Source organism: Streptomyces sp. NPDC005281 (assembly GCF_040607495.1).
Taxonomy (GTDB): domain Bacteria; phylum Actinomycetota; class Actinomycetes; order Streptomycetales; family Streptomycetaceae; genus Streptomyces.
The window spans coordinates 1-57,671 of the sequence record NZ_JBEXGX010000021.1; the positions used below are offsets into that span (position 1 = coordinate 1).

Below are 57,671 nucleotides of genomic sequence, written 5' to 3' on the forward strand. Positions count from 1 at the left end.
TTGCCGCGTAGGCGGGTGTAGACGGTGGGGTTGATGGTGGAGAAGGCGGCGGTGCCGTGGGCGACGGGTGTGCCGTCGCGGGTGAGGGTCATCTCGAGGGTGCCGCGGTTGATGGTGGTGCGGCGTCGGACGAGTTCGGTGCAGTGGGCGTGGATGTGGAAGTCGGTGGGGCGTGGTCCGATGGTCAGGCCGTGGGGGGTGGTGGTGTAGCTGAGGGCGCGCAGGACGAAGTGGTGTCCGAGGGGGACGTCGAGTTCGGTGTGGGCGAGGTACATGCCGGCCTGGCGGAAGGTCTCGGCGACCTGGAGGGGGTCGTGGCCTTTGGTGCGGGGGTCGGTGAAGTAGGGGTGGGCGCGGGGCCACTGGCCGGTGAGGGAGTAGGTGAGGGGGCCCTGGGTGGTGCAGGAGGTGAGGAAGACCTCGGCGAGGCTGGCGCGGTGGACGTACTCCTTGGGGACCGTGGTGGTCAGGCGGGGCAGGTCGTGTGTTGCTGGGCCGCTTTCGCTGGTGATCAGGTTCATGACTACCCCCGTCTTGAAGCCGCGTCCGACGACTCCATAAGATACGGACCTACCGGTTTTGTTGGCCGGGACCACTAGGTAAAGACTTTACCAAGTTCATGGTGGAAACGTGAATAACTGACTCCGTTTTGCGGTGCAGCAGCAAAAAATCCCACTCAACCTGGGGGATGCTCCGAGTGGAAACCTGCTTGACGGTTTTCTTTCACTCTGTTGCGGGGTGAACATCACGTGGGAAAACCGGCATTGCGGGCTCGGGTGTCCCTCTTTCGCGGCAGGGAGACCATGATGCGCGTCCCGTTGGGGACTTTGAGGCTTGCGGCCGTCAATCTCGACGGTGTGCTGCTCGACGACTCGTTCAGTCCGGTCATCCACCGGGTGCTCGCGGCGCACGGGGTCGTCTACACCGCGGAGTTGGAGCGGGCTGTTCTCTCGCAGCCGCGGCGGATCGCCGCGGGGGTGCTGGCGGGGGCGGTCGGGTCGGGGGCGGGGGCGCAGGAGATGGCGGGGGTGTATTTCGCGGAGCGTGAGCGGTATCTGCGGGAGCATCCGGTGCGGGTGACGGACGGTGCGCAGGCCCTGGTGGGCCGGCTGCGGGGGCTGGGTCTGGACGTGGTCTGCTACGGCGGGCTGGGGGAGAGTCATTTCGAGGCCCATCTGGGGTCCTGGCGGTCCCGTTTCGCCGGGCCCGGCTACCTGTGCACCGACGGCTTCAGGCCGGGGATCACCGAGATCGCCCGCTGTTTCGGACTCGGCGAACAGCAGGTGCTCTTCATCGACGACGTGGCGAGGTTCGCCGAGCGGGCACGCGCGCTGCGGGTGCCCTTCATCGGGCACCCGAGCCCGTTCCGCCACGGCTTCCAGCGCCAGGCGATGCGCGAGGCGGGAGTACGCCACCTGGTGGACCGGCTGCGCGACATCGACGAGACACTCCTGCGCACCCTGGACCACGAGGCCGCACACGACACCGTCTGGGCCAGGAAGAACCCCACCCCCACGAACACATTCACGGCCACGGCCACGGCCACGTTAGCGAGCACAGACACAGGCACAGGAACATGCGCGGGTACGGGTGTTGGCGCGGGCGCGGGCGCGGGCGCGGGGAAAGGTGAGGGCGTGTTCGCGGGCACCGGTGCGAGCGGCACGGGCGCAGGGGCAGACGCGGGTACAGGCCCGGGCGTGAGCGGCACGTTCGCGGGTGCGGGTGCGGGCACGTTCGCGGACTCGGGCATGAGCGGTGCGGGTGTGGGCGCAGGCATGTTCGCAGACGCGGGCACGGGCACGGGCCCGTTCACCGACGCGGGTACGAGCGCGAGCGGCGCAGGTGTGGGTGAGGGCGTGTTCGCGGGCACCGGTGCGAGCGGCACGGGCGCAGGGGCAGACGCGGGTACAGGCCCGGGAGTGAGCGGCACGTTCGCGGGTGCGGGTGCGGGTGTAGGTGCAGGCACGGGCGCGGACTCGGGCATGAGCGGTGCGGGTGTGGGCGCAGGCTCGTTCGCAGACGCGGGTACGAGCGCGGGCGGCGCAGGTGTGGGTGCGGGCGGGAGCGCGGGTGTGGGCGCAGACGCGTGCCCGGGCCCGGGCGGCACGTTGTCGGCTGCGGCTGCGGGTAGGGGTGTTGGGTGTGGGGAGGTGTCGGGGTGACGGGGTCGGGGGTGGGGCCGTTGGCGGGGAAGGTGGCGCTGATCACGGGTGCCAGTAGTGGTATCGGTGCGGGTGCGGCGCGGGTGTTCGCGGCGCAGGGTGCGGTGGTGGTTCTGGCGGCGCGGCGTGGGGAGCGGCTGCGGGCTCTGGTGGAGGAGTTGAAGGGGTCGGGTGCCGAGGCGAGTTGCCGGGTGGTTGATGTGCGCAGTGGTGAGGAGGTGCGGCGGGCGGTGGAGTTCGTGCTGGAGCGGTACGGGCGTCTGGATGCGGCGTTCAACAATGCGGGGGTGGGGCTGGAGCGGTCGCCGTTGCATCTGCTGGAGGACGACGCCTATGACGTGGTGATGGACACCAATGTGCGCGGGGTGTGGAACTGCATGCGTCATGAGATCGCCGCGATGCTCGAGTGCGGCGGGGGCGCGATCGTGAACACCAGCAGTGTCGGTGGTCTGGTCGCCTCCTCCACGGGTGCGCCCTACATCGCCTCCAAGCATGCGGTGATCGGTCTGACGAAGGCGGCCGCGGTCGAGTACGCGGGGCGCGGGATACGGGTGAACGCTCTCGCGCCGGGGCTGACGCGTTCGGAGATGGTCGACGAGTGGCTGCGGGTTCCCGGTCTTGGCCGGCGTGCGCTGCGTTCGGCGCCGCAGCAGCGGGCGGCGGAGCCGGGGGAGGTGGCGCAGGCGGCGGCGTGGCTGTGCAGTGACGGGGCGAGCTTCGTGACGGGCGCGACGCTGCCCGTGGACGGAGGACGGACCGCCTGGTGACACCGCCCGCACCGGGGGCGGTGTCACCCGATGACGGTGACACCGCCCGTAGGCCGGGGGCAGACCGCCCGGTGACGGTGACGGTGACGGTGACGGTGACGGTGACGCAGGGCGGACCGCCCGGTGGCGGTGAGGGGGGCGGGCGGTGGACCGGGGCGGACCGCCTGCTGACGGGGGCGGACCGCCCGGTGGTGGTGGTCGGGGGTTGGGTGTTGTGGGGGGTGGTGGCGGGTGGGGTGGGGTGTGGGGTGGGCCGGATTGTCGTCTCTCGGCCGGGGTAGGACGTCGGGGGTGGGGTAAGGTACCTCACGTTCGGTTTTGTTTAGAGCATCGTGGAGGGTCCCATGGCACAGCAGGAACGTGCGGTACGGACCCGGCGCGCTGTTGTGGAGGCGGCTGCCGCCGTTTTCGCCGAGCGTGGCTACGCGGCGGCGACGATCGCGGAGATCCTGGAGCGGGCGCAGGTGACCAAGGGTGCGCTCTATTTCCATTTCGGTTCCAAGGAAGCGCTGGCGCGCGGGGTCATCGATGCGCAGATCACGGCCGATCACTGGGTGCCGCGGGAGTTGAAGCTGCAGGAGTTGGTGGACATCTGCATGACGCTGGCGCACCGGATCCCCAAGGACGTGGTCCTGATGGCGGGGATCAGGCTGTCGGCGGATGTGCAGGGGCGGGAGCTGTTCGGCAGTGCCTGGCCCGCGTGGACCGAGCTCGTGACGGGGAAGATCACGCAGGGCAAGGAGCAGGGTGAGGTGCTCCCGCACATCGACCCGCACGAGACGGCGGAGTTCGTCCTGGGGGCGTGGCTGGGGATCCAGTACCTCTCGGAGGCCTACGCGGACTGGGCCGATCTGCCCGAGCGGGCCTCCACGCTCTTTCGTTACGTCCTTCCGGCGATCGCCACTCCTGCCGCCCTGGTCAACCTGGACATCGCGCCGGACCGGGGTCTGCGTGTCATCGAGGAGGCCGGGCGTCTGAGAGTCCTGCCGCTGCCGGCGGCCGGCTGAGCCGGCCCCACCCCGGACCGCGCAGGCACGGCCCCGGGCGCACGGCCCGGGCCCAGACACGGGCCCAGGCCCAGGTCCGGACTCGGGTCCGGACGCACGGTCCGCGTCCATCGGCCCGGTCCGGGACTTCGCAAGCAAACCTGGCGGAAGGTTTTCCGGGACGCTCCCGTACTCGGTTGTCGTCGCCTGTGGCGGGCGGGTTGGTGCGGGCTCCGGTCTTTCCTGCGGTTTCACCGTCGCCTTAGACCGGGGTGGGGCCTGTAACCGACCGGCAGGCTTGTTCCGTCCGGGGCCGGCGGACGCACCCGGCGCCCCCTCCGCAAGGGCATCCCTCGGGGAACAGGGAGCTTCTCGGCTCGTCTGCCGGGGTTTGTGAACGGAGGGGAAGCGGGGAGCCGTTCCGTCCACCCATAACCAACCAGACGTGCGGTTTGCTAGGGTGGGTGGTGGGACATGGGTTGGTCGGCAGGGAGGGTGCACATGGTCAAGCAGGCGCGGGCGGCCCGTACACGTGAGGCCCTCATCGTTGCCGCGGCCGAGGTCTTCGCCGACAACGGTTATGCGCTGGCCAGTCTGCCCGCGGTGAGCAGGCGGGCCGGGGTGAGCACCGGTGCCCTGCATTTCCATTTCGCCAGCAAGGAGGCGCTGGCGCGGGAGGTGGAGTGGGCGGCTGCCGACTCGGTGGGGAGGATGGCGGCGCACTGCCGCGGCAGTGCGGACACCCTGTTGCAGTCTCTTGTGGACGCGACCTGTCGGCTGCTCGCGGCCGTTGCCGGTGATCCCGTGGTGCGGGCCGGTTTCAAGCTGAGCCGCGATCCCTCCCTCAAGGGCGGGGGGGAAGGCGGCGGGCTCGTGCAGTGGTGGTGCGCGTGGGTGCGTGACCTCGTCGCCCAGGCCGAGGCGCAGGGGGAACTGGCGAGCGGGATCTCGGCCGAGGATGCCGCAGCGGCCGTCGTCGCCGCGACGGTCGGCTTCGAGACGCTGGGCGACTGGGACCTGGAGTGGGTCTCGCTCGAACGGACCGCACGGTTCTGGGCCTTCCTGCTGCCCCTGCTGGCCGCCTCGCCGCAGCAGGTTCTCCTCGAACCGGGCGAGGCGAACGGTGACGGCGGCCCGCGGGGCGGGACCGAAACAGCCGGACCCGCCGGGTGACCGGCGCCGTCCCGGGCCTGCCGGGGGAGCGGTGTCGACCGGAGCCGGGGACGCCGGCCGGTGCCGCCCGAGCCGACCGGCGCCGCCCGAGTCGACCGGCGCGACGGGTGACGACGGGTGACGACGGGTGCCCCCCGAAGCCGGTGACGCCAGCGGACATCGCCTGAAGCCGGCGGCACCGACGGGTGTCGACTGAAGCCGGCGGCGCCAAGGATGCAGCCGTCGAGGCCGCCGGGTGGCGGGTGCCGTCCGAGCGGCCGAGTGATGGGGTGTTGTCCGAAGTCGGTGACGCCGGCGGGTGCCGTCCCGAGCCGACAGTGCCGACGGGGTGTTGGGTGAAACCGGCGGCGCCGAGGTGCCGGATGTCGCCGGAAGTTGGCGGTACCGACGGGTGCCAAGGGTGTTGCCTCAAGCCGCCGAAGCCGCCGAAGCCGCCGAAGCCGCCGAAGCCGCCGAGTGGCGGTGCCGTCCGAAGCCGGTGGTGCCGACGGGTGCGGGCTGAAGCCGGCGATGTCGAAGGTGTCTGCTTCAGCCGGCAGGTGCCGAGGGTGTCGAGGGTGCCGCCCGAGCCGCCGGGTGGCCGGGGCCGCCTGGCATCGGTGGCGACGACGGGGGCGGCCGAAGTCGTCGAAGCCGCCGGGCGATCGGTGTCGTCCGAAGCCGCCGGGTGACCTCCAGGCCGTCGGGTGGCGGGTGCTGTCCGAGCCGCTGGGTGACGGGGGTGTCGTCCGTAGTCGGCGAGGCCGGCGGGTGCCGACTGAAACCGGTGGTTGTCGGTGGGTGTCGTCCCGAGCCGGCCGTGCCGAGGGTGGCGCCCGAAGTCGGCGGCGCTGACGGGGTGTTGGCTGAGGCCGGCCACGTCGGCCGATGTCGTCTGAAGCCGCCGGGTGGGTGCCGCCCGCAGTCGGCGGCGCCGGCGGGTGCCGACTGAAGCCGACGGGCACCCGTCCGCACCCGGCGGTGCCGGCTGGAGACGTCGAGGGGCGGGTGCCTCCGTAGCGGCGGCGGGTGGAAACCGTCTGACAGGTCCGGTCGGCGGGTCTCGTGATGGGCGGTCTGTGGCGTTGCCCTGGCGGCTTCCGTGGGGTGATTCGCCATGTTTTCGCCGCATGAAGGTGTGTGTCTTGCGGCTGCCTCGAGTCCGCGTCCACCGCAGGCGGGGGGGCGTCACCACCATTGACATACCGCCCGTGCTGTTTTTTACTGAGGTGGTCAGACGTGGTCAGCGGACTGCCGCAGACGGCACCGACGCATGGGGGAGACGCTGTGGACATCGATGTACTCGGCACACTCGCCGTACGGCACAACGGTGTGTCCATCACGCCCACGGCGCCCAAGCCGCGTCAGGTGCTGGCCCTGCTGGCGCTGCGGGCCGGGCAGGTCGTGCCGGTGGGGGTTCTGGCCGAGGAGCTGTGGGGCAGCGCGCCCCCGCGCAGTGCCCGTGCCACCTTGCAGACCTACATCCTGCAGCTGCGCGAACTCATCCGTGCCGCCCTGGAGGACGCCACCGCCGGCGCCGGTCCTGCTGCCGCCGAGGGTGCCGGCGGGAGCGGCGCCGTTGGCGCCGGGGGTGGTGGGGGTGGGCGTCGGCAGGCCAAGGATGTGCTGCTGACGGTGCCGGGTGGTTACCTGCTCAAGAGCGGTGACGGTGTCAGTGACGTACGGGAGTTCGAGCGGCTGGCGGGTTGCGGGTACCGGGCCATGGACGGCGAGGACTACCGGCTGGCCGCCCGGCTGCTGCGTCAGGCTCTTGGGCTGTGGACCGGTCCGGCGCTGGCCGACGTCCATACCGGTCCTCAGCTGCGGACCGAGGCCAAGCGGCTGGAGGAGGGCCGGCTGTGTGCCCTGGACCAGCGGGTGGAGGCGGATCTGCGTCTTGGGCGCCATCGTGAACTGCTTGCCGAACTGACCGTGCTGATCAGTCAGTACCCGATGCACGAGAGTCTGTGCGGCCAGTACATGCTCGCCCTGTACCGTTCCGGGCGCCGCGGTGAGGCGCTCGATGCCTACCAGCGGCTGCGTGCCACTCTCGTGCGCGCCATGGGCCTGGAGCCCTCACCGGCGCTGGCCAAGCTGCAGCGCTCCATCCTGATGTCCGGCCCCGACCCCCTGCCGGCCCGGCCCGCCGTGAACGGTGCCGCCGTGAACGGTGTCGCGGTGAGCGGTGCCGTGGCCCGCGTGGGCTGACCCGCACTCCCGTCCCGCGGGTGGTGACGGGTGACGGGGCGGCCGGCAGCCGGTAGCCGGCAACGTCGGCCGGCCGCCGGTGCGGAACTTGCGCTTGCGGGCCGGACCGCGGGGAGGCGTCGGTACGGTCACCGGCAGAAAGAAGCACACCCCGCACCTCCGTACCCCGCCCCCCGCCCCCCGTACCCCGCCCCTCCTGCACCCAGCACTCCGCGGCTGCAGTCGCAGTTCCGTGCCGCACGCGGCCGCCACGGTCCTGGAGAAGCGTCCGAGGTTCCCGGTCATGGTGTCCGGGCCGTGTCGCGGGTCTGCCCGGTGGACGGGGCGCTCCCTGTTTCTCCACCAGGAATCGAGCACCGCTCAGCCCCGGCCGTGCAGCGTTGATCACACCTGGAGGAGGAGAGCGCGCATGGTGTCGCAGCCACAGCACTCCGCCCGGCACACGGTCCCGGTCGCGGCTCCCGCGGGCGTCGTCTACGGTCTGCTCGCCGACGCCCCCCGCTGGCCGGTCCTGCTGCCCTGGTTCGTCCACGTCGAACGCGTCGATTTCGACGGCGCCCGGGACAGCCTGATGCTGTGGTACCTGCACGAGGGCCAGGTCCGCTCGGCACGCGCCCGCCGCAGGCTGCACCCGGGCGAGCGCCGTATCGACTTCGAAGTCACCGAGCCCCTGCTGCCCGGCCCGCCGACGCACGGCAGCTGGAACGTGTCACCCGAGGACGGCGGCCGCTGCCTGCTGACCCTGCGCCAGGAACGCCCGGCCGGCCCCGGACCGGCCCCCGGCGCGCTCGGGGCGCAGGTGCGTGAGCAGCTCGCGGCCGTGCGCGAGGCGGCCGAGCGGTGGGAGCGCTGGGACGAACTGCTGCTCTCCTTCGAGGACAGCGTCCACGTCCTGGGATCCCCGGAGATCGTCTACGACTTCCTCTACCGCATCGCGGACTGGGCCGACCTGGTTCCCCACGTCGAGCGCGCCGAGGTCGGCGAGGACCGGCCCGGTGTGCAGAGGGCCGTCCTGCACACCAGCGACCCCGGCAGCGGGGACACCAGTGTCGTGGAGGTGGTCCGGCTGTGTTTCCCGGCCGCCGGGCGGATCGTCCACCAGCAGACCGCGGGCCCCGGTCTCCTCGCCGCCCACTACGGCGAGTGGTCCCTGGAGCCCGACGCCCGCGGGGTACGGGTCGTGCGCACGCACCAGGTGATGCTCCGCGAGAGCGCCCTCGAGCCCGCCCTGGGCGCCGGCGCCCAGCCCGTGGACGCCCGCCGGCACGTGCGCGAATGGCTGGGACGCACCGGCACGGAAACGTTGACCCTGGCGCGGTGGCACGCCGAGAGCGCCCTGCGCCGGCTGCGATGAGCCCACCCGGCAACCGCAACCGCCTTTCGGCGACCGCCGCCACGACGACGAGGAGACCGGCCATGGCCCCGACCCGGCCGCACCGCCACGCCGGGCGGCCCCAGACACCCGGAACACCACCGGCGCCCGGGGTACTCCCGGAGACCTGGACACCCTCGGAGTCCGGGACACTTCCGGAGCGCGGGGCACCTCCGGCGCCCGGGACACCCTCGTCACCTGGGATGCTTCCGGCGTCCGGGACACCCCTGGCGCCCGGGGAACTCCCGGGGACCGGGGCGCTCCTGGAGCCGGGGGCACCTTTGGAGCCCGGGGAACCTTTGGAGCCTGGGGAACCTCAGGCGCCCCGGACAGCCCCGGCGCCCGGGATGCTTCCGTCACCCGGGGCACCTGCGCCACCCGGGGTACCGCCGGCGGCGGGGGCGGCCTCGGTGCCCGGGGCCGCCCCGGGTTCCGGCGAGGTGCCGTGGAGCGCGCAGGGGCACGCGGCGCGCCTGGAGGTGCTGCTCGGCGACCCCCGCGATCCCGGCAACCCCTACGGCCGCCGCGCGGTGTGGGCCGCGGGGCCCGACGCGCTGCCCGCCCCTCCCGCCGGGCTGCCCGGCGCGGGGGACGTGGCGGGCGCCGATCAGCTCGCCCGTGCCCTGCGCCCGCTCTTTCGCCGGGATCCGGCGCTCGCCCACGCCTGGAGCATCCGCCCGCTCTCGGACGCGCCCGTGCCGCACCCGGCAGCCGCACTACTGGGCCCGGCGGCACTGCTCGCGGCGGCGGGCGGCGTCCTGCGCGGCACGGCCCGCATCGTGGACGGCCTGAGCCGCCACGACGCCGCCGCCCGGCAGTGGCGTCCGGTCCTGGCCGCCGTCTTCGCCGACCTGCTCGCCTGCGAGGCCCTGACCGCCGCGGCCCTGCGCGCCTGCCCGGCCCCGGCTACGGACGGCCCCGCAGCCACGGACGGCCCCGCAGCCACGGACGGCCCCGCAGCCACGGACGGCCCCGCGGATGTGCAACAGACGCACGGGGACGGGGAGTTGCTGGCCGCCGTCGTCGGGTATCTCGTGCCACAGCTCGCCCTCGAACTGCTCGGCGATCTCGAACTGGTGCTGAACGAGTGCGGTTTCGACGGCCACACCCCCGAACGGCGCGCCCTGGCACGGCTGGTACGGGTCCAGGCGTTGACCGGGGCCGACCGGGCGGCCACCGGCGCCGCTCAGGCCCGCATCGTACGAGGGCTCAGTACGGCGGGCGGCCCGGGACAGCGCGACGGCACACGGCTCGCGGCACTGCTGCGGACCACCAGGACCGACACGACAGCCGGCACGCACACGGCCACCGGGACCGACGGGGCAGCCCGCGCTTACACGGCCACGGGGACCGACAGGGCAGCCGGCGCCTACGGGGCGGCCGGCACCGACAGCGTGCGGGCCGCCGCGCCGGCACCACCGGCTGCCGTCGGCGCCTGGCCGCCGTTCGGTACCGACACCGCCGGCACGGCCGCCATCACGGCCGATGCCGCCGACGCCACCGGCACGGCCGGCACGGCCGGCATGGCCATCACGGCCGACGCCGATGCCGAAACCGTCGGTACGGCCGGCCCGGTCATCACGGCCGGCGCCGCTGAGGTGGCCGGCATGGCCGCGCTGGCCCGTCTCGGTCGCCGTCTGGCCACCGAGGAGCGGGCGTTGCGTACCGCGTGCGCGGTGGTCGCCGTGCACGAGAGCGCCGATCCGGCGGCGCGTGCCCTGGCGGACCGCCGGGCCCTGCTGGTGCTGGCCGCCGCGACGACGGCCGCGCGCGAGGCGGGGGCCGCGGCACGGCTTTCCTTCCTCGGCGGTGCCGGCTGGGCGCTGTCGGCGCTCGGGCGGATCACCGTACGGCTGGGGCTGCCGCTGCCCGCCGGCCTGCCGGACGCGCGGCCGGGTGTCTGGGAGGAACTGGCCCGGCGCGCGGCCCAGGGCGTGGACTGCGACCTGTACGCGACGAGGCTGTCGTGGTGAGCACCGCCGGCGCGCCGCACGAGCACCCACCGGCACCAGCGCCAGCACCGGCACCGGCACGGGCACCGGCGTTGTCGGCGCCGTGTCATGTGCCCGGTCCCGAGGGGCCCTGGGAGGAGGTCCAGGAGCGGTTCGAGCGGACGGGCCGGGCGGTGGTGCACGCCACCTGGGGCCAGTGGCTGACACCGGCCCTGCTCGACCCCGCGCTGCGCACTCTGCTGGGCCGTGACTGGCCCCGCTTTCGCCGGCATCCGGCACCGGCGGGACGGCTGGTCCTCGCGGTCTCGCGGATACTGCTCAAGCACACGGCCGCCGCCGTCCTCCAGGTCCCCGCCGGCCGCCTCGACCTCGCCGCCCTGCCGGGCGGCCGGCCCGTGCTGCGCGGCCTGGGCGCGGATCTGCAGGTGAGTCTCGCGCACACCGACGAGCTGATCGTGGTCGGCGTCAGCCGCGCCGGCGTGGTCGGCGTGGACGCCGAACCCACGGCCCGCCGGATCTCCTTCGACGCACTGCGCGAGCACGTGTGCACCGCCGCGGAGGCCCGGCGGCTCGCGGCCCTGCCCGAGGCGGAACGCACGCAGGCCTTCCTGCGCCTGTGGACCCTCAAGGAGGCCTACGCCAAGGCCCTGGGGCACGGCATGCGGCGCCGGTTCCCGGCCATCGGCTTCGAGTGGGACGAGGCCATAACCGCCCGGCTCACCGGGGACACGGCCCGGGAGTGGGTCTTTGCCACCCATCTCGTCGATGAACGCTACCTGGTGAGCCAGGCGTATCACTCGGGCCAGGCACATCCCCGCCAGGCCGCACCACCACAGCCGGACGGGCCACCACAGCCGGACGGGCCATCACGGCCGGACAGGTCACCGCAGCCGGAGGGGTCATCACGGCCGGAGGTGCCGTGTCCCCCGCCCGTGGGGGGCGTGCCGACAGGGCCGTCCCTGGTGCAGCCGTACGGCGGGCGGGTCCTCGGCTTCCCCGGACAGGGCGGTCCCGGACCGCGATGAGCACACCGGGCGGGCGGGGGCGGCGGGCGTGCGGCCGGCCGTGCAGAAACGATTCGGAAAGGAGGTCGGGGTGATCGGCGGGGCTGCTGCGGCAGAGCTGTCCGGCATCCCGGGGGGTGGATGAGGAGTCATCACCGGCACGACGGCGCCGTTCTCGCCGTCGTGCACGAACCGCCGGGCACCCACGACGGGGCGCCCCTCGTCCTCGAACTGTGCGGAGCGGCCCGCGCGGACGCCGAGGCGGTCGCCGCCCGCATCGCGAGACACCACCGGGCCTACGACGTCGAACTGCACGTACCGCAGGACGACGCAGCCGACAGCGCAGCGGACTGCGTGCCGGACGGTCCAGCCGACGGCGTACCGGACGGCGCAGTGGACGTTCCGGACGGTGCGGACGGTGCAGTCGTCGACGGCGCAGCGGATGGCGCAGCGAACGTGCCGGACGGTGCGGCGGATGTCCGGGACGGCGTGCCGGACGGTCCAGTCGACGGCGTACCGGACGGCGCAGTGGACGTACCGGACGGTGCAGTGGACAGCGCGGCGGACGGCGCAGGCGACGGTGCGGGCGATGGTGGCGCAGTGGGCGGCGCGGTCGGCGGTGGCGCAGTGGGCGGGGTGTCGAGGGCCGGGCGTCCTGGCCGGTGTCTTCTGCGGCTCACCCCCCTGGGCCCGGCCGGGCCCGGCGTGTCGCTCACCGACGACCTGCTGGCCGATCTGCTGGCGCCGCCGGGTGCGGGCACGCTCGCGGTGAGCGGGCATCAGCGGGTGCTGCTGGAGGCGGCGTTGGGTGCTCCGGGCGGCCCCGGCCGTTTCGTGGAGCAGATCTACTGGGACTGGACGGGGCCGCTGGACCGTACCCGGTTCAGTGCCTCCTGGCAGTCCTTGGCCGAGCGGGAGGCGGTGCTGCGGGCGTCTTTCGACTGGGCCGGCGCCCCGCGCCTGGTGCTGCACGACAGCGCGGTCCTGGAGGTCGCCCTCCATGCGCGTAGCGACGTCGGCTGGAACGAACTGCTGCGCCGCGAGCTCGAGCGCGGCTTCGAGCCGTACCGGCCGGGCCTGCTGCGGGTGTCCCTGCTCGAGGGCGCGCCGCAGCCCGGCGGCACGCCCCCGCCCGCCCGGGTGCTGGTGACCTACCACCGGGCGCTGCTGGACGAGCGCGGGGCGCGGCTGCTGGTGCGCCAGTTCTACCGTTCCTACCTCGCCGGCGGCGTGCTGCCCGGCGCGGACCGGCGGCCCGACATCCGCGACCACGCCCACTGGCTGACCCGTCAGGACCCGGCCGCGGCCCGGGAGTTCTGGGCGGCGGCCGCACCGCCCGCCGGCGCCGCCCTGAGCCCCGCCCGCCCCGGCGGCCCACCCCGCCAGGGCCAGGGCCAGGGCCAGGGCACGGGCACGGGCCGGATCCGGCGCCGGCTCGGGCCGGATCAGAGCGCACGGCTGCGCGCCTGGGCCGGGGGCCGCGGCGCGGGGGAGAGCAGCGCCCTGCACGTGGTGTGGGCCCTGCTGCTCTACCGGGCCGCCGCCACCGGCGGGCCGCTGCCGGTGGCCTTCGGCGTGCACGTCTTCGGCCGGGACATGGCGCTGCGGGCCGCCGCAGCCGTCCCCGGACTGCTGGGCGGCCCGCTGCCGATGACGGTCACCGTGGACCCGGCCGCCCTGCTGGTGGACCTGCTGGCCCAGGTGCGGGACGCGGCCCTGGACCTGAGCGCCTACGCCTGGGTCAGCGGCGAGCAGGTCCACCGGTGGAGCGGGCGCGCCCCCGGAGCCCGCCTGACCCAGTCGAGCATCCGCTTCGAGAGCCACCCCCGACTGCCGGCGAACCTGCGGGCCGAACTCGCCGCGCACGGCATCGGGGCGGGCGCGCCGCGCAGCGCCGCCGGCGCCACCACACTGCCCATCACCCTCCTCGCGCACCACGACGCCCAGGACGCCCTCGTGCTGGGCGCCCTGTACGACCGGGCACAGTTCACCGACACCGACGCCTTCGACACCCTCGCGCAGTGCCTGCACCTGCTGCGCGCCCTGCCCGGCCACCGGGACGGGCAGTTCACCGTCGCCGACGCCCTGCGCCTGCTGGGCACCTCGCCGGTGCCCGCCATGACGGCCCCGCCGGCCGGCGACGACACCGTGACGGCGCCGGCGCTGCTGCGCCCCGGGCGGCCGGGGGCGGATCTGGTGTGCCTGGTCACCGTTCCCGGCGTCACCCCCGGCGCCTACGACCTGTTCCTGCGCGGGTACCGGGGGCCGGAGCGGATCGTGTCGCTGACCCTCACCGGCGGGCAGGTGCCGGCCGCCGTCCTGGGGGAACTGCTCGGTGACGGGCGGCGGCTGACCGTGTGCGGCGCCGGGCCGGCCGGCCCGGTCGCCCACGACATCGCCCGCCGTGCGGCGCGCCGGACAGGGCCGGCCCCGGTGGTGGTCATGACCGCTCTCGGCGGCCCGGCCCAGAGCGCGCGGGCACTCTCGCGGGCCCTGTCGGCGGTGCGGGCGCGCGACGCCTGAACAGCGGCCGCAGGCCGCTGGACGCCGGCCGGGACCGCCGCCGTCCAGCGGGCCGAGAGCGGTCCTTGAGCGCCGTGGCCCAGGGTGGCGCCAAACGAGGAGGCGTCATGGGCGACCCGGACCGCCGGCAGCCGGCTCTGCGCGTCGAGCGCGGCACCGCGACCGAGGAGGAACTGGCCGCGCTGACCGTGGTCCTGCTGGCCCTGCACAGACGGCCCGCCCCCCGACAGCCACCGGCGCGGCCGGCCGGCGGCCCGCGCTGGTGGCTGCGCGGCGACGACCGCGACGCACCGCACGCCCGGCGCTGAGACGACCACGACGGAACACCCCACCCGGCGGCGAATCGACCGCGACGCGGCGCGGTGCGTACCGCCGGTGGTGCGCGCCGCGACAGGGTGTACGGCCGGCGCCGTGGCCACCGCGGCAGGGTGCACGGCCGGTGGTGGGGCGACCACGACGGAGCGCCCACCGCCGGAGGTGGGGCGACCGCGACGGGGTGCGCCGCCGGTGCTGAGACGACCGCGACGGGACGCACCGCCGACGGTAGAACCGGCTCCGCCAGCCCCCAACTAGAAGACCTTCCGGTCTGTTTGAGGGGGGTGCAGGCGGCGAATTCGGTCCGGTCCCGGGGGCCTGTGCCCTGCTCTCCGGCGGTGCACGCCAGCTTGCGGGCGGGTGTACGGGGCGGGAACACGGCGGTCTTTCCAGGGGAGTTGCCAGGCTGGCGGCCCCGTTCTCGAAGGCTGCTGCACCGTTGCTGGAGAGTTGTTAAAAACAGGACGATCGGTCTCGTATTGACATACCGCCTGTGCTGTTTTTTAATGGTGGAGTGTCAGCAGTGCACGTGGACAGGGGAGACGGCGTGGACATCGACGTATTAGGTGCACTGGACGTGCGGGAGAACGGGGTGTCCGTCGCCCCGACGGCGCCCAAGCCCCGCCAGGTGCTGGCGCTGCTGGCGGTGCACGCGGACCGGGTGGTGCCGGTCGCCTCGCTCATCGAGGAACTGTGGTCGGGCCGGCCGCCGCGCAGCGCACGCACCACCCTGCAGACCTACGTGCTGCAGCTGCGCGAGCTGATCGGGGCGGCGCTGGAGCCCGGCGCCGCACGGCAGCCCGCTGCCGGGCCCGGGCGCCGCACGGCCAAGGACGTCCTGGTCACCCTGCCGGGCGGGTACCTGCTCGCCACCGGCGGCGGCACCAGTGACGTCCGTGAGTTCGACCGCCTGGCCGGAGCGGGCTACCGGGCCATGGACGCCGGCGACTTCCCCGGCGCCTCGCGCACCCTGGCCGCCGCCCTGGACCTGTGGTCGGGATCCGCCTTCGCGGACGTCGTGACCGGGGCCCAGCTCGCGATGGAGGCCAGGCGCCTGGAGGAGAGCCGGCTGTGCGCACTGGACCAGCGCATCGAGGCGGACCTGCGGCTCGGCCGGCACCGCGAAGTCCTCGCCGAACTCACGGTCCTGACCAGCCGTTACCGCACCCACGAGAACCTGCACGCCCAGTTCATGATCGCGCTGCACCGCTCGGGGCGCCGCGGCGAGGCACTGAGCGCCTACACGCACCTGCGCACCACTCTCGGCCGCGACCTGGGCCTGGAACCCTCCCCGCGGCTGCGCCTGCTCCAGCACACGATCCTGACGGCCGCACCCGAGATCCCGCCGGCCCCGGCCCGTGCCGCCCGGGCCGTGCACCACCCGGACGCCGCAGCCCAGACCGTCGGCCGCTAGCCACCCAACGCCCCAACGCCCCAACGCCACAAGGTTCTTGCGGCGGCGCGGGTGCCCAGGCCTCGGCCGGTAACCGGGCCAAGGTCCCAAGGCCCCAAGGCCCCAAGGCCCCAAGGCCCCAAAGTCGCAACGTCGCAACGCTCCTGCGGCGGCGCGGGAGTCTGGGCCGTCGCCGCGGGAGCCGGGCCAACACCCCCGGCTCCCGCGGCGACGTGAACAGTCCCGTCCCGCCGCACAGCAGCCTCGCTCCACCACCACCCCCCCCGCAAGCCGGGGAACACCCTGGGAACACTCCACCCCTGCCCGGCTGTTCGAAGGCCGGGGCATCCACGAAGGGACGACCTGATGACCAGCGAGCCGACGGCAGCGTCCGATGGCCACGCAGACGTCCTTGCCGAGCTCACCGCCGTGCTGGCCGCGGTCGTGCACGCCGACCCCGACCGGGTCGACCCCGAGCAGCCCTTCCCCGTTCTTGGCCTGGACTCCCTGCTCACGGTCGAGTTCGTCTCGGCCATCGACCGGCACTTCGGCGTCCGGATCGCCGGCGCGGACCTCTACGAGTACGCCACCCCCGCCCTCCTCGCCCGCCGCCTGGCGGCCCTGCGCGGGGGCGCGGACGACGCCCCCGTGGTCCAGGACCCCGGCGCCGCGGCCGCGGTGCTGCAGGTGCTGCGCCACCAGCTGGCCCGGATCCTGCACTGCGACCCGTGGGAGATCGACGGCGGCGCCGCGTTCGCGGAGCTGGGCATCGACTCCATCCTGGCGGCGGACTTCGCCGCCGGCGTCAACCGCGCCTACGGCCTGAGCGAACGTCCCGTCACCGTCCACGAACACCCCGGTCTCGCCGCGATGGCCGCCTACATCGCCTCCCGCACCCGGGACACACCAACCCCCGCCACCACACCGGCCGTGTTCCCGGACACCCTCGGAGACCCGCCGGCCGCGGCCTCTGCGGCCCCGGACACCCGCGCCGACACACCGGCCATGGCCCCGGACATCCCCGGCGACACGCCGGCCGGTGCGGCCCCCGCGGCCCCGGACCTTCCCGGTGCCGCACCGGCCGCGGGACCCGGGTCCGGGCGGCCGGCCGGCTCCGCGGCGCGGACGCGTTCCTCGCTGTCGCGGCAGGAGGTGCTCGCGCTCCTCGACGCGGTGCGCGGCGACCGGATCGGTGTCGACGAGGCCGCCGCGCTCCTGGCCGAGCGTCCGGCCTGAACGGCGCCGCCACCTGCGGAGCACCAGCGGCTTCGCGCCTGCTTCGGCCCCGGCGGCCCCCGCGCCGCCACCTCGCTTCCGTCCGCAGCGGGACGGCGAACCGAGACGGACTGAAAGAAAGATGACCATCACCGCACCGCAGCCGCCCGCCACCGGGCCCGCCCCGCACCACGAGAGGGTGCCCCCGGTGAAGCTGTGGCTGTGCCACAACGACGCACTCCCGCCCGCCGTCGCCGCCATCCTGGCCTCGCACTGGCTCGATGAACGCGAGAACCAGACCGCGGCCCGGTTCCTCTTCGAACGCGACCGCCGGCAATACCTCGTCGCCCACACCCTGGTCCGCCGCGCACTCGCCCTGGAGGCCGGCCTCGCCGAGGCCGAACTGGTCATCTGGCGCTCCTCACGCGGGCGGCCCTTCCTGCAGCCGCTTCCCGGCGGCCTGCCCAGAGGCGGCGGCCATCTCGACTTCAACCTCTCCCACGCAGGCGGCTACAGCCTGCTCGGCATCGTGCGCACCCAGCGCGTAGGAGTCGACGTCGAGCGCCTGGACCGGGAGGCGGGCGCCCTGGAGACCATCCTGACCACCTTCACCCCCCAGGAACAGCGCTGGGCGGCCAAAGCACCCCCCGGACGCCGCCGCGACCGCCGGGTCCTGAGACTGTGGACCCTGAAGGAGGCCTACTCCAAGGCCCGCGGACTGGGACTCGGGCTGCCCTTCGACGAGTTCGCCTTCACCCTGGACGACGACCGGGGAGTCCTCGCCTTCCAGCCGCCCGCCGACGACCCGGCCGGACGCTGGCGTTTTCTGGAACTGGAACCGGTACCCGACGTCCTGGCCGCGGTGGCCCTGCCCGCGGACGAGAACCGGGCCCCGCACCTGGAACTGCACCAGGGATTCCCCTGGGACCGCACCGCACCGCACACCATCACCCTGCCCGAGCCCGTGGGAGCACCGCACGACCGCGCTTTCGAAGGCAGCACCACACCGCTCTGACCAGGCCCACCCACACCCCCAGGGGCCGCAAGCACCAGGACCACCCACACCCCCAGGGGGCCGGAAGCCGACTCCGGAAACCGGCTTTCGAAAACCGGTTCCGGAGCCGGCTTTCGGAGTCTGTTCCGGTCTGCGTACGGGTGTTTCGAGTACCGCGCGCGGGCGGCGCACCACCCCACGTGGAGCACCGCTGGAGGACCGCTACAGGAAAACGCTCGGGGGGCACGGACACGGCTAGCGTGCCTAGCGGCGGAGATTTCCGGCCACACAAGGAACTGGACAAGGGACTCGACGAGGTGGGGAGGCCACCATGGAGATTCAGGTTCTGGGTCCGTTGAGTGCCGAGGTCAACGGGGGATCCATCGTTCCGACGGCGGGCAAGCCGCGACAGATCCTGTCGCTGCTGGCGCTCTATCCGGGACGGGTCATGCCTGTTCCCACGCTCATGGAGGAACTCTGGGGAACCGAGCCTCCGGCGAGCGCACTGACGACCCTTCAGACATACATACTGCAACTGCGCAGACGCCTGGGCACGGCCATGGGCCCGGGCGCACCGGCCGGCGCGAAGGACATTCTCGCCACACGGCACGGCGGATACCTGCTGCAGATCGACAAGAGCTGTGTCGACGTCCACGCCTACGAGGAACTGATCCGCCAGGGACAGACCGCGTTCGTGGAAGGCGACGACGAGGTGTCCGCGGCACGGTTTCGCACGGCACTGGATTTGTGGACCGGCGCACCGCTGGTCGACGTGAGACTCGGCCCCGTCCTGGAGATCGAGGTGCTGCGGCTGCGGGAGAGCCGGCTGGTCACCGTCGAACGGCGCATCGACGCCGATCTGCGGCTGGGCCGCCACGCGCAGCTGATCGCCGAACTGACCGAGCTGACCGCCCGCCACCCGCACCACGAGGGACTGCACTCCCAGGCGATGGTGGCGATGTACCGCTCGGGCCGGCAGGCCACGGCGCTGGAGGTCTACCGCAGGCTGCGCATCCGGCTCATCGACGAGTTGGGCGTGGAACCCTCCCCGCAGTTGCAGCGCATGCACCAGGCCATGCTGGCCGTGGACCCGCAGCTGGACATGCTGGCGGGACCACGCCACGGCTCGACGTTCGACCTGTTCGCGGCGTGAGGGCCGGCGCCGCCCGGCCCGCGTCCGCCCGCCCTTCCCGGACACCGGCGGTCCCTTTCGCCCACGGACGGTGCTTCCTTCGACGAACCCATGACCGACGAGCCGACGAGCCGACGACACACAAAGGATGAGGTCAGCATGGCTTGGGACAAGAAGTTCGAGGTACTGCTGCGTGAGTACCTGCCGTTCCTCGACGCCGGTGAACCGCTGGAGGCCGACACGGACCTCAGGCTCGCGGGTCTGGACTCACTGGGCGCGGTGGAGCTGCTGGGCTCGCTGGAGGGCGCCTACGGGGTGCACTTCGTGGACGATGTCCTCTCCCTGGAAACCTTCGCCACACCCGGGGCCCTGTGGGCGACGCTGACCCGGTTGCAGGCGCTCGCCTGACCTCCCGGACAAGGCCCTCGGGACCGGTGAGCTCGCATGTTCAGGTGTCGCGTATTCGCTGACGGCTGCCTGGCTGCGTTGACGGTGAGTGATTGATGTAGACGGCTCACCTTCGGCTCGGCGGGTGTAGGAAGATCCCGGTATGGACAACTGCGACAGTCATCAGACCCTGCAATCGCCGCGGTTACGGCCCGGGGATCGGGTGCGGATCGTCTCTCCAGCCAGTCCACCCAGCCGCGAGGGAGTCGCCCGTGGCGTCGAGCTACTGACGTCATGGGGGCTTCGGGTCGAGTTGGGCGAGCACGTCTTCGACCAATGGGGGTACATGGCTGGCCGAGACGAGGATCGCGTCTTCGACCTGAACTCCGCGTTCGGTGACCCGGGAGTCCGCGCGGTGATTGCCACCCGGGGCGGCAAAGGCGCCTACCGCATCGTCGACAACCTGGACATCGACGCCCTACGGCGCGACCCAAAACCCTTGGTCGGCTTCAGCGACATCACCCACCTCCACCTTGCCCTGTGGGCGCGATGCGGTCTGGCCTCGCTGCATGGCCCGTTCGTCAACTGGAGCGACGAATGGTGCGGGCCGGCGTCGGCCGAAGCCCTTCGCCGCGCGCTGATGACCACCGACCCCGTCATCATCCACCGGGACACCAACCAAGCCGGCGCGGCGGTCACCGTCGAGGGCACCGCGACCGGTGTCTTGGTCGGCGGCAACCTTGACGCGATCCGCACCGAGGCCGGAGCCGGTCTGCCGAGCCTTGAGGGGGCGATCCTCTTTCTCGAACACCAGAGAGGTACAGGGCTGGGAGAGGTCGACCGCGCACTGACCCAGCTGACCCGTACTGGGGCCCTGGAGGGGCTGTGCGGTGTCGCACTTGGTCAGTTCCTCGGCTTCGATCAGGATGCCGATGATCCGACCCTGGGGGGATGGGGCATCGCCGACGTACTGCGCGACCGGCTGACGCGCCTGGGTGTTCCTGTCCTCGGCGGACTCCCTGCCGGACACGGCCTCCACCCTCCGACCATCCCGCTTGGCACTCAGGCCACGATCGACACCGCCGAAGGAACCTTGACGGTTCAGCCAGCCGTCGCCTGACCGACGACCGCTGAAAGGCATTGAGCAGTGCTCCCCGAGTCGAGGAGATCCGGGATCATGAAGCATGCTTCCGCATGACTGGCACCTCACCCAAGACGTTGACGACTTCCTCGCCCGAGCCGGGGACTTCCTGCGCTCGCGCCCCGCCCTACACAACACGCCGCTGACGGACATCGAGAAACTGCGGATACGCAGGCCGGACGCACACGGCCCCGTCACCGCCGTCTTCGGCCGACTGGAGTCCGGAGGCGAGGTCCACGCGGTCTTCTATCTCACTTCGCGCGGCCGCCTGGGCCTCACCCCCCTCTCTGCCGAGCAGACCGACGTCCTCGCCGCCCATCTGGCGGTCCTCGGCCACTCGCCCGCCAACGTCATCGCGGACCACGACACCGCCACCGCATTCGCCGATTCCTGGCAGCGGCAGACGGGCGCGGCCCCAGCACTCTTCTGGCAGACGCATCTCTACCCTCTCGGCACACTTACCCCGCCGCAGCCGCGCCCGGAGGGCCGGGGCCGTCTCACGGGCGGGACAGACCGCGAACACGTCGTGCGCTGGTGCCGTGAGTTCTGCGTCGACGTCGGGGAGCAGTCCTCCATCGACTTGATCGACGCCGGTTCCTGGGACCACTCGCGTTTCGGCGACCGGCACTTCACGTTCTGGGAGACCGCGGACGGCACCCCCACCTCGATGGCGGCCGCGACGTCGGTCATCGGCGGCATGGTCCGGATCGACCCCGTCTACACCCCGGCCCACCTCCGGGGCCGCGGCTACGCGGGCGCCGTTACGGTTGAGGCGAGCCGGGCAGCGCTGGCCGCGGGCGCGACGGACGTCGTCCTGTTCACGGGTCACACCCCTTGGAAGACGGGCGGTTCAGATCTTGACGGCGGTGAGCTTCTCCGGGTTGCGGACGCAGTAGACGGCCGTCACGGCACTGCCGCGAACCTCGACCGAGGTCACCTGATCGAGTACGCCGTCGATGAGCACCGCGACGGAGTGCATCCCGTTGTAGGTGCCGATGCGGATGTCGAGTTCGCCCATGCGGGCGCCCTTGGCCAGGAGGCCGAGGAGTAGCCTGGCCACCTTGTCGGGCCCGACCACGGGGCGCCGCACCGCGTTCACGACCCCGCCGCCGTCGGCCAGGAACACCACGTCGGGTGCGAGCAGGTCCATCAGACCTTGGACGTCGCCGGTAGCGGCCGCCGTCAGAAACCGTTCGGCAATCGGCTGTGCCTCCGCAGGGGTGGCGACCGCAGTGTGCCGTTTCGCGCGCACACTGTTGCGGGCGCGCTGGTTCAGCTGCCGCACCGCGGCCTCGGACTTGCCCACCGCGGCGGCGATCTCCGGGTAGTCGAAGGCGAACACCTCGCGCAACACGAACACCGCGCGCTGGGCTGGGGTAAGGGCCTCCAGTACCAGCAGCATCGCGGTGGTCACGGCCTCCCCGGTGAGCACATGGTCGATGCCGTCGGGTCCGTCGCCGACAACGTCGGTCACCAGCGGCTCGGGCAGCCACGGCCCCACGTACCGCTCCCGACGACGGACGGCCGACCGCAGTACGCCGAGCGACTGCCGGGTGACGACCTGCGCGAGATAGGCCCGCGCGTTCTCCACCGAGGTGTGGCTCACCGACCGCCACCGCAGGTAACTGTCCTGCAGGACGTCTTCGGCGTCGGCCACCGATCCGAGGATCTCGTAGGCGATCGAGAACAGCAGGGCCCTGTGCGCGGTGAACTCGTCCGCGGGGTCCGGCTGTTCGGTCACTTCGGGCCCCGCAGCCAGGCGTAGGTGGCGGTGCGGGCGCCGAACTTCGCGTAGCGGCAGACTCGTTCCTTGCCCATGGCCGCAGTGCGCCCGGCGAAGAACAGCCGCCACACGGTGTCGTCCCTGCGGCCGACCTGCAGCAGCCCGTCGCGCCGGCCCAGGCTCAGCGCCTGCCCGGTGTATCCCATGGAGTAGGGCTTGGGCTTACGGCCTTCGATCATCCGCGCCAGCGTATCCGCTGCGTGCGCGCCTTGAGGCATGGCCGTCGCACAGGCCGCCCGCGCACCGGGAACCGCCGCGCAGTCACCGACGACGAAGATCCGCGGGTCGGTCACGCTGCGCAGATGCTCGTCGACCACCGCACGGCCGTCGGCATCCACCTCCAGCCCACTGCGGGCGGCCAGGTCGGGCACGCCCCCGATCATCGCCCACAGCGTGAGGTCGGAGGTGAACTGCAGGCGCGAGTGGAGACGCACCGTGTCGCCTCCTCCCTCCCCGGCGCCGGGGTCGATCTGCGCGACGGAGTCCTCCACGACCTCCACGTTCAAGCGGTCCAGGCCGGTGCGCACACGCTTCTGCGCCCCCGCCGACAGGCTCGCGGCGATCGTTCGTCCCACGATCCGCACGTGGAGGTCGGGTCGGCCGAAGGCGACTTCGGCTGCCGTCTCGATGCCCGTCAGCCCGCCGCCGATGACGGTGACCGTCCTCCCGCCGGGCAGCCCGGCCAGGGCAGCCCGTGCCCGCTCCGCGCCCTCCCAGGTACCCACCGGGACGGTGCCCGGCAGCGGTGCGACCGTGCTGCCCACCGCAAGGAACAGGTAGGCGAAATCGAGACTCGACCCGTCGCCGAGAGCGACCTCTCCGTCGCTGATCTTGTCGACGGTGTCCAACCGCGTTGCGACCCCTTCGCGCAGCATCGACGTCAGCGGGGTCGTCGCGGCACCGGTCCCGGCGATCTGCTCGTGCAGCCGCACCCGCTCGACGAAGTCCGGACGGGGGTTGATCACCGTAATCTCCGCTGCCTTCACCTTCTTGGCCAGCCGATTCGCCGCGATCGTCCCCGCGTAGCCGGCGCCCACCACAACGACCCTCATGTGTGCCTCCTGTTTTGGAATCAGCTCAGACACGGGATGCAGCCCACCTCGCGCCTGTGACGGACGAGCCGAGTGATCTGCATCACTGAATGCCGAACCGGCAGGCGGCAGGGATGTAGTTCCATTGCAGGGAGGTCGGTGATCAGGCTGAGAGCTCGTCGTCGCGATGATCGGTGCGCCGGGACGGACGGGCTGAGCTCCGAGTAGGAGAAGGCTGAAGCTCGCCTGCGAGCTGCACGCCTCCCGCGATCACACACGGTCACCCGTCGGCCGCCCCATCCGAGAACTGGCGACGGTTGAATACGCGAGCCCACCAGTACCGAGGGCCGACGACAAGCGTCGGACCGCCGGACGGCCGGATCGCCGGACCCGATGGCGGTCCGGCGATCCGGCCGTCCGGCAACCCCATGGACCCCTGGCCCCCGTGGCCGTGGCGGGCCGGGTCCTGCCGCCTCACCGGGGTCCACCCGTCCTCCGTCCCCGCTCCAGCACGGACGGCCATGATTTCCGGGCCGGCCGTGTGGCCGTAGGGACGACGGACCATCAGGAAGGGCCTCTCGTCATGACGCTGACGCTGACCGAGCCCCTCAGCGGGGCGCTGCATGAACTCCTCGCCGCGCGCAGCCTGCGCGAGCGCAACAGGGAACTCGTCCTCGCGCTGGTCGCGGCGGGCAACCGGGGCGAGGTCAACTGCCTCACCCGCCACTGGGCGGGCGCCGCCGAAACGGGCGGGGGCACGCTGCCCGACGGACTGGGGCTGGGGCTGCGGGTCGAGGGCGTCGTCGCCGACAACGACGCCGTCGCCCTGCGCGTGACCGCCCGTGCCCAAGGAGCGGCCTGGTCGCTGGTCGCGGAGCTCCGCTTCGATACCGCGGGCCGAATCGAGCAGTGCCACGACCTGCTCGTACCCAGGACACCGGCGAGCTGACGCGGCCTCGAGGCAGGCGCCCGGTTCCCTCGCCGTGAGGCGGCTTCGGCCCGGCCCCGGCCAGGCCCGGCCCCGGCCAGGCCCGGCCCCGGCCAGGACCGGCCCCGGCCAGGACCGGCTTCGACAGGGCCCGGCCCTCTCCTCCGGGTGCGCGGCCCTGGATCGAGGACCGTTCGGGGGCCGCTGGAGAAAACGGACGCACGGGACGCGGCGGAGCTAGCGTGAAGAGGCTGGGCTGCGGCTTTGTCAGCGTGTGCCGGCCCACCGGGGCCGCGCCGACTCATCGGGCCAAGGGGGCAGTTGCTCGTTCCGTACGGGTGTCCGGGAGGGGGAGACGGATGAACGGCGACCGGCCCGCCGGGGTGTGCGCGGTGATCGACCCCGAGCGGGGTGAGCACGGCACCCTTCAACTGCACGGGATCCTGGACACCGCCTCCTTCCACCGTGCCCTGCACCGCCTCGCGGAACTCCGCCCGGGTGCCCAACACCCGGGATCCCGGCTGCTGCGGCACGGAGCCGCCCTGCACACCCTCGAACTGCCCGGCGGCGACGTGGCACCCGCGCCCGCCGCCGTCGGTCTGCTCGCCGACCTGATCACCGCCGCCCCCGAGCACTGCCCCGACACCGGGCCGCCCACCGCACCGGCGGGACCCTCCTGCCGGACACTGCCGCGCACCGAACCGCTCACCCCCCTTCAGCAGCAGCGCCTCGCCGACGCCCTGGCCCGGCCCGGCCACCAGAGCGAGCAGATCATCTGGCGCTGGTACGGCGCCCTGGACACCGCACGCCTCACGGCCGCCTGGCACGCCGTCGGTGAGCGCGAGAGCGTGCTGCGCACCGCCTTCGTATGGGACCCGCGACCGCGCGCCGTCGTCCTGGACCGCGGCGTCACGGACATCGTCCGCCACCCCCACACCACGGTGGACGGGCGCACGGCGCTGGTGGCCCGTGAGCGTGCCCGCGCCTTCGACCTGCGACGCCCTCCAGCGGTGCGCCTGGCCCTGCTGGACGGCGGCCCCGGGGATGCGGGCGCGCCCTTCACCGACGTACTTCTCACCTATCACCGTGCCCTGCTGGACAGTTGGAGCGTGCGGCTGCTGATGCGCGAGTGCTGCCGCGCCTACCTCGCCGACGGGACACTGCCCGGCGGTGAACGCCGCCCCGACCTCGGTGACTGCGCCCGCCGGCTCGGCGCTCAGGACCCGGACCCCGCCCACGACTTCCGGCGCGACCCCACCCCCCAACCCACACACCAGCCCGCACGCCAACCCACAGGCCAGCCCGCACCCGAGCCGGCCGAGCCCGCACACCAGCCCGCCCACGGGCTCGCATACGAGCCCGCCCCCCAGTCCGCCCTCCAGCTGGAACACGAGCCCGTGCGCCGGCCCGTCGTGCTTCCGTCCGGACCGGACCGGGACGCGGACGGGGTCGGTACCGGCGTGCTGCGCGCCGCCCTGTCCCCGGCCCGCAGCACCCGCCTGGCCCACTGGGCGGCACGCTGGGGCGTCGCGGAGAGCAGCGTGCTCCAGGCGGTGTGGGCCCTGCTCCTCTACCGTTCCGGCCGTTCCGACCGTTCTGCCAGTGCCGCGCCCGCTGCCGCGAGTGTCGGTTTCGGCCTGGACTTTCCCGGCCGCGGACTGCTCCTGGAGGGCATCGAGGGTGTCCCCGGCCCGTTCGAGAACGCGCTGCCCCTCACCGTCGCCCTCGACCCGGCGCTTCGACTGCCCGCGCTGCTGCGCACCCTGCGCGACCTGGTGATGGACCTGTCCGCCTACGAATGGACCACCGCCGGCCGGCCGGCCACTGCCGGGGGCGGGGTGCGGGCCGGCGGTCTGCTCGCCTTCGACTGCGGCCCGCGGCCCGAAGCCGCCTACGGCCGCGAACTGGCCGCGCACGGCATCCGCCTGGAGGAACAGGAGGCCGCCGGGGCGCCCGCCGGGTACGCCCTGCGCCTGCGTGCCGGCCACGACACCCGCCGCGCTCTCGTCCTGACCTGTGCCTACGACCGTGACCTCGTCGACGGCGCCGCCGCCCGTACCCTGCTGGCGCACACCGTACGGCTGCTGCGGCTGCTGCCCGCCACGGCGGGCGCGGCCACCACCGTCGAGGACGTGCTGGCCTGGATGCCGAAGACGGCCACCCCCCGGGTCCCGGACGGCTCCGCCGCCGGGGGCGCGGCGCCGCTGGTGCTGCTGCGGAGCGCGTCGGCGCCCGCGGCGGCCACCGTGTGCCTGCTCGACGTCCCCGGCGCGCCGCGCACCGGGCACCGGGAACTGGTGCGGCACTACCGGGGACCCGAAGCCCTGAACGCGCTGCGGCTCGGTGCCGGCCGCCAGGTGGACCAGGCCCGGGCGCTCACCCGGCTCGCCCGCTCGGGCGGCCGGCTGGTCCTTGGCGGGTACTCCGGCACCGGCGCCCTGGCCTGCGAACTGGCCGGGCAGGTCACCGGATCGGGGGTGCGCCCGCCCCTGGTCGTGGTCGGCGGCGTCGGCCACGATCCGGACGGGCCCCGCAGCCTGGCCGCCGCTCTAGAGCGGGCGAGCGCGTCGGCCGCCCGGCCCTGACACCTCACCCCCACCCCCACAGCCACCCCCCCCGCTTTTTTGCCCGTCGTGCCCGCACGGTTACGGGGGGAAAAGGCCGCCTCTAGGGCCAGTTGATGTCGTCGTCGTTGCCCGGCGTGTCACGCATCGGTGCCGGTCGGCCGGCGAGGCCCGTGCGGGCGGCGCGGCGGGCAGGAACCGCGTGTTTCATCAGACCCTCCGTGGACGCGGACGAGGACAGCTCCCGTGAGCGAGGACGGGCCGGTGCGCAGGTACCGGCCCCGGCGCTTGAGATATTGCCCGCGACCGCTCAAGAACCCCTTGAGGAACACCGGACGAATCCCTCAGGCCCGCACGAACTCCGAGGCACGGCATCTGGCAAAACATTGCCCGCCCCTTGCCTCGCCCCCTACGCTCGGTTGCGGCATCCCGGTGGCACCCGGGGCGATGGCACGCCCCGTCCGCCCCGCGGGCCACCCCCCACCCGTCCGTCCCAGGGAATGGTCACATGCTGCGTCAGCCCGCGTTCGGCCGTCGTCTTCGCAAACTGCGACAGGCCCGCGGGCTGTCCCAGACCGCGCTGGCCGGTGACGGCATGTCCACGGGATACCTCTCCCGTCTGGAGTCCGGCGCCCGCCAGCCCACCGAACGGGCCGTCGCCCATCTCGCCGAACGCCTCGGCCTGGACGCGGCCGACTTCGAGGAACCCGCCGGCGGCTCGCTGGCCCACGCACTGTCGCTGGTCTCCTCCACCGGCTCCGAGGGGGCGATGGAAACCCTCCGCGAAGCCCTGGCGGCCGAGGGACACGAGGCTCCGGTGCTGCGCTGGCAGGCGCTGTGGCAACTCGCCGGACAGCGCCGGGTCCAGGGCGACCACGGCGGCGAGCGGCAATACCTGGAGGAACTGGTACGGCTCGGCGACTCGGTCGGGCTGGTCGCCCTGCGGGTCCGCGGTCTGACCCGCCTCGCCCGCTGCCTGCGCGCGCTGGGCGAGATCACCGCCGCCCTCGACGCCGCGACGCAGGCCCACCACCTCGCCCGCGAGGACGGCCTCGACGTGGAGGACCGTGCCGCGGTACTGCTGGCACTGGTCTCGGTGGAGGCCGAAGCGGGCCGGATGCCCGACGCGCGGGCCCACGCCGACGAACTGGCCGGGCTCGTCGCGGGCCGCAGCGACGCCCTGTGGGCGGAGTCCATGTGGACCGCCGCGGTGGTGCGCCTGAGGCAGGGCGACCACAGCGCCGCGCAGATCTACCTGGAGCAGGCGCTGGAGCAGTTCAGCAGCCGCGAGGACCTCGTGCTGTGGCTGCGCCTGCGGTTCACCGCCAGCCGGCTGTACCTGCAAAAGCAGCCGCCGGACCCGAAGGCCGCCGAGCGGTGCCTGACCGACGCCGAGCCCGCACTCGCCTTCGTCGGCACCCCGGGCCTGCGCCAGGACCTGCTCGCGCTCAAGGCGGACGTTGCCTTCTTCCTCGCCCGCTACGACGAGGTCCACGTCCTGCTCGGCGAACTCGCCGAGATGGAGCTGCGGATGAGCTACCGCGACCGGGTACGCCTGGACATCCTGCGCAACCAGCTGCGTATCCGCTCCGGTGATTCCAGCGGCATCCAGGGACTGCGGGACCTGGCCGAACAGGCCCAGGCCGGCGCCAACATCGACCTGGCCGCCGACATCTGGCGCATCCTCGCCGAATCCCTGGCCGGCTCCGCCGCACACACCGGCCCGGCCGCCTCCGGAACCTGAACGGCCGGCCCCCAAAAGGCCTCCTCAGCGCTCGTACAGATCCTCCGGATCCTTGAGATCCTTCAGCTCCTCCGGATCTTTCAGATCCTTCTGATCCTGCGGATACGTCGTGTGCCAGCCCTGCGGCACGGCGGCCGCCGCCGGCCACGGAGCCCGGTGGCCGGCCGTGTCGGCGAGCACCACGAAGGCGGCGGACGCGTCGTCGAACGGGTCGTCGTGGGCCGCGATGTCCAGCACCCGCAGATTGCCGTACTCGTCCAGGCGGGCGGCGCGGCCGGTGCGCCACATCCGGGCGGTGGCGCCGTCCGGGCCGCCCAACGGGTCGGGCAGGAACCGCCCGCCGCCCGGCCCGCCCGCCCCGGTGTAGCCGCGTGCCACGCCGGCGCCCGCGATGTAGAGGGATCCGGTGCGGCCCGGGCCCACCGGGCGCAGCCGCGCGTCCAGGAGGTAGGCGCGGTGGCCGGGGGCGGGGCGGGCCGGGGCGCCCGGCGGGTGCTCGACGACGAGCCGGGCCTCGGCCCAGCCGCCGCTCACGGTCAGCCCGGCGCCCTCGGTCCTGGCCAGCGACACCAGCGCGCTCAGCACGTCGTCGGCGCCGCCCAGCACCACCCGCGCCCCCCGCCGGCGCAGCCACCCCAGCACCTCGTGCGGCACCTCGCGGGTGAGCGACCCGTCCGGGACGTGCACCCGCGCGCCGCGGACCAGGGCGCCCAGCAGCCCGATCGCCGCGTCCCCGTCCGGGTAGCCGGACACCAGCCAGGCCGCGTCGGCCCGTGTCGCCGCGGTCAGCGCCTCACCGCCCACCGCGACGGTGCCGCCCTCGCCGGGCAGCAGCAGGAGCGGATCACCGGCGCGCAGCGGCCGGGTCCGGTCCGCCTGCGTCACCGGCCAGTGCCCGGCCGGCCGGGCACCGGCCGTGTCCTCGCGCACCAGGCGGGCAGCTCCCGGCACGGCCGGCAGCAGCAGGTCCGCCATCTCGTCGAGCAGCAGCACCACCGGGTGCAGCGAGGCGGCGAGGTCCAGCGACGGGTCGGCCACCGCCAGCGCGGCCCCGGTCTTCGCCACCGCCAGCGCGGCCACCGCGAACCCGGCCGGTGAGGACAGCGCGGTCAGCACACAGCTGCCCGGACCGGCCCCGTGCTCGATCAGGACATGCGCCAACAGGTCGGAACGGGCGTCGAGTTCGGCATAGTCCAATCCCTCCACAGCGAGCGCCCCAGGAGCCTGCGCGACCTGCGCCGCGAACAGCGCGGCCGCATCCTGCTGTACGAGCGGCACCCGCGCCCCCGCCCACACCCCGCCCCCGCAGACCGCGCCGGGCAGCGGCCGCAGCCCGCTCAGCCGGGTCGCGGGGGCGTCGAGGACCGAGCGCAGCAGGGCGGTGAGCTGGTCGGTGAGGGCGGCCGCGGCCCGCTCGCCGAGCGTCTCGTGGCGGAAGGCGACGGTGACCGCGATCCCGGCCGCCTCGCCCGCCGGGCCCTGCCGCTGCGTCAGCGTCCACCCCAGGTCCGCGGCCGGCACCGCGGGCGTGCAGTGCTCGGCCCGCACCGACAGCCCGGCCGCCTCGAACCGGCCGGCGCACTCCTGCACCACCGCCAGCGCCACCCCGCCGGGCAGCGCCGCCAGCGCCGCGTCACCGTCCCGGTAGGCGGCCAGGTCCCCCGCGCGGACCCGGCGCAGCAACTCGGTGAAGGACGGATCACCCGAGGTGTCCACCGTCAGCGCCAGCACCCGCCCGTAGGGGCCGACCGCCTCGCGCAGCGCGGCGGTGTCCCGCGCCGGGACGGGCGCGGCCACGGTGACGGGGTCCTGCGCGCCGAGCCGGCCGAGCAGGGCGGCGAGCGCGGCGTGCACCACCATGAACAGGGTGGCGCCCTGCCCGGCGGCCAGGCGGGTGAGCCGCGCGTGCAGGTCCGCGTCCAGAGCGGTCTCCAGGGTGCCGTAGGAGGCGTGGCCGCAGCGCGGTCCGCTGCCCGGCAGCACGGCGGGCGGCCGGTCGCCGAAGACCGCGCGGGGCGCCGCGTCCAGCCCGGCGGGGGAGCGGTGCGGGGTGCCGCCGCCGGCCCGCGCCCCGTACGCCCGGGCCAGGTCGGCGGCCAGCGGCACATGCGACCACAAATCGACCGAGTCGGCGGGCAGGGCCAGTTCCAGCAGATGGTCCCCCGCCGCCAGTGTCCGCAGCCGGGTACCGGCCGAGCCCAGCCGGGAGTTGCGCAGCGCCTCATGGCGCCGCCCGAGATCCTCCAGGGCCGCCTCCAGGGCGCGCCGGTCCAGCGGACCGCGCAGCCGCAGCGAGAACACGCGGCTGTCGCCGGCCGTGTCACCCGGCCCGGTCACCGCCGCGGGCGCGTCGCCGACGAGCGCGGCGAACGCGGCCGGGGTCGGAGCCCCGTCCAGCGCCCGGCTGCCCGGGTCGCAGCCCAGCGTCTCGCGGACCCGGGCCAGCAGCCGGGCCGCCGCCGCACGGTTGCCGCCGATGCGAAAGAAGTCGGACTCGGCCCGCACCAGGTGCCGGGGCAGGCCCACCACCTCGGCGAACAGATCACGGACGATCTCCTGGACCGGCGTGCCGGGCTGGGTGCCCCCACGGCCGACGGTACGGGCGGGCACCGCCAGCGCCGCCCGGTCCACCCCACCGGAACCGTCCAGCGGCAGGGCCGGCAGGGTCATCAGCGCGGACGGCACCATGTACTCCGGCAGCCGCTCCCGCAGATGGGCACGCAGGACCACCTCCAGATCGACCGCGTCCTCCAAAGCAGCCGGAATATTGGCCCACCCCACCACCCCGGCCCACCCCACCACCCCGGCACGGCCTTCCACCCCGGCACGGCCTTTCGCTCCGGTCCAGCCTTCCGCCCCGGTACGGTCTTTCGCTCCGGTCCACCCCTCCGGTCCGGCGCAGCCTTCCGCCCCGGCACGGCCTTCTACCCCGGTCCACCCCTCCGGCCCGGTGCAGCCTTCCGCCCCGGCACGGCCTTCTGCCCCGGCCAACCCCTGCGCCCCGGCGAAGCCCTCCACTCCGGCACACCCCTCCACTCCGCCACACCCTTTCGCTCCGGTGCAGCCCACCCCGGTGCAGTGCTGCGCCCCGCTGCCGGACCCCGATCCGGTGCGCCCCCGAGCCCCGCCGCCGGCCCCCGTGCCGGGCGGTGCGTACACGCCCGTCACCACACCCGCGGGCACTTGCGCGGGATCCAGGAGGACGATGTCGAGGAGCTCGGGGCTCTCGCCCCAGGTGGGCAGGGCCCGGTAGCCCAGACGCTCGGCCCGCTCGCACAGGACCTCCGGGTCGGGCGCGGGCGCGTCCTGCGGCGCCAGGTCGATGCTCTCCAGGGGATCGAAGAGGGACCGCATCGCCGCGTACTCGTCGTGCACCCGGCGGTTGGGCACCCCGGCCAGACGCAGCACGGCAGGCCGCGCCGCAGTGAGCCGGTCCACGGCCTCCAGACCGCCGCAGCCATCCGCGCCCCAGCGCACGACGGGCGCACCGCAAAGGTCGGCGACCGGCTCGGCGGTGGAGAGCACCACGTCGTAGCGGTAGCGGGTCAGCTCGTTGTGGTGTGAGCCCCGCTTGACCCGCACGTCGACCGCGCGCACGGCGGGCAGCTCCCGGGCGAGCGCGCCGAACAGGGCGGGGGAGAGCAGCAGTTCGCTCTCCGCCGCGCACCGGCGGTCGACGGCGCGGCGCAGCGCCTCCCGGTCGCCCTCGGCGGCACCCGGCCGGGCCAGCGCGATCCCGGTCCGCAGGCAGCGGGCGAGGTCGAGGCTGCGCACATCGCCGAGGAACAGCGAGCCGCCCGGGGCGAGCAGCGGCAGCACCCGCTCGATGACCATGCGCAGGCGGGCCAGGCCCGGAAAGTACTGGATCACCGAGTCGACGACGATCGTGTCGAAGTGGCCAGCGGGCAGTCCGCCGGTGTCCTCGGCGCCACGGCAGTCCAGCCGCACCTTGTCCCTCAGCGACGGATCCGCCTCCACCCGCGCGGTGAGCGCGGCGATCGCGGCGGGGGAGGAGTCGGTGGCCCAGTACTCGTGGACCTCCTCGTCGCGGGCGAGGCGGCCCAGCAGCAGCCCGGTGCCCACACCGATCTCCAAAACCCTGCGGCGCGCCAGCTCCCGGATCCGGCCGAGGGTGGCGTGCCGCCACTCCCGCAGGTCCTCCAGCGGGATCGGCAGGGCGTCGTAACTGCTGGTCCAGCCGGTGAAGTCGTCACCCGCCCCCCGGCTCGCGGCATCCGCGTGGAGCGCATCGCGGATCTCCTTCCACCGGGCGCTCTGCGCGTCCTCCTCGGCCGCCGCCGGAACCACGACGGCCGGCACCACATGCGCCACCAGCCGCCTGTCGCCGTCCGCGCCCTCGTGCAGGGACACCGCGGCGGCGGACACCGCCGGGTGCGCGCTCAGCACCGACTCGACCTCACCGAGCCCGAAACTGCGCCCGCACAGCTCGACCCGGTCCTCCACCCGCCCGGCCGCCTCCCGCCCACCGCCGTCCCCGCCCGCCCGGACGGAGGGACCGGCACCCGACACCAGGGCGGCCCACACCAGGGCGGCGACCGCACCGAAGCCCAACCCGGCACCGGCCGCCACGCCGTCGCAGTCCGGCCGCGGAGGGCCGGCGTCCTCGATGAGGTCCAGCACCGTACGGTGCGGCACGACGACCCCCTCGACGGCCCCGGCGGCGCCGAAGGAGTAGCAGACACACAGGGCGTCGTCCGGGCCGGTGGTCTGCTCGGGCAGGGCGTCGGAGCACCGGGCGATCCCGGGCGCCTCGGCGTCCAGCGCGAGGACCACCGTGTCCAGACCCGCGTAGTCCCCGGCGTCCGCGCTCCCGGTCAGCACCGCGACGGCCGCGCTGTCGCGTACCACCAGCCGCCGCCGCTCCACCCGCTCGGCGGGATCGAGGGGGACGTAGGCCGCTCCGGCCCGCACGATCGCGAGGAACGCGGTCACCGTCTCCGGGCCCGGCCGCAGCGAGGTCACCACCCTGTCGCCGCGGCCGATGCCGCGCTCCCGCAGACGGGCGGCGAGACGATTGGCCGCGCGGCCCAGCTCCCGGTAGGTGAGGCGGCCGCCACGGCCGTCGTCCTGCCCGGGGTGGTGCACCGCGACCGCGTCGGGACGCTTCTGGACCTGCTGCTCGATGAGGTCGGAGATGGACATCGGGTACCGCTCCTTATGACAGCGCCTTCCGGCTTGGCAAAACGTTGCCTGAATGTTGGCAATGGTGGCCTGAGGTGGCGTCCTGACGTGGTCGAGCGGCGCTGGAGTCGCTGGTGGCAAGGGGGTGTTGCCGCCGGGACGGGAGCGCGAGGTTGCCAAGGGGCCCCGAGCGGGGGAGTGCCCGGCGATCACCCGGGCCGCGTCCCGCACACGGTCTCGCCCCGAAAACGCCGAAGCCCCCGCCGGGCATGGCTGCCTGCGGGGGCGTCACGGGCGGGCACGGATGCCCGGATACGGATCAGACGCTGGCGACGGCGGGAGCGGTGGGCCAGTCGATGCCGCCGGTCTGGATCGCGGTCGGGGCGACGGGCCAGTCGATGCCACCGGCCTGGACGGCGGCGGGGGCGACCGGCCAGTCGATGCCACCGGCCTGGGTCGTGGAGACCGTCTTCGCCGTCGCCGGCCAGTCGATCGCGTCCGCGGTGGTGGTGCCGGCGGCGGAGAAGGCGGCGAGAGCGGCGGCGGCGACGGCGATGCGGGCGATGCGGTTCATGGCGGGCTCCTCGGTGTCAATTTCGTTTTCGTTGCTTGGCAACCTTCTGCCAAGAAGATTGGCAACAAAAGCTCGCAAATTGGTCGGGAATGGGTCGATTCGGACTCAAGGTGCACGCCAGGAACACCTCAGAAGGAGGGCGGGCGCCATGGATTTGCCTAGAAAAACATGCCCTGAGCTGCGAAAACGAGAATTCTTGGCAGATCCGGAAACGCTCTGGCAATGCTTGGCAATTCCTGGAGAACCGGGGCGGAAGCGGCCGGGATCCCTGTCGCCGGCCCCGTACTAGAGCCGTGCCTGAGCCGGTCCTGTCCGAGGTTGCCAAACCTCCGGCACTCCAGGCAAGGTGTTGCCAAGAAGTAGGCAATCATTTGCCTCACCTGTGGGGGGAGGCCCCTGAAGTGAACGAGAAGACCCACGGTGACCGCAGGATCCACCTCGACCCGGCCGGTGCGGGACGCATGCCCGCGGCCGTACGGGAGGTCCTCACCGAGTGGACCCGTTTCGAGGACCGCTACGGCCCCTACGAGCTGGACGAACGCCTCGAAGACGTCTTGCACCGGCAGATCCACGAGCACCTGGCCGCCCTGCTCGGCGCGCCGCCCGGGGACACCTACGCGTGCACCGGCGCCGCCGACGCGTTCGCCGCCGTGCTGTCCCGGCTGCCGCTCGGCTCGCGCGACCGCGTCTGGACGACTCCCTACGAGTCGGCCGCCAACCTCAGCACCCTCTTCGCGCTGCGCGCGCGCACCGGCTGCCGGCTGGAGGTCGTACCGCTGCGCCCCGACGGCGACCTCGACCTGGAATGGATGGCACGGCACATCGGCGGCGACGTCGCCCTGGTCTGCGTCCCCTACGTCCCCTCGGGCTGCGGCATCGTCCATCCCGTCGAGGACATCGGACGCATCCTCGCCCCGCACCGGTGCCTGTACGCCGTCGACGCCTCGTACGCGGCGGGCCAGCTCCCCGTGGACGCCGCCCGCATCGGCTGCCACCTCCTGACCGGGGACGGCTGGAGGTTCCTGCGCGGCCCGCACACCGCCGGATTCGCCTGCGTGGCACCACGGTTGCGCGAGGCACTGGCCCCGCACGGCGGCCTGCCCCTCGTACCGCCGCACGGAGCCGCGGCCGCCGCGCTGAACGAGGCCCTGGCCCTGCACGCGGCCGTGCCCCCGCGCACCGCCCTCGCACCCGGCCTGCGCGCCGCCGTCGAGGACACGGCCGGCACCGAACTGATCGCCCCCGGACGCCTCCAGAGCGGCATCGTCACCTTCCGGCACGAGGACGTGCCGGCCGCACTGGTACGCCGCCGGCTCGCGGACCGCGGCGTCGTCGTATGGAAGACGGTCGCCGAGGAGGTCCCGCTGTACCTGCCGAAACGCGGTGTCGTCACGGCCGTGCGCGCATCCGTGCACCACGACAACTCGGCCGGGGACATCGAGCTGTTCGCCGACGCCCTCAAGGACGCCGTGACACGCCCGCTTCCCGCGCCCGCCCGGCACCCGGCACCGGCCGCACCCGCACCGGTGCCGCATGCCGTGCCCTCCCGGCCGGCGGAGCCGGGGATCCCGCGCGCGCGGCCGGCCGGCCGGCGGCACCTGACCCTGGTGCCGGACCGGCCACCGGCCACCGGCCCGCTCCAGCCCGGCGCGTGAACCGCCCACGGACCGGCCTGCTCCCGTTCGGCGCGTGAACGGCCCACGGACGCCCGGCTCCCGCCCTGGGTGCCGGCAGCCCGAGCGGCCGGGGTGAGGGCGGGCCGGGCGCGAGCGGTGCCCGCGCCCGGGCCGGGGTACGTAGGCGTGTGAACGGGCCGTCCCGCATGTGCAGTTCGCCGCCTGACCGGGGTGAGGGCGGGCCGGGTGTCAGTGGTGCCCGCGCCCGGGCCGGGGTCCGTAGGCGTGTGAACGGGGCGTCCCGCGTGTGCAGTTCGCCGCCTGACCGGGGTGAGAGCGGGCCGGGTGTCAGTGGTGCCCGCGCCCGGGCCGGAGTCCGTACGCGTGTGAACGGGCCGTCCCGCGCGTGCAGTTCGCTGCCGGGCCGGGCATCGGCTGCGCGTCCCGCTCCCCGTACCGCACGGGGGCCGGCCGTCGGACCGACGGCCGCACCGGGCCCGGGAGGAGGCCCCGGGCCCGGCTCGGCCGGTTGTTCGAGCGAGGTGCGAGGAGTGCCCAGGCGCATCCCGAGTCCGGTCGTGTTCTCTCCAGGTGCGGTCACTGATCGGCAGTGGCCCCAAAGGAGGTTCGCATGGCTCTGCGCGACGTTTTCCAGTCCCTCAACGAGACCGACGCCGTCGCTTCGCCGGCTGAGTCGCGTCTGGCGGGCGAGGGCGTCCTCGACCCGGAGAAGGCCGCCGTCCTCAGCAACAACGAGGAGGCCGCGGACGCCCCCATGACCGTCCTCAGCCAGATCAACGAGGCCTGAGCAGCACGACAACGCGGCCGCCTGGGAGCGAACTGCTCCCAGGCGCCCCGGACCGGAAAGGTTGGCACGCGCATGACCGCAGCCACTCCTCTGCCTGCCGCCCTGACCGGCAGGCTCCTCGGCGACACCTCCTGGGGCCTCGGCCACCGCGTCGAGAAGCAGGCCGTCGATCCCGGCGCCCTGCTCACGTCGGACACCGTGCGGCGCCTGCTCGACGCCAGCCTCCTCAAGTGGCCCTACTTCACCCTGCTCAAGCACGGTGAGGTGCCCACCGTGTCGTCGTACACGACGAAGCGGGACGTGATCGGGCACAAGGCCGCCGGATTCGCCGACGCGCGGGCCGTCGCCCGCCACATGGCGGCCGGCGCCTCCCTGAAGCTCAACCAGGTAGGGGACTGGCACCGGCCCACCCGCGCCATCGCGCGGCAGCTGGAGGAGCTCCTGCCCGTGGCGGTCAACTCCTACGTCTTCCACACGCCCGAGGAGTCGCGCGGCATGCTCCCTCACCGGGACGCCGCCCATGTGCTCGCCATCCAGCTCGAAGGCCGCAAGGAGTGGCACCTGTACGCCGAACCGGACCAGGTCGGCGCCTCGGCGGGCCTGGACGTGGACGCCGCCCGGCCCACCCACGTCTTCACCCTCGAACCCGGTGACGTGCTGTATCTGCCGCACGGCTGGCCGCACGACGCCGTCGCCCGCGGCGGCGACTCCCTCCACCTGACGTTCACGCTCACCGAGCCGACCCCGGAGGACCTCGTCGACGCGCTCCTGCGCGGCTTCCTCGACGACGAGCACGACCTCGTCCACCACTTCCACACCCGCCCGCTCCCGGCCCGTACCGGCGAGGTCCGCTCGGCCCTGACCGAACGGGCCAGGACGCTGGAGAGCGGCCACTGGGCGCGCACGGCACTCGAAACGATGCGGGAGGCGATCGGCTGATGTCGACCACGACCACCGAGAACCCTCGGGCCGCCGCACCGGCGCGCCCCACCGGCCAGGACACCGGCCAGGACACCGGCCGGGACACCGTGTACGGCGTGGTGCCGGACCGCCTGGAGCACCTGGTCGGCGACATCGAGGCCTTCTTCCGCGAGCACTGGGCGAACCAGCCCGTCGTCCTGCGCGCGCACAGCGACCTGAGCCTGCTCATCACCGAGCAGGAGATGTGGGACGAGGTCGACTGCGGACTGCTGTCCCGGCCGTACTTCACCATCTTCAACGAGGGCGTGCGCACCGCGATCAGCGACATGACCCGCAAGCGCACCGTCGTGGGCCATGAACTGCCCGGCTTCATCGAACCGGAGCGGATCCGCGAGGACTTCGCCGACGGCGCCACGTTCAAGTTCAACCAGGCCGAGCACTGGCACCCGCGCATCCGCACCCTGGTCAAGGCCCTGGAACCGCACTTCAGCGGCGGCCTGGAGGCGTTCGTCTTCCTCAGCCCGCCCGGCAAGACGGCGATGCAGGCCCACATGGACGGCGCGCACGTCTTCATCCTCCAGGTCGCCGGCGTCAAGGACTGGGTGGTGGGCCGCGTCGACGAGACCTCCACCAGCGACTCCGTCCTGCACGAGGGCGCCATCCCCGACGAGCGCCGCATCGAGGTGACGCTGCGCCCCGGCGACGTGATGTACATGCCGCACGGCACCCCGCACTACGCGACCGCCCGCGAGGGCAACTCCATCCACGTCGCCGTCACCGTGGAGGAGCCCACCGCCCAGAACCTCGCCGAGGTGTTCCTCGCCGGCTTCCTCGGCGATCCCGCGTTCACGGCCCTGCACGAGGGCCACCACCGGCACTCCCTCACCGAGCGCACCGAACTGCTGCGCCGGGCACTGCTCGCCCATCTTGGCCGAGCCGACGAGAACGCCGCGGCCCGCGCCGCCGTCACCCTGCGCCGGGAGCACCGGTGACCGGGCCGCGGGCATCGCGCCACGCGCCCTGGATGAGCGGCGGGGGGCCCGCGGCCGTCAGCGAGGGCACTCTGCGCACCGCCGGCCTCGACGCCACCTGGGCCCGCCTCGAACCACAGCTCGCCGCCCGCGGCATCACCCGGGTCGCCGACCTGACCGGCCTCGACATCCTCGACGTGCCGGTGTGGACGGCGATCCGGCCCGCCGCCGCCACCCTGGTCGCCAGCGCCGGCAAAGGCATCTCGCACACCGCCGCCCGCATCTCCGCGGTGATGGAGTCCCTCGAGGTCGCCGTCGCCGAACAGGCCCGCCCCGCCGGCGTCACCCACGCCGCCGCCCGCACCCTGGCCCCCGGCTACAGCGTCGACGAACTGACCCTGCACCCCGTCTCCCTGGTCGACGACCGCACCGTCCTTCAGTGGACCCAGGGCTGGGACCTGGCCTCCGCCGCCCCCGGCCTCGTCCCCTCGGCCGCCGTCGGACTGCGCGGCTGGGCCGCCGCCCGCTGGCAGCCCCCCACCTTCGTCACCACCACCAACGGCCTGGCCTCGGGCAACGACCACATCGAAGCCACCCTCCACGCACTGCTGGAGACCGTCGAACGCGACGCCCTGGCCCGGCTGCGCCCCGGCGAGGCGATCGCCACCGACCTGGACACCCTGGGCGACAGGCTCGGCGCGGTCGTCGCGCGGATCCACGCCGCCGGCGCCGACGTCGCCCTGGAACGCATCCCGTCCATAGCGGGCACCTGGGCCTACACCTGCTGGCTCACCCAGCCCGAGATGTGGCAGATCTTCGCCGGGTCCGGCTGCCACACCGACCCCGCGATCGCCGCCGAACGGGCCCTGCTGGAAGCCGTCCAGAGCCGCGGCTCCACCATCAGCGGCGGCCGCGACGACATCCCCGAGTGGACCTTCCGCCGCCTGGGCGCCCCACCGGACCGGCCCCGCCCCACCCCCGCGCACACCGAACCGATGCCCACCGCCACGACCGGACCGGCCACCTCCCTCGGCGAGGTACTGGACGGCCTCGTCACCGCCGTGCACCGCACCACCGGCCGGCCCGTGATCGCCGTCGACCTCACCCCGGACCGCCGGCCCTGGCCCGCCGTCGTCCAGATCTTCGCTCCAGGACTCGGGCTCACCCTGCACCACCCCCGCCCGCAGTCCCTCGCCAGCAGGAGCTTCGCGTGACCCCCCGCCGCATCGCCTTCGTCGGCCCGACCCTGCCCGCACAGCACCGGCCCGCGGGCTGCTTCGAGTACCGGCCGCCCGTCAGACACGGCGACCTTTTCGACCTGTGCCTGCGGCCCGGCGACCAAGTACTGATCATCGACGGCGTCTACCAGCACTTCGCACCCATCCGGCACAAGGAGATCCTCGCCCAGCTCGCCCGCGGCGTGCACGTCGCCGGCACCGCCAGCCTGGGCGCACTGCGCGCCGCCGAACTGGACGGCTTCGGCATGCAGGGCCTGGGCCAGGTGTACGGCCAGGCCCGCGCCGGACGTCTGAGCGCGGACGCGGACGTCGCCGTCCTCCACGCCGACGACAGCGCGGGCGCCCGCCGCCTGACCCAGGCGATGGTCTGCGTGCGCCACGCACTCACCGAACTGACCGAAGCCGGCAAACTGGAGCCCGGCCAGGCGGCCCGCCTCGAACAGGCCGCCGCCCGCCTGCACTTCACCGAACGCTCCGCCACGGGCCTGCGCCACGAAGCCGGCCCCGACCGCGACGCCATGCACCTGCTCCTGGACCATCTGGAGCGCCACGGCGACATCAAGACCCGCGACGCCCGCCACGCCCTGGACACCCTGGCCGCCCGCCCCGTCCCAGCGCCCTCCCGCACCACCGCCGGCGCCGAGACGTGGACCAGCTCCTACGGCAGGGAATGGGACTTCGAGCACCGCCCGCTCAAACCGGGCTCCGCCGTCGGCGCCCGACTCGCCCTGGCCTGCCTCCAGTTGTTCGCCACCGACTTCCCCGACCGGCACCGCGCCTACGCCCTGCGCCTGGCCGCCGCCACCACCGGCCGCACCGGCCCGGCCGGGTCACTGCTGAGCGCGGCCGGGTTCGCCCCGGCCACCCGCCCCTACGCCCGCCTCGCCCGCGCCACCGAGGCCACCGCCCACTGGACCGCCGACGAACGCCTGCTCGCCCGCACCTTCCGCCTGCCGCCCGGCCGCCTCGTCTACCAGGACCTGCCCGCCGAAGCCGTCGCCGCCGACACCCTGGACGAACTGGAGCAGCGCTGCCTGAGACTGCTGCTGCCGCCCCTCGCCCAGGCCCTGCCCGCCACCCAACGGCACACCGTACTGCGGCAGTTGTGGCAGGCCGGCTCCGACCACGACTACCGGCTGTGCGCGCTGGAACGCGGCTTTCGTGACACCGCGGAAGCCGCCCGCCTCGCCGGCGCCTTCGACCTGGCCCTGATCGCACGCCTGCTCCAGGCGCCGGCGGCGGCCCGATGACCCCCACCGCACCAGCCACCACCACAGAAGCCGCCGGCACAGAGGTCCCCGGTGCAGAGGTCCCCGGCGTAGAGGCCACCGGTGCAGAGGTCCCCGGCGCACAGGCCACCACCCGCCTCGCCGCGGCCCTGGCCCTGGCCGAGGCGCACTGCACCGAACCGCGCCCCAGGGAGATCGCCGCCTACGGCGACGACGGACTGCTGCTGCGCGTCGACGTACCCACCCGGCACGGCGCCGAACACCCGCACCTGGTGCACTACCGGCGCCGCCCCGACGGCACCTGGGACGCCGGCTGGACCCTGCCCTGGGCCACCCAGGCCCTGCCCGTGCCCGGCGGCTACGTCTGCGTACGCCGCGCCGACGGGCGCACCCTGGTGGAACTGCGGCCCGCCGACGGCGGCCCCGAACAGCTCCTGCTCGCCACCCCCGGACGCGTCGGCGCCCTCGCCCCCCGACCCGGCGGCGGCCAGATCGCGGTCACCACCAGCACCTTCGGCGGACCCGGAGAACACCCCCAGGACCTGCTCGCCGGCTCCGACGCCGTATGGGCCCAGGGCTCCGACATGACGCTCAGCCACGCCAAACAACCCCAAGGGGAGTGGCAGGTCCACCTCGTGCCGCTGGACGGCACCGGCCCGCGCCTGCTCACCCCCCACATCCCCGCCGACCTCGCCCTCTCCGGCGAAGCGGCCTGGGCCACACCCGCCACCCTGTTCCTCGGCGCCCTGCGCCACCACCGCCACGGCGTACGCAACTTCGGGCTGCTCTCCCTCGCCGTCGACCAGGGCGATACGACCCGCGAACTCTTCTCCGACCGCGTCGACCTCTGCTACCCCGTACCCGGCCCCGGCGGCCAGGTCGCCTACCTGGGCACCACCCCGCGCCACGACAACACCCCCATCACCCAGTTCGCCTGCCTGGTCGGCGAACAACTGCACCCGCCCCTGCTGCTGCCCGCCCAGGACGGCCTGTGGCAGCGCCCGGCCGGCTGGGACGGACCACGCCGACTGGTGTGCACCGCCGAGTCCGGACCCCGCCGCACCCTGTACGTCCACGACCTCGACCATGCCACCTGGCGGCCGGTGCCCGCGGCCGCGTCGGTGATGAACGCCCGCGTCCACGACGGCCGGGCCGCCGTGCTGACCTCCGCCCCCGACACACCCCCCGCCCTGGAAGTGACCGCACTGCACCCCGGCCCCCTGGGCGAACACGTCGTGTCCGCCGAGGCACCCGCGCGGCCGGGCCGGCTCCAGTACCGGCGCCAGCGCATCCCCGGCCTGGACGGCGACGTCGCCAGCTGGGTGTGCCTGCCCGACCACGGCACCCCCCACGCCACCGTCGTCCTCTTCCACGGCGGCCCGTTCCAGAGCTGGAGCGAATGGTCCTGGCGCTGGAACCCCTGGCCCTTCGTCGCCTGCGGCCTCGCCGTCGTCCTGGTCGAACCCCCGCTCAGCCTCGGCTACCCCGACGCCGTCCGCACCGGCTGGCGCCAGTGGCGCGGCGGCATCGCCGCCAGCGCCGCCGCCCAGGTCGAATCCGTCCGCGCCGCGGAAGGCCTGCTCGACTCCCCCCTCGCCCTCATGGGCGGCAGCTTCGGCGGCTACCTCGCCCTGACCACCGCCGACTCCCTCAACCCCGACCTGGTCGTCGCGCACGCCGCCCCCCTCGACCTCACCCAGGTCGCCGAGGGCAGCGACGTCGGCTGGCAGTGGATCCGCGAGTTCGGCGACCCCACCGAATGGCGCCCGCTCTACCAGATCAACAGCCTCGCCCCACGCGCCGTACGGCCCGGCACCCGGGTCCTGCTCTCCCACGGACTCCAGGACGGACTCGTCCCGCCCACCGAGACCCTGCGCACCCACCGCGCCCTCGCCCGCCAGGGCGTCCGCAGCGAGGTGGCGTTCTTCCGCTCCGAGGCACACCCCCTCAGCCGGCCCGGGAACATCCGCGCCTGGTACCGCTGGGTCCTGTCGGCCGTCACCGACGAACTCACCCCGAAAACCACCGACACCCCCACGGAGGCGACCCCATGACAATCCGTCACCTCATCACCCGCCTCCGTGGCCACCAACACCCGCACAGGGGTGTTGCGATGACCATCCGTCACCTGACCGCCCGCTCCGCAGCCACCGACACCCCTGCGGAGGAGCCACAATGACAAACCGTCAGGTCGTCACCCGTTCTACCGTCGCCGACGGTCTCACCGCCCTCGGGGTCCGCCCCGGTGCCACCGCCATCGCCCACACCTCCCTCAGCTCCTTCGGCCACGTCGTCGGCGGAGCGCACAGCGTCCTGCTCGCCCTGCGCGACACGCTCGGCCCCCGGGGCACCCTCGTCATGCCCGCCTTCACCCCCCAGCTGTGCCACCCGCACACCTGGCGCGCGCCCGACCTCGCCCGCGCCGCCGCCGACCCGCACATCGCCGCCCAGATGCCCCCGTTCGACCCCCGCCGCACCCCGGCCGCCCGCACCATGGGCGTGCTGTCCGAACTGCTGCGCACCCAGCCCGGCACCCTGCGCTCCCGCCATCCGCACGTCTCCTTCGCGGCCCAGGGCCCCCGCGCCGAGGCCATCGTGCGCGAGCACCCCGCGGCCTGGCGGCTCGCCGCCCACGGCCCGCTCGGCCGGCTGTGGGACCTCGACGCCCTCGTCCTGCTGCTCGGCGCCCCCTGGCACAAGACCACCGCCCTCCACCTCGCCGAGTACGCCACCGCCTATCCGGGCCGCAAGGCCGGCCTGTGGGCCGTGCCCGAACCCGACGGACACGGCGGCAGCCGCTGGCGCCAGGTTCCCGAACTCCTCGTGTGGGAAGGCGACTTCGACGCTCTCGGCGCCGCCTACGAAACCTCCGGCGCCCCGCTCGCCGGCGCACACATCGGCGGCGCCCACTGCCGGGCCGTCCCGCTGCGCGACCTGGTGCGCTTCGCCTGCCGCTGGCTGGCCGAACACCGCGACCTGAGCCGGGGAGTTGCCCCGCCCGGCTGGCGGGACGTGGTGGATGCTGAGTCCCCGGTGCCCGCCGGACGACTCGGCGCGGCGCACACCGACCCGGCGGCCAAGGAGCCCATCCCATGAGCAGCGAAGTGTCCCTGCGTCCCGTCGTCCCCGGCGATCTCGACCTCTTCGAGCGGGAGTTCAGCACCGAGGACGGCGCCGGCCCCTTCCAGTGGTTCGGCTTCACCTCCGCCCACCGGCTGCGCGACCGCTTCGACCAGGACCGCCTCCTGGGCCCCGAGGGCGGCATGCTCACCATCACCGCCGCAGGCGAGGCGGTGGGCCGCGTCGAGTGGTTCGCCTCCGCCTGGGGACGCCCCGCGACCTCCTCCTGCTGGACCATCGCCATCGCGCTGGTCCCCGCCGCCCGCGGCCGCGGCACCGGCACCACGGCCCAGCGCCAAGTCGTCGAGTACCTCTTCGCCCACACCCGCGCCGAACGCGTCCAGGCCTTCACCGACCACGCCAACCTCGCCGAGCAACGCGCCCTGGAAAAGGCCGGCTTCACCCGCGAGGGCACCCTGCGCTCCGCCCAGTGGCGCTCGGGCCGCTGGCACGACCAGGTTCTCTACTCGGTACTGCGCACCGACACACCCCTGTGGGACGAGGAGCCCCATTGACCTCCCCCGCCTGTAGGAGGGGATCCCGGCGGTCGCCCGCCGGGTTTCCTGCTTCACCGACGACCGCCCCGTCCGGGAGGATCCCGTTGAGGTCTTACACCGTCTCCACAGGCAGACGCCGCCAGCCCGGCGGCCAGGATGTTGCGTGCCGCGTTCACGTCCCTGTCGTGCACGGACGCACACGCGTCGCACGTCCACGTGCGGACGTTCAGCGGCAGCTTCTCGCGGACCGTACCGCAGGATCCGCACAGCTTGGTGCTGGGGAACCAGCGGTCTATCACGACAAGTTGGCGCCCGTACCAGGCGCACTTGTACTCCAGCATGGAGCGGAGTTCAGTCCACGACGCATCCGAGATGGCGCGCGCGAGGCGGCCGTTCTTCAGCAGGTTGCGGACGGCGAGGTCCTCGATCACGACCGTTTGGTTCTCACGGACGAGACGAGTCGACAGCTTGTGCAGGAAATCCCGGCGCCGGTCGGCGGTCCGGGCGTGGATGCGGGCGACTTTCACGCGGGCCTTGGCCCGATTGTTCGAGCCGTTGACCTTGCGCGACAGCTTCCGCTGCGTACGGGCCAGCCGGGCGCGGTCGCGCCGCTCGTGCTCGAGGTTGGCGATCTTCTCCCCGGTGGACAGGGTCACCAAGGAGGCGATCCCCGCGTCGAGGCCGACAGCCGCCACCCTGGCAGGGGCCGGAACGATGGTGTCCTCGCACAGCAGGGAGACGAACCAGCGGCCCGCGCTGTCACGGGACACGGTCACTGTCGTCGGCTCCACCCCTGGAGGCAGGGGACGCGACCAGCGGATGTCCAAAGGCGCGGCCATCTTGGCCAGGGTCAGGGTCCCCCCGCGCCATCTGAAGGCGCTGCGGGTGTACTCGGCCGATGCGCGGGATTTCTTCCGCGACTTGTAGCGCGGGTACCCGGTCCGCTTGGCGAAGAAGTTGTTGAACGCCGTCTGCAGATGTCGCAGCGCCTGCTGGAGCGGGACAGAGGGCACCTCGGTCAGGAAGGTAAGTTCCTCGGTCTTCTTCCACTGCGTCAGCGCCGCGGACGACTGCCCGTAAGAGACTCGGCGCTGTTCGCTGTTCCAGGCCCGCGAGCGCTCCTCCAGCGCCTTGTTGTACACCAGGCGTACGCAACCGAACGTGCGCGACAGCCCGGCCGCCTGCTCGTGCGTGGGGTAGAAGCGGTACTTGAAAGCCCGCCTGACCTGCTGCGTCACACCTCACACGCTATCAACTCCATTGGGAGCGAAAGTCATCAGCCAGTAGCTGCTGGTTGTCGAATCGCTCTGAGGACGACGCGAGTCTTCCTGGCGTGGTTCGCCGGAACCTCGTTTCCTTGCCGGGCTGACTGCCGAGGTATCCATGAAGGGACGAACTGATGACGCCGCAGCCGACCGGCCTGCGCCTCGACAACGGCCTGAACGTCCTGCTCCAGCCCCTGCCGGGCTGCCAGGTCGTCGCCACCTGCCTGCACGTCGCCACCGGTTTTCGCAACGAACCCGTCGCCGGCGCCGCGCACCTGCTGGAGCACGTCCTGGCCCAGGGCGCCTCCAGCAGCAGGCCGCTCACCGACGCGGTCGCCGCCACCGGCGGCACCACCAACGCGCGCACCGCGGCCGACTACACCCAGTACACCGCCATCCTCCCGGCCGGCGCGCTCGAGCTGGGCCTGCGCATCGAGCACGACCGGCTCACCGACCCCGACCTCGGCCTGCCCCACGTCACCGCGCAGATCGCCGTCGTCCAGGCCGAGATCCGCCGCAACATGCTGCAACGCCCGCACGGCGGGCTGGTCCTGTTCGACCTGCCCGCCCTGCTCCACGACAGCTGGCACAACCGGCACAACGGATACGGCGACATCGAGGCCCTTCACGACCTCGGCCCCGCCGAACTGGGCCGCTTCTTCGAGCAGTCCTACGCACCCGGCGACATCCACCTAGCCCTCGCCGGCGACTTCGACCCCGAACGCGCCCGCGACCTGGTGGAACGGCACCTGTCATCCGTACCGCAGCGCACCGGCCCGCCCCGCACCCACGTCCCCGAGGCCCCGCTCACCGAGCCGCGCCGGGCGCTGCGCGCCGAACGGATCGCGACCACCGCGCGCACCGCGATCGGCTTCCGCACCCCGGACCCGGCCGCCGCACCCGGCGCCCACCTCGCCGCCGTACTGCTGGGCGAACTGCTGGAGAGCCTGGGCACCGACTGCGCCTGCCACCTGGGCGGCCGGCGGACCTGGGGCGCGTTCAAGGCCCGCGCCCACCGCACCGGCAACCCCTTCGACGTCGCCCGCGACGCGCTGTTCGCCGTGGACTTCCCGCACCCCGCGGACACCGGGCCCGACGAGGCCGAACACTGCCTGCGCTCCGTCCTTGCGGGCATCGCCGCCGACACCGGGCACCTGGCCGGGCCGCTGGCCCGCATCCGCCGCCAGCTCGCCCTCGCCCTGCACGCGGAGCTGGACTCCGTGGCGAGCCAGGCGTCCTGGCTGTGCGTCGGCGCCGCCGTCCACCGCGATCCGCTGTACCTGGCCGGCCTGCCGGGCGCCCTGCTGCGGCTGCCCGACACCGAGGTGGCCGCCGCGGCCGCCCGCTACGCCGCCGCCCCCGCCGCCCGCCTCACCAGCCGCCCGGCCCCGGCGGCCCCCGCCCCGACCGCGGTCACCGCCGTCCCGACAGGAGCCACCTCATGACCGCCCCCGCCACGCCCCAGGCCGCCCCCGCCACCGACCTGCCCGCGCCCGCCGCCGACGTGGCCGCGCCCGCCGTACCCCAGGCCGTCACCGACCTGGCCGCGCCCGCCGTACCCCAGGCCGTCACCGACCTGGCCGTGCCTGCCGCACCCCGGACCGCGCCCGTCACCGACCTGGCCGTGCCTGCCGCACCCCAGGCCGCCCCCGCCACCGACCTGCCCGCGCCCGCCGCACCCCAGGCCGCCCCCGCGCAGCCCGCGGCCGTGCCGCGCTTCGCCGCGCCCGCGCACAGCGAACAGAGCACCGGCCGGGGCACGGCCGTCGCCGTCCGGCGTGCCGGGACCGGGCATCTGACCGAAGCCAGGCTGCTGTTCCCGCTCACCCCGGCATCCGGCGCGCACCAGAGCCGGGTCGAGGTGATGGCCGAGGCCCTGCGCGACGCGCTCACCGAGGCCGCCGCGGACCTCGCGACCGTCAGGGTGGAGGCGCGCAGCGACCGGGCCGTCATCGCCGTACGCACCTTCGCCGACGACTTCGCCGCCACCCGCGCCCGCATCCGCGACTGCCTCGACGCCGGCCGCCCCCACGAGGCCCGCCGGGTGCGCGAGGCGGCCGGCCGGGTCGCCCGGCGGCTGGCCGCCGCCGAAGCCGCGCCCGCCTTCCTCGCCCGCAGCGGCTTCCTCGCCGCCGCCTACGGACCCCACCCCTACGGCCGGGCGGCGTCCGCCGCCGAGACGGCCGGCGTCGACCCCGCGCACACCACGGCCCTGCTGCACGGCACGGGAGCCGCCCGCCGCCGCAGCATCGTCGTCGGCCCCGGCCCGGCCCAGGAACTCCTGGCCCAGGCGGCCGCCCTGCTACCCCGCACCACGACCGCCCCGCACGACGCGCCGGACGGCCCGTTCCAGCCGCCGGCGCCCGCCCCCGGCCCGCGCCGCACCGTGCTCCACCCCGCCACCCCGCAGACCCTGCTGCGCCTCGGCGCCCTGGTGCCCGGCCGGGGCCACGACGACTACCCCGCCCTGCAACTGGCCGCGCTCATGCTCGGCGGCTACTACGCCAGCCGCCTCACCCTCGTCCTGCGCGAACGCGAAGGCCTCGCCTACGCGCCCCGCGCCGTCCTGGACCCGCTGGGAGCACACGCCGTACTGACCGTGGAGGCCGACGTCCGCCACGACGGCGCCGCCCGCGCCCTGACCCTCATCGCCCAGGAGACCCAGCGCCTGGCGGACGGCGCCTTCACCGCGCGGGAACTGCGCAACGCCCAGAACTACGCCGTCGGTTCCATGGCGATGGCCTGCTCCTCCCGCTCCGGACTGGCCTCGACATACGCCGCGGTACTGGCGAGCGGCCTGCCCGCGAGCTGGCCGGCCGGCTACGAGGACCGGCTGCGCGCCCTGACCGCGCACGACGTGGCCCGCGCCGCGGCCACCCACCTGGCCACGCCCGCACTGACCGGCGTCGTCGTCGCCCCCGCCCCGATGCCCGGCCTGCCGCCCACCGCACCCCACGGCACCTGAACACACCCCCGGCAGGACAACGCGGCCGGACCCCGGCCCGGACCGCCCCGCCGGCCCGGACCGCCCCGCCGACCCGGACCGCCCCGCCGACCCGGACCACTCGAGGATGGGACCCACCGTTGTGAAAACGTTCCTCCAGCGCACGTTCTCGTCGTTGCGCGGCCCGGCCCGCACACTCGGCGCGCTGCATTTCGTCGACAGTCTCGGCAACGGCCTGTTCATGGCCGGCTCCGCGGTCTACTTCGTCACCGTGGCCGGCCTGCCCGCCACCGTCGTCGGCCTCGGTCTGTCCCTGGCCGGCCTCAGCGGCTTCGTGGCCAGCCTCGTCCTCGGCCGGATGACCGACAAGGCGGGCGCCCGGCGCCTGCTAGCCGTCCTGCTGTTCCTCCTGGCCGGCTCCTACGCCCTCTACCCGGCCGTGCACTCACCCGCCCTCTACTTCCCGGTGGTCGTCCTGATCGGCGCACTGGAGTACGGCTGCGGACCGGCCTTCGGCGCTCTGATCGCCGAACTCGTCCCCGACGGCGAACGGGTCACCGCGCGGGCGGCCCTGCGCTCCCTGTTCAACGCCGGTTTCTCGGTCGGCGCGCTGACGGCGGCCGCGCTGATCTCTGCGGGCAGGGACGTCCTGAGTCTGCTGCCGCTCGGCAACGGGCTGACGTTCCTGGCGGCGGCCGTCATGGTGCTGAAACTGCCCGCGGGCGACGCCCGGACCGCCGACGGCGGCGGCGGCGGCAAACCCTTCCGCGTCCTGCGCGACCTGCCCTTCCTCGGCGTGATCGGCTCCTCCAGCCTGCTCGCCCTGCACAGCGCCGTCCTGCTGGCCGGCATACCGCTGTGGATCGTCCGCAACACCGCTCTGCCGCGCGGCCTCGTCCCGCTGATCCTCGCCGTCAACACCGTCCTGGTGGTCCTCTTCCAGGTGGCGGCGGCCCGCGGCTCGGAGAGCCTGGACGGCTCCGTCCGCGCGGCCCGCAAGTCGGGGCTGGTGAGTGTGCTGGCCTGCGCCGCCCTGGCCGCCGCGACCCTCACCGGATCCTGGGTCACCGGCGCGATCACCCTCGGCGCGGTTCTGCTGTTCACCCTCGCCGAACTGTGGCAGTCCGCCAGCGGCTTCGGCCTCGGCTTCGGCCTCGCCCCCGAGCACGCACGCGGCGAATACCTCGGCGCCTTCCACCTCCACATGGTCATCCAGGCCACCCTCGGCCCCGCCCTCGTCGCCCTCCTGGTCATCGGCCACGGCTTCACCGGCTGGCTCGCCCTGGCCGCCCTCTTCCTGGCCGGCACGGCAGCCATCGGCCCCTCGGTCGCCCGCGCCCGCCGCAACCTGCCCACCCCGTCGAAGGAGCCGGCGCAAGCGCCCGAGCAGACGGCCCACCCCGAGCCCCAGCCGCAGACCACGGCCTGAACAGCGCACCGCCACAGGCAAGAAGCAGGGGGCAAGGCGGCGCCCGGAGCGCTTGAGGCGGTTTTGAAAGATGCTCGATCACAGCCTCGAAGACTGTCCGTACCGAACCCGGATCCGGGAGCGCCCCGGGATCCCCCCGACGTCCCCCACCCCTTGCGGACGCGGACGCCAAGCGGAGGCTTGAGACCATGACCGTCGAGCTTGTGGACACCGCCGAACACACCCTGCCCGAAACGCAGTTCGCCGCCCTGTACGCGCAGGCGCAGCAGTTCTACGCACACCAGATGCGGCTCCTGGACACGCACGACACCGAGCGCTGGGCCGCCACCTTCGCCGAGAACGCCGTCCTGCACCTGCCGTCCCGGCCCGCACCGGTGCGGGCGCGCACCGCACTCGCCGGCTACGTGCGGGCCGGCGCCGCACGACAGCGGCGGGCCGGCAGCCGCCTCGACCACTGGGTCGGCCTGCTCGACGTCCGGCCGCAGACGGACGGCTCGCTGCACACCCGCTGCTCGGCGCTGGCCTACGTCACACCGGGCGACGGCGGCCCCAGAGTGCTGTACGTGTGCGTCATGCAGGACGTCCTCATCCGCTGCCGGGGCGAATGGCGCATCGTGCACCGCCGGGTCACCCGCGACGACCTGGCCTGAACCCGGGGCCAGAACACCGCTGAAGCCGGACTCGAAGTTTCCTGCACCGCACGGGACTTGGGACCGCACCGCGCCTAGTGTCGTTCGTGCACATCCCCTCCCTGTCCGCGCCCGCCCGCCGTCGTCGACGAGGGCGGGCGCGTCGACGTCCCGGGCGAAGTCCACGAGCACTCGAGAGCGGTTCGAGGCCCGCTCATGACAGCGGCCACCGACGCCCGGACACCGCTATCGTCCCCATCACCCCTGGTCCGGACCCGGCCGCTGGCGGGCAGGACACCGCAGTCTCTCGTCGATGGAGTTTCCATGCACAAGGCGGAAGAGCCGAAGCTGCGCCTGTTCGTGTTCCACCACTCCGGCGGTTCGCACCTGGCCTACCGCGACTGGCCCGCCGCCTTCCCGGCCCACTGGGACGTGCGGACCCCCGACGCCCCGGGCCGCGGCCCGCGCGACCGGCGCCCCGCACTGGCCGACGCCGGCGCACTGCTCGACCACTTCCTGCACGAGCTCGACACCCGGCTGACGGGCCCCTACGCGTTCTTCGGGCACAGCATGGGCGGACTCGTCGCCTACGAACTGACCCGCCGCCTCCTGGACATGGGCCGCACACCACCGCTCTGGCTCGGCGTGTCCGCGCGCGGCACACTGCACCCCGACGGGGACCCGGTGCGCCGGCACCTGCTCACCTACGCCGAACTGCGCCACGAACTGGCGACGATGGGCGGCACACCCGCCGAGGTCATGGACCACGACGAACTGTGGGAGCTGTTCGAGCCGACCATCCGCGCCGACCTGCGCATGAGCGAGACCTGGCGCACCCCGCCCCTGACCGCGCCGCTGCCGGTGCCCCTCTCGGTGTTCGGCGGCACCCGCGACCAGGTCGCACCACCGCACCGCCTGGACGGCTGGGCCGAGACCACCGAACACTTCCTCGGCCGGCACCTGTACGACGGCGGCCACTTCTACTTCCAGGACCACCTGCCCGAAGTCGCCCGCCGGATCCAGGACGACGTGGCCCGCGCCCAGCTCGGCGCCCGCGCCCCGTCCCCGGTCGCGCGATGACCGTCCTCGCCCTCGCCGTACCGGCCCCGCCGCACACCAGGGCGACCCGGCCGAGCGAGGCGGGCGATACGGTCGAGGCGACCGAGTTCCGGCTGCTGGGCCCGGTGACCGTGCACGACCGGGCGACCGGCACGGGCATCGCGCCCTGCGGCCCCAAACAGCGGGCCCTGCTCGCCACACTGGTCGTCCACGCGGGCGAACAGCTGTCCGTGGACCGCCTGGTGGAGGAACTGTGGGGCGAGCGGCCCCCCGCCAACGCGCCGAGCGCCCTGCACACCCACATCGCCCGGCTGCGCCGGCTCCTGCCCGCCCCGGGCCACGAATGGATCAGCACCCTGCCCACCGGATACCTGCTGAGCCTGGGCCGCGCCTCCACCGACGTGGCCCGCTTCACCCGCCTCTCCGGCCAGGGCCGGGCCACCGCCCCCCACGACCCCCGCCACGCGGCCGCACTCCTGGACCGGGCGCTTGCCCTGTGGCAGGGAACAGCCCTCCAGGACAGCTGCCAGGGCCCCCTGTGCACGGCCGAGGCGGACCGCCTGGAGGAACAGCGCCTGACCACCCTGGAAGCCCTGTACGAGGCGAGCCTGAACTGCGGCAGACACGCCGAGATCGTCTGCGACCTGGAACGCCTCACCGCCGCCCATCCGCTGCGCGAGCGCCCCTACGACCTGCTGATGACCGCCCTGTACCGGTGCGGCCGCCAGTCGGAGGCCCTGGGCGTCTACGAACGCGCGCGCCGCCGTCTGGTGGGCACCCTCGGCGTGGAGCCGGGCCCGGCGCTGCGGTGCCGCCTGGAGGCGATCCTCAACCACTGCCCCACACTGACGGCATCGCCCGCCTGCCATCCGGACCTGGCGGCGCAGGTGACACGCCTCCAGGCCCGGATCGACCAACTGGTCGCGGACCAGGCGGACTTGCTGCGCCTGGTCCAGGACCGGGCCGCGGGCCGCTGACACCCGTCGGCCGCCGCCGTCCCGGTGCCCCGGCACATCGGGACGGCAGCGGCCCTGCCGGGGGATCTAGAGCAGGCCGGTGAACGCGGCGAAGACGTCGTCGAGTTCGTTGCTGTGCACGGTGAGCGACTCGGGTACGAGCGCCGCCGCGTCGAGGACGGCGAGCACCGCCCGCAGCGTCTCGACACCGGCGTCCGCGGGGATGTGAAGGGCGCCGGTGCCGGGGTCGGCGAACGCGCCGTCGAAGCAGGCACCGGCACGCTCGAGCGTGATCGCTTCGGCGAACCGCAGGCGGATGACGGCGGCCGGCGCACCGCTGTCCGGCTCGGGCCACAACCCGCCACCGGGGTCGTGGTCGCCGGGCCCGTGGTCGCCTGGCCCGGGGACGGCGGGCCGGTCGGGTCCGGGGGCCCGGTACGCCGGCAGGAGGCTCAGGCCGGAGCGGCCCCGGGGCGCGGTGTACTCGGGCCCCTCGAAGCAGAGCCCGCCCCCACTCCCGTACCCGTCAAGGCCGCCACCGTTCCCGTACCCGTCAAGACCGTCGTTGTTGTCGGCGTTGTCGTGGTGCCGCGGGTCCGGCTCGGCCAGGGCGTTCAGCAGGACGGACCTGGCCCGGGGCGGCAGAGCGGCGGCGAGCCGGCGCGCGCACTCCTGGGCCGTGTCCGCGTCCGTGCCGGCCATGGTGACCAACTCGTGGATCAGGACGGCCGGTTGCGGGGCGTGCCCGGAGCCCGCCGGCCCGCCGAGGGCTCCGGCCGGGCCGCCGGCGTGCGGGTGCTGTCGCTGGTGCCACTGCTCGTTCACGGCAGGACCTCCTCCTCGTCCGGGTCCGGCACGATCACCGTCCCGATCCCGTCGTCGGTGAACATCTCCAGCAGGACCGAGTGCGGGATCCGCCCGTCGATCACCCGGGCCGCGCCGACCCCGCCCCGTACGGCCTGAAGGCAGCCACTCATCTTGGGCACCATGCCGTCGCTCAGCTCCGGCAGGAGCTTTTCCAGCTCGCCGGCCGTCAGCCGCCCGATGACCTCGGCACTGTGCGGCCAGCCCGCGCACAGCCCCGCGACGTCCGTCAGCATGACGAGCGCCTCGGCCCGCAGCGCGGTCGCCAGCGCCGCCGCCACGGTGTCGGCGTTGACGTTGTAGACCAGGCCGTCCTCGGCGCTGCGGGCGAGCGGGGAGACCACCGGGATCCGGCCGGCGGCCAGCAGGCCGTCCAGGGCGGTGGTGTCCACGCCGGTGATGTCGCCGACCCTGCCGACGTCGACGGGCTCCCCGTCGATCCACGGCACGTGGCGGACCGCGGTGAGAGTGTTCGCGTCCTCGCCGGTCATGCCGACGGCGAGCGGGCCGTGACGGTTGATCAGCCCGACCAGCTCCCGCTGCACCTGACCGGCCAGGACCATGCGGACCACGTCCATCGCCGCCGGCGGGGTGACCCGCAGGCCCGCTCTGAACTCGCGCTTCATACCGCGCCGTTCGAGCTCGGCGTCGATCTGGGGACCTCCTCCGTGCACCACCACGGGCCGCAGCCCGGCATAGCGCAGGAAGACGATGTCGCGGGCGAAGGCCGCCGTGAGGTCCTCGTCGACCATGGCGTGCCCGCCCAGCTTGACGACGACGGTCTTGCCCTGGTGGCGGGCCAGCCACGGCAGGGCGTCGCCGAGGGACTGGGCCTTGACCTGGGCCTGCTGCACGCCGACGGTCATGACACCCTCGCCCGCCGAACGAGGCCGCCGACCGGGGAAGTGGCGCTCATGGGTCACGACTCCTTCTGTGGGGGCCCGGCCACGGGCTGGGCCCCATGACCGGTGGACATGCGCTGGAGAGCTGCACGAAAGGACTTGGCTGTGCCGGGTGTTTTTGGGACGGTGAACTCCGTCCGGCCCCGGGGTGCGCGCCGCGGTCGTCGCGCACGGGTTCTCGAGTGTCCTGCCGCGGGGTCACGTCCTGTCAACGGGACAGTAGTGCGGCCCGCCGCTTCAGACGGCCGAGCGCGCGGACCGTACGGCGCCGGTACGGCTCAGCTCCCGCTCGGTGCGCCGCAGCACGATCGAGTCGGCGATCTCGCCGCTGCGGACCGCGATGTTGGACAGCAGCGCCGAGGACAGGCCGTGGGTGTGCTCGGTGCCGCCTTGGAGGTAGACCCCGCTGCTCAGCCCCGACGCGCTGACGAGGCGGTAGTCGCGTTCCACCTGGTGCCTGCCGGCCGTGTCGCGCAGGAAGTGCCGGTCGAAGTCGCCGAGCAGGCGGGCGGGGTCCAGGCCGTCGTAGCCGGTGGCGAACACCAGGGCGTCGACGGCGAGTTCCTCGGTTTGGTCGTCGAGCAGCGAGCGCAGGCTCACCCGCGTCTCGTTCCCGGCGCGCTTGACGTCGGTGACCCGGGTGAGGTTGCGAAAGTGCAGCCGGCTGCTGCCGCGCACCCGCTCGTCGTAGGAACGCCGGTACAGATCCCGGATGACGTCGGAGTCGACCACCGAGTAGTTGGTGTTGCGGTGGTAGCGCCAGAACGCGTCCCGTGCCTGCTCGGTGCCGAAGTAGTGGTCGTCGACCGCGTCGGGGTCGAACACCTGGTTGGCGAAGGGTGTGTCGTCGGCGATGGCGTAGCCGTAGGACGGGACGACCGCGGAGACCTGGGCGTGCGGCAGCTCGTCGTGGAAGAAGCGGGTGATCTCTGCGGCGCTCTGGCCGGCGCCGACCACGACCACGTTCTTGAGGTCCTTCGGGTCCTGCGCGTTGAACCGGCCGAGGAACTCCGAGCTGTGCCAGACCCGTTCGTCGGACGTCACCCCGTCCGGCAGGCGCGGCACCAGCCCGGTCGAGATGACCACGTTGCGGGCGGTGACCACCCGGGTGGGCCCGTCGCCGGTGCGCACCTCGATCTGAAGGAGGTCGGACCCCGGCGCCCCGGCCTCGGCGACGCGCCGGATCGAGGTGACCTCGGCGCCGTAGGTGACCCGGTCGCTCAGATCGGCGGCCGCCCACTCCAGGTACTGGTGGAACTCCTGGCGGGTGGGGAAGAAGTCCTGGTTGTTCACGAACTGCACCAGCCGGTTCGAGGCGTGCAGGTACGAGACGAAGCTGTACCGGGAGTGCGGATTCCGGTACGTCGCCAGGTCCTTGAGGAACGAGATCTGCATGGTCGTCGACGGCAGCAGCATGTTCCGGTGCCAGCCGAAGGCGGGCTGGCGCTCGAAGAAGTGGGCTGTGACCGGATGCCGGGGAGTGCTCGCCCCGTGTTCTTCCAGAGCGATCGCGAGCGACAGGTTGGACGGGCCGAACCCGATACCCACCACGTCGTAGACCTCTTCGCTCAGCCTGCCCGTTGTCTCCATGTGAATGCTCCCGATGCGTCTGGAAATCAACCGGTGGCCCACAGCGCCTTCCGGCTTGGCAAATCCTTGCCATGATGTTGGCAACCCGATCCTGAGATCCGGTCTCGTGACGCTGGAGTGGTGGCGGAGTCGCTGGTGGGAGAGGTGACTTCGATACGCGACGGCACGGAAACATTGCCCGACACCGCTGCCTGCGCCTGCGCCGACGCCTATGCCGACACCGCGGCCCGCGCCGATGCCGTACGCGGCCGCCTGTGCCGTACGCGGCCGCGTCGCCGTATGCCGACGCATGGCGCCGTACGCAGTCGCGTGCGCCGTGTGCCGTGCTCGTGGTGGTGCCGCCGGCGTCGTGCCGTGTCCGCGCCGGCACCGGTGCGGACACGGCACGACGGGCGTGGAAAGTGAAAGCGAGGCGTTTTTGGAGCGTTTCTCGAAAAGGGATCGAGGATCGCTGGAAGTCCCCTACAGGCCTTCTCCAGGTGGTCGGAATGTGGAAGCATTGTCCTGTCGGCGGGACGGCCGTATGGTCGGCTGGGATCCTCGAAACAGGACAATTTCCGAAAAGGAGAATGCGAATGTTCGTGCCCAGCTTTTATCGCGAGCCGGATAATTCCTGGACGGCGGATCTGATCCGCGACAATCCCTTGGCCCTCGCGGTGACGAACGGCAGCCCCGAGGACGGCCCCTTCGCCACCCACCTGCCGGTCATCTTCGACCCCGAGGCCCCCGGTGGCACGGGCGGCGAGTTGGCGGGGGCGACACTGCTCGGGCACATGAACCGGGCCAACCCGCACTGGGCGGCGCTGCGGTCGGGCGGCGTGCTGCTGCTGACGTTCACCGGCCCGCACTCGTACGTGTCACCCACGGTGTACGAGAAGACTCCGGCCGCCCCGACGTGGAACTTCACCGCGGTGCATGTCCGGGGCGTGGTGGAGAAGATCGACTCCATGGAGGAGACGCTGGGCGTGGTGCAGTCCACCGTCCGCGCCTTCGAGGGGGCGTTCGGCGACGGCTGGGACATGACCGACTCGCTCGGCTACTTCCGCCAGATCGCGCCCGCGGTCGGGGCCTTCCGGCTCACGGTCACCCGGGCCGAGGCGATGTTCAAGCTCAGCCAGGAGCAGCCGGGTGAGGTGCGCGAGCGGGTGCAGACGTCGTTCGGGC

The 57,671-nt window shown here is 73.7% G+C and carries 43 protein-coding genes and 2 pseudogenes (1 of these 45 running past the window's edge); 36 read left to right on the plus strand and 9 right to left on the minus strand.

The features are described 5' to 3' along the window. Nucleotides 1-521, minus strand: a 521-nt coding sequence (locus ABZV42_RS27155) for an AfsA-related hotdog domain-containing protein (protein ID WP_356053938.1), incomplete at its 3' end; no start/stop codon positions are given. A gap of 285 nt (nt 522-806) precedes the next feature. Here ABZV42_RS27155 and ABZV42_RS27160 point away from each other — a divergent pair. The 17 genes and pseudogenes from ABZV42_RS27160 to ABZV42_RS27240 all read left to right on the plus strand — a co-directional run. Further along, the gene (locus ABZV42_RS27160) at nt 807-2,162 is read left to right on the plus strand and encodes a hypothetical protein (protein ID WP_356053940.1); all 1,356 of its coding nucleotides are present in this window, start codon (nt 807-809) and stop codon (nt 2,160-2,162) included. A 32-nt stretch (nt 2,163-2,194) separates the two neighbouring features. Further along, a complete protein-coding gene (locus ABZV42_RS27165) occupies nt 2,195-2,929 on the plus strand; it encodes a glucose 1-dehydrogenase (protein ID WP_356053942.1) in 735 nt (244 codons plus the stop codon). Nucleotides 2,930-3,273: 344 nt separating this feature from the next. Next, nucleotides 3,274-3,936, plus strand: coding sequence for a ScbR family autoregulator-binding transcription factor (locus tag ABZV42_RS27170; RefSeq protein WP_355985410.1), 663 nt, complete (start codon nt 3,274-3,276; stop codon nt 3,934-3,936). A 480-nt stretch (nt 3,937-4,416) separates the two neighbouring features. Further along, entirely contained in the window at nt 4,417-5,088 is a 672-nt protein-coding gene (locus ABZV42_RS27175; protein WP_355985412.1) for a ScbR family autoregulator-binding transcription factor, read from the plus strand. Nucleotides 5,089-6,354: 1,266 nt separating this feature from the next. After that, a complete protein-coding gene (locus ABZV42_RS27180; protein WP_356053944.1) occupies nt 6,355-7,275 on the plus strand; it encodes an AfsR/SARP family transcriptional regulator in 921 nt (306 codons plus the stop codon). 409 nt (nt 7,276-7,684) lie between these two features. Further along, nucleotides 7,685-8,629, plus strand: a complete 945-nt coding sequence (locus ABZV42_RS27185; RefSeq protein WP_355985416.1) for an SRPBCC family protein — start codon at nt 7,685-7,687, stop codon at nt 8,627-8,629. Nucleotides 8,630-9,057: 428 nt separating this feature from the next. Further along, entirely contained in the window at nt 9,058-10,620 is a 1,563-nt protein-coding gene (locus ABZV42_RS27190) for a hypothetical protein (protein ID WP_356053946.1), read from the plus strand. An 89-nt stretch (nt 10,621-10,709) separates the two neighbouring features. Beyond that, nucleotides 10,710-11,624 carry a 4'-phosphopantetheinyl transferase superfamily protein gene (locus tag ABZV42_RS27195; protein WP_356053948.1) on the plus strand — a complete coding sequence of 305 codons (915 nt, stop codon included), beginning with the start codon at nt 10,710-10,712 and terminating at the stop codon, nt 11,622-11,624. A gap of 120 nt (nt 11,625-11,744) precedes the next feature. Beyond that, nucleotides 11,745-14,126 (plus strand): condensation domain-containing protein, encoded by a 2,382-nt coding sequence (locus tag ABZV42_RS27200; RefSeq protein ID WP_356053950.1) that lies wholly within the window; start codon nt 11,745-11,747, stop codon nt 14,124-14,126. Between the two features lie 107 nt (nt 14,127-14,233). Next, nucleotides 14,234-14,434: an acyl-CoA carboxylase subunit epsilon gene (locus tag ABZV42_RS27205; protein WP_355985425.1), complete on the plus strand. Its 201-nt coding sequence runs from the start codon at nt 14,234-14,236 to the stop codon at nt 14,432-14,434. Between the two features lie 554 nt (nt 14,435-14,988). Further along, nucleotides 14,989-15,855, plus strand: coding sequence for an AfsR/SARP family transcriptional regulator (locus ABZV42_RS27210; protein WP_355985542.1), 867 nt, complete (start codon nt 14,989-14,991; stop codon nt 15,853-15,855). Nucleotides 15,856-16,200: 345 nt separating this feature from the next. Next, complete coding sequence (locus ABZV42_RS27215; protein WP_356053952.1) at nt 16,201-17,070, plus strand: phosphopantetheine-binding protein; 870 nt, start codon at nt 16,201-16,203, stop codon at nt 17,068-17,070. A 121-nt stretch (nt 17,071-17,191) separates the two neighbouring features. After that, nucleotides 17,192-18,064 carry a 4'-phosphopantetheinyl transferase superfamily protein gene (locus ABZV42_RS27220; RefSeq protein ID WP_356053954.1) on the plus strand — a complete coding sequence of 291 codons (873 nt, stop codon included), beginning with the start codon at nt 17,192-17,194 and terminating at the stop codon, nt 18,062-18,064. A 310-nt stretch (nt 18,065-18,374) separates the two neighbouring features. After that, on the plus strand, nt 18,375-19,196 hold the full coding sequence (locus ABZV42_RS27225; protein ID WP_355985431.1) for an AfsR/SARP family transcriptional regulator: 822 nt from the start codon (nt 18,375-18,377) through the stop codon (nt 19,194-19,196). A gap of 138 nt (nt 19,197-19,334) precedes the next feature. Beyond that, the gene (locus ABZV42_RS27230; protein WP_355985434.1) at nt 19,335-19,583 is read left to right on the plus strand and encodes a phosphopantetheine-binding protein; all 249 of its coding nucleotides are present in this window, start codon (nt 19,335-19,337) and stop codon (nt 19,581-19,583) included. A 142-nt stretch (nt 19,584-19,725) separates the two neighbouring features. Beyond that, nucleotides 19,726-20,682 (plus strand): LD-carboxypeptidase, encoded by a 957-nt coding sequence (locus ABZV42_RS27235; protein ID WP_355985436.1) that lies wholly within the window; start codon nt 19,726-19,728, stop codon nt 20,680-20,682. Between the two features lie 64 nt (nt 20,683-20,746). Next, nucleotides 20,747-21,526: pseudogene (locus ABZV42_RS27240) on the plus strand (GNAT family N-acetyltransferase); the annotation flags it as partial. Between the two features lie 27 nt (nt 21,527-21,553). On the opposite strand, the gene ABZV42_RS27245 reads toward ABZV42_RS27240, so the two are convergent. After that, the gene (locus ABZV42_RS27245) at nt 21,554-22,444 is read right to left on the minus strand and encodes an RNA polymerase sigma-70 factor (RefSeq protein WP_356053956.1); all 891 of its coding nucleotides are present in this window, start codon (nt 22,442-22,444) and stop codon (nt 21,554-21,556) included. After that, the gene (locus tag ABZV42_RS27250) at nt 22,441-23,538 is read right to left on the minus strand and encodes an FAD-dependent oxidoreductase (protein WP_355985442.1); all 1,098 of its coding nucleotides are present in this window, start codon (nt 23,536-23,538) and stop codon (nt 22,441-22,443) included. Before ABZV42_RS27250 ends, ABZV42_RS27245 begins: the two co-directional genes overlap by 4 nt. Before the next feature lie 562 nt (nt 23,539-24,100). On the opposite strand from ABZV42_RS27250, the gene ABZV42_RS27255 reads away from it, so the two are divergent. The 3 genes from ABZV42_RS27255 (at nt 24,101) to ABZV42_RS27265 (ending at nt 28,753) form a co-directional block, all read left to right on the plus strand. Continuing rightward, the gene (locus ABZV42_RS27255; protein WP_356053958.1) at nt 24,101-24,466 is read left to right on the plus strand and encodes a hypothetical protein; all 366 of its coding nucleotides are present in this window, start codon (nt 24,101-24,103) and stop codon (nt 24,464-24,466) included. Nucleotides 24,467-24,804: 338 nt separating this feature from the next. Next, on the plus strand, nt 24,805-27,030 hold the full coding sequence (locus tag ABZV42_RS27260) for a condensation domain-containing protein (protein WP_356053960.1): 2,226 nt from the start codon (nt 24,805-24,807) through the stop codon (nt 27,028-27,030). Between the two features lie 487 nt (nt 27,031-27,517). Next, nucleotides 27,518-28,753 carry a helix-turn-helix domain-containing protein gene (locus ABZV42_RS27265; protein ID WP_355985450.1) on the plus strand — a complete coding sequence of 412 codons (1,236 nt, stop codon included), beginning with the start codon at nt 27,518-27,520 and terminating at the stop codon, nt 28,751-28,753. A gap of 24 nt (nt 28,754-28,777) precedes the next feature. Here ABZV42_RS27265 and ABZV42_RS27270 read toward each other — a convergent pair whose 3' ends face one another. Beyond that, nucleotides 28,778-33,916 carry an AMP-binding protein gene (locus tag ABZV42_RS27270; protein ID WP_356053962.1) on the minus strand — a complete coding sequence of 1,713 codons (5,139 nt, stop codon included), beginning with the start codon at nt 33,914-33,916 and terminating at the stop codon, nt 28,778-28,780. 298 nt (nt 33,917-34,214) lie between these two features. Then, nucleotides 34,215-34,469 carry a hypothetical protein gene (locus ABZV42_RS27275; RefSeq protein ID WP_356053964.1) on the minus strand — a complete coding sequence of 85 codons (255 nt, stop codon included), beginning with the start codon at nt 34,467-34,469 and terminating at the stop codon, nt 34,215-34,217. A gap of 401 nt (nt 34,470-34,870) precedes the next feature. On the opposite strand from ABZV42_RS27275, the gene ABZV42_RS27280 reads away from it, so the two are divergent. The 9 genes from ABZV42_RS27280 (at nt 34,871) to ABZV42_RS27320 (ending at nt 44,887) form a co-directional block, all read left to right on the plus strand. Then, the gene (locus tag ABZV42_RS27280) at nt 34,871-36,124 is read left to right on the plus strand and encodes an aminotransferase class V-fold PLP-dependent enzyme (RefSeq protein ID WP_356053966.1); all 1,254 of its coding nucleotides are present in this window, start codon (nt 34,871-34,873) and stop codon (nt 36,122-36,124) included. Nucleotides 36,125-36,716: 592 nt separating this feature from the next. Next, nucleotides 36,717-36,893: a hypothetical protein gene (locus tag ABZV42_RS27285; protein WP_355985458.1), complete on the plus strand. Its 177-nt coding sequence runs from the start codon at nt 36,717-36,719 to the stop codon at nt 36,891-36,893. A 72-nt stretch (nt 36,894-36,965) separates the two neighbouring features. Then, nucleotides 36,966-37,832, plus strand: a complete 867-nt coding sequence (locus tag ABZV42_RS27290) for a cupin domain-containing protein (RefSeq protein WP_355985460.1) — start codon at nt 36,966-36,968, stop codon at nt 37,830-37,832. Next, nucleotides 37,832-38,806, plus strand: coding sequence for a cupin domain-containing protein (locus tag ABZV42_RS27295; protein WP_355985462.1), 975 nt, complete (start codon nt 37,832-37,834; stop codon nt 38,804-38,806). The genes ABZV42_RS27290 and ABZV42_RS27295 overlap by 1 nt, the downstream gene beginning before the upstream one ends. A 32-nt stretch (nt 38,807-38,838) precedes the next feature. Further along, complete coding sequence (locus ABZV42_RS27300; RefSeq protein WP_356053968.1) at nt 38,839-39,999, plus strand: YcaO-like family protein; 1,161 nt, start codon at nt 38,839-38,841, stop codon at nt 39,997-39,999. Continuing rightward, nucleotides 39,996-41,273, plus strand: coding sequence for a TfuA-like protein (locus tag ABZV42_RS27305; protein ID WP_356053970.1), 1,278 nt, complete (start codon nt 39,996-39,998; stop codon nt 41,271-41,273). Before ABZV42_RS27300 ends, ABZV42_RS27305 begins: the two co-directional genes overlap by 4 nt. After that, nucleotides 41,270-43,306, plus strand: a complete 2,037-nt coding sequence (locus ABZV42_RS27310; RefSeq protein ID WP_356053972.1) for a prolyl oligopeptidase family serine peptidase — start codon at nt 41,270-41,272, stop codon at nt 43,304-43,306. The genes ABZV42_RS27305 and ABZV42_RS27310 overlap by 4 nt, the downstream gene beginning before the upstream one ends. A gap of 121 nt (nt 43,307-43,427) precedes the next feature. Further along, on the plus strand, nt 43,428-44,348 hold the full coding sequence (locus tag ABZV42_RS27315; RefSeq protein ID WP_356053974.1) for an AAC(3) family N-acetyltransferase: 921 nt from the start codon (nt 43,428-43,430) through the stop codon (nt 44,346-44,348). Further along, nucleotides 44,345-44,887, plus strand: a complete 543-nt coding sequence (locus tag ABZV42_RS27320; RefSeq protein WP_356053976.1) for a GNAT family protein — start codon at nt 44,345-44,347, stop codon at nt 44,885-44,887. The genes ABZV42_RS27315 and ABZV42_RS27320 overlap by 4 nt, the downstream gene beginning before the upstream one ends. Before the next feature lie 18 nt (nt 44,888-44,905). Here ABZV42_RS27320 and ABZV42_RS27325 read toward each other — a convergent pair. Then, nucleotides 44,906-46,107, minus strand: a pseudogene (locus tag ABZV42_RS27325) (RNA-guided endonuclease TnpB family protein); the annotation flags it as partial. Between the two features lie 161 nt (nt 46,108-46,268). Here ABZV42_RS27325 and ABZV42_RS27330 point away from each other — a divergent pair. From ABZV42_RS27330 to ABZV42_RS27355, 6 genes are all read left to right on the plus strand, one after another. Then, nucleotides 46,269-47,579 carry an insulinase family protein gene (locus tag ABZV42_RS27330; protein ID WP_356053978.1) on the plus strand — a complete coding sequence of 437 codons (1,311 nt, stop codon included), beginning with the start codon at nt 46,269-46,271 and terminating at the stop codon, nt 47,577-47,579. After that, nucleotides 47,576-49,099, plus strand: coding sequence for an insulinase family protein (locus tag ABZV42_RS27335; protein WP_356053980.1), 1,524 nt, complete (start codon nt 47,576-47,578; stop codon nt 49,097-49,099). The genes ABZV42_RS27330 and ABZV42_RS27335 overlap by 4 nt, the downstream gene beginning before the upstream one ends. A gap of 106 nt (nt 49,100-49,205) precedes the next feature. Next, nucleotides 49,206-50,507, plus strand: a complete 1,302-nt coding sequence (locus ABZV42_RS27340; RefSeq protein WP_356053982.1) for an MFS transporter — start codon at nt 49,206-49,208, stop codon at nt 50,505-50,507. A 188-nt stretch (nt 50,508-50,695) separates the two neighbouring features. After that, the gene (locus tag ABZV42_RS27345; RefSeq protein ID WP_356053984.1) at nt 50,696-51,157 is read left to right on the plus strand and encodes a nuclear transport factor 2 family protein; all 462 of its coding nucleotides are present in this window, start codon (nt 50,696-50,698) and stop codon (nt 51,155-51,157) included. 303 nt (nt 51,158-51,460) lie between these two features. Then, on the plus strand, nt 51,461-52,216 hold the full coding sequence (locus ABZV42_RS27350) for an alpha/beta fold hydrolase (protein WP_355985483.1): 756 nt from the start codon (nt 51,461-51,463) through the stop codon (nt 52,214-52,216). Continuing rightward, nucleotides 52,213-53,172, plus strand: coding sequence for an AfsR/SARP family transcriptional regulator (locus tag ABZV42_RS27355; protein ID WP_356053986.1), 960 nt, complete (start codon nt 52,213-52,215; stop codon nt 53,170-53,172). The genes ABZV42_RS27350 and ABZV42_RS27355 overlap by 4 nt, the downstream gene beginning before the upstream one ends. Before the next feature lie 66 nt (nt 53,173-53,238). On the opposite strand, the gene ABZV42_RS27360 is transcribed toward ABZV42_RS27355, so the two are convergent. The 3 genes from ABZV42_RS27360 to ABZV42_RS27370 all read right to left on the minus strand — a co-directional run bounded on the left by ABZV42_RS27360 (nt 53,239) and on the right by ABZV42_RS27370 (nt 56,507). Continuing rightward, nucleotides 53,239-53,976, minus strand: coding sequence for a hypothetical protein (locus tag ABZV42_RS27360; RefSeq protein WP_356053988.1), 738 nt, complete (start codon nt 53,974-53,976; stop codon nt 53,239-53,241). Continuing rightward, nucleotides 53,973-54,881 (minus strand): acetylglutamate kinase, encoded by a 909-nt coding sequence (gene argB / locus ABZV42_RS27365; RefSeq protein ID WP_355985544.1) that lies wholly within the window; start codon nt 54,879-54,881, stop codon nt 53,973-53,975. The genes ABZV42_RS27360 and argB overlap by 4 nt, the downstream gene beginning before the upstream one ends. Before the next feature lie 273 nt (nt 54,882-55,154). Beyond that, entirely contained in the window at nt 55,155-56,507 is a 1,353-nt protein-coding gene (locus ABZV42_RS27370; RefSeq protein WP_356053990.1) for a lysine N(6)-hydroxylase/L-ornithine N(5)-oxygenase family protein, read from the minus strand. 575 nt (nt 56,508-57,082) lie between these two features. On the opposite strand from ABZV42_RS27370, the gene ABZV42_RS27375 reads away from it, so the two are divergent. Continuing rightward, nucleotides 57,083-57,671, plus strand: the 5' portion of a protein-coding gene (locus tag ABZV42_RS27375) for an FMN-binding negative transcriptional regulator (RefSeq protein WP_355985491.1). 56 nt of this gene lie beyond the right edge of the window; 589 of the gene's 645 nt are visible here — the first part of the coding sequence; it begins with the start codon at nt 57,083-57,085; the stop codon falls past the right edge of the window.

Bases quoted from the DNA above. Each gene is read 5' to 3' on its own strand.
- ABZV42_RS27160 (WP_356053940.1), top strand. From the start codon at position 807: ATGCGCGTCCCGTTGGGGACTTTGAGGCTTGCGGCCGTCAATCTCGAC.
- ABZV42_RS27170 (WP_355985410.1), top strand. From the start codon at position 3,274: ATGGCACAGCAGGAACGTGCGGTACGGACCCGGCGCGCTGTTGTGGAG.
- ABZV42_RS27175 (WP_355985412.1), top strand. From the start codon at position 4,417: ATGGTCAAGCAGGCGCGGGCGGCCCGTACACGTGAGGCCCTCATCGTT.
- ABZV42_RS27185 (WP_355985416.1), top strand. From the start codon at position 7,685: ATGGTGTCGCAGCCACAGCACTCCGCCCGGCACACGGTCCCGGTCGCG.
- ABZV42_RS27200 (WP_356053950.1), top strand. From the start codon at position 11,745: ATGAGGAGTCATCACCGGCACGACGGCGCCGTTCTCGCCGTCGTGCAC.
- ABZV42_RS27205 (WP_355985425.1), top strand. From the start codon at position 14,234: ATGGGCGACCCGGACCGCCGGCAGCCGGCTCTGCGCGTCGAGCGCGGC.
- ABZV42_RS27215 (WP_356053952.1), top strand. From the start codon at position 16,201: ATGACCAGCGAGCCGACGGCAGCGTCCGATGGCCACGCAGACGTCCTT.
- ABZV42_RS27220 (WP_356053954.1), top strand. From the start codon at position 17,192: ATGACCATCACCGCACCGCAGCCGCCCGCCACCGGGCCCGCCCCGCAC.
- ABZV42_RS27225 (WP_355985431.1), top strand. From the start codon at position 18,375: ATGGAGATTCAGGTTCTGGGTCCGTTGAGTGCCGAGGTCAACGGGGGA.
- ABZV42_RS27230 (WP_355985434.1), top strand. From the start codon at position 19,335: ATGGCTTGGGACAAGAAGTTCGAGGTACTGCTGCGTGAGTACCTGCCG.
- ABZV42_RS27235 (WP_355985436.1), top strand. From the start codon at position 19,726: ATGGACAACTGCGACAGTCATCAGACCCTGCAATCGCCGCGGTTACGG.
- ABZV42_RS27250 (WP_355985442.1), bottom strand. From the start codon at position 23,538: ATGAGGGTCGTTGTGGTGGGCGCCGGCTACGCGGGGACGATCGCGGCG.
- ABZV42_RS27255 (WP_356053958.1), top strand. From the start codon at position 24,101: ATGACGCTGACGCTGACCGAGCCCCTCAGCGGGGCGCTGCATGAACTC.
- ABZV42_RS27260 (WP_356053960.1), top strand. From the start codon at position 24,805: ATGAACGGCGACCGGCCCGCCGGGGTGTGCGCGGTGATCGACCCCGAG.
- ABZV42_RS27265 (WP_355985450.1), top strand. From the start codon at position 27,518: ATGCTGCGTCAGCCCGCGTTCGGCCGTCGTCTTCGCAAACTGCGACAG.
- ABZV42_RS27270 (WP_356053962.1), bottom strand. From the start codon at position 33,916: ATGTCCATCTCCGACCTCATCGAGCAGCAGGTCCAGAAGCGTCCCGAC.
- ABZV42_RS27275 (WP_356053964.1), bottom strand. From the start codon at position 34,469: ATGAACCGCATCGCCCGCATCGCCGTCGCCGCCGCCGCTCTCGCCGCC.
- ABZV42_RS27285 (WP_355985458.1), top strand. From the start codon at position 36,717: ATGGCTCTGCGCGACGTTTTCCAGTCCCTCAACGAGACCGACGCCGTC.
- ABZV42_RS27290 (WP_355985460.1), top strand. From the start codon at position 36,966: ATGACCGCAGCCACTCCTCTGCCTGCCGCCCTGACCGGCAGGCTCCTC.
- ABZV42_RS27295 (WP_355985462.1), top strand. From the start codon at position 37,832: ATGTCGACCACGACCACCGAGAACCCTCGGGCCGCCGCACCGGCGCGC.
- ABZV42_RS27300 (WP_356053968.1), top strand. From the start codon at position 38,839: ATGAGCGGCGGGGGGCCCGCGGCCGTCAGCGAGGGCACTCTGCGCACC.
- ABZV42_RS27310 (WP_356053972.1), top strand. From the start codon at position 41,270: ATGACCCCCACCGCACCAGCCACCACCACAGAAGCCGCCGGCACAGAG.
- ABZV42_RS27315 (WP_356053974.1), top strand. From the start codon at position 43,428: ATGACAAACCGTCAGGTCGTCACCCGTTCTACCGTCGCCGACGGTCTC.
- ABZV42_RS27320 (WP_356053976.1), top strand. From the start codon at position 44,345: ATGAGCAGCGAAGTGTCCCTGCGTCCCGTCGTCCCCGGCGATCTCGAC.
- ABZV42_RS27330 (WP_356053978.1), top strand. From the start codon at position 46,269: ATGACGCCGCAGCCGACCGGCCTGCGCCTCGACAACGGCCTGAACGTC.
- ABZV42_RS27335 (WP_356053980.1), top strand. From the start codon at position 47,576: ATGACCGCCCCCGCCACGCCCCAGGCCGCCCCCGCCACCGACCTGCCC.
- ABZV42_RS27340 (WP_356053982.1), top strand. From the start codon at position 49,206: ATGGGACCCACCGTTGTGAAAACGTTCCTCCAGCGCACGTTCTCGTCG.
- ABZV42_RS27345 (WP_356053984.1), top strand. From the start codon at position 50,696: ATGACCGTCGAGCTTGTGGACACCGCCGAACACACCCTGCCCGAAACG.
- ABZV42_RS27350 (WP_355985483.1), top strand. From the start codon at position 51,461: ATGCACAAGGCGGAAGAGCCGAAGCTGCGCCTGTTCGTGTTCCACCAC.
- ABZV42_RS27355 (WP_356053986.1), top strand. From the start codon at position 52,213: ATGACCGTCCTCGCCCTCGCCGTACCGGCCCCGCCGCACACCAGGGCG.
- argB (WP_355985544.1), bottom strand. From the start codon at position 54,881: ATGACCGTCGGCGTGCAGCAGGCCCAGGTCAAGGCCCAGTCCCTCGGC.
- ABZV42_RS27370 (WP_356053990.1), bottom strand. From the start codon at position 56,507: ATGGAGACAACGGGCAGGCTGAGCGAAGAGGTCTACGACGTGGTGGGT.